Below are 57,671 nucleotides of genomic sequence, written 5' to 3'. Positions count from 1 at the left end.
GACAGCCCATTTAGCACGCTGCACATGAAGCAATACCCATGGTTAAATGAATTACGCCAACAGTTTGCCAGTGTCGATTATTATTGGAGTGTATGGGTATTAGGTTTTGACGAACAACGAAAACAGCAAGTATTAGCTAAACTATTGGGGGATGTCAGCAGCACTAAAATCGCCTTATTAATGATTTTTAGCTTTATCATTATCGCGCTAATTATTGCTTACTATGCTGGGTTGTTTAGCTTTGATCGTAACCAAGATCCACTCAATAAACGTTATGACATCATTTGTCAGCGCTTAGCTAAAAAAGGCATCGCCCGCCAACAAGGCCAAGCACCTTCTACCTATGTGGCTGCGGTTAATACACATTTAAGCGCCCTTTCACCTCAGATTGCAGCCGACTTTAGTGCGTTAAGTCATGCCTTTATGGCACTTAAATATCAACCGCTGTCGGAATCGCAAGCGCAACAACAGCAGCAACAATTTAGCCAGCTATATCGCCGTTTACGCCTGCGACTACTGCGCAGTTAATCTTGTGCAATACAGCAGCAATCATCCTGATTATTAACGGTTTTGATTGATGATTTAACCCAGAGTCCATAGAATGAATTAATCTCAAATTAGCGGATCGACCATGCTTACTTTAATTCAATCTAATCAGATGGAAGTGTTATCTGAACAACTGGCCAAACTACTGGCTATTCGTTTAGATAACGTCAGTTTATTAGCCAGTGAGCATGTGTTAGTTCAAAGCCCCGGGATGTCGACTTGGCTGCGTTTAGAAATCGCCAAACACAATGGCATTGCCGCAGCATTATCGTTCCCGTTACCCTCAAGTTTTACCTGGCAGTTATGCCACGACTTGCTGCCCGATGTACCAAAAGATAACGCTTTTACCAAAGCGGCGATGACCTGGAAGTTAATGGACTTATTACCAAGTCTGTTAGATAACCCAGACTTTAGCCCACTCAAACAGTACTTATCGCCTCAAGTTGATAGCACTACTGATATAGCTGATACCGATACTGAAACTGATATCGATGCTAATACAACGAACAGCCACGCCATATTGCAGCTCAATCAGTCACATGATGCCATTAAGCTATTTCAATTGTGTGGCCGCATTGCCGATATTTTTGACCAATACTTAGTTTATCGCCCTGAGTGGATTTTAGCGTGGGAGCAAAACCAGCCATTATCGAGCCTAGACAACCGCTTGGCGTTAGATGAAAACCAACAATGGCAACCTATTCTGTGGCGAGCATTAATCGACTATAACCAACATCATTTGCACGCCAGCCATTATCATCGCGCCAATTTACATGCTGACTTAATTGCGACCTTAGCCAATCCAGATACCGATTTATCGATGTTGCCGGCTCGATTATACGTATTTGGTATTTCATCTATGCCGCCACAAACCCTCGATGTGCTGTACCACTTGGCTAGCCGTATTGATGTGATTATGTTGTCGCTCAGCCCTTGCCAGCACTATTGGGGTGATATTGTTGAACCGAAAACCCGCGCCCGCATGGCGTTGCAATATGCTAACAAAAAACAACTCGACCAAGACTGGGAAGACAAACTCGAAGTGGGTAACCCGATATTGGCCAATAATGGTCAAATGGGCCGTGAACTGCTTGATTTAATGCTTAGCCTACCGCCGGAACATACCGACTTTGGTTACGATTGTTATGTCGAACCCGAGCCAAATAATCTACTGCACGGAGTACAATACGATATATTACAAATGGAAACGCTTGGGCAACCATTAGGGCCAAATGCAGATTTATACCAAGATATTGACGCTCGACGTAAATTATTGCCAAGTGATAACTCAATTACCTTACGCAGTTGCCACAGTGCCTTGCGTGAAGTTGAAACCTTACATGATCATCTTTTAGCATTGCTGTCTAACAACAGTGAATTAACCCCAAAAGACATAGTGATCATGATGCCCGATGTGGCAGCCTACGCACCGTATATTGATGCGGTATTTGGTACCGCTAACAGTCAGTATTTTGCTGACAAAAATCCACAAAAAGGCGACTATTACATACCCTACGCCATTGCCGACAGGGGCGCAGCGCAAGAATCACCGTTAATCAATAGCTTTTTAAGCCTGTTAAACATCAATCAAAGCCGCTTTGGCTTAACAGACATTATCGGTATTTTAGAAGTGCCAGCAATTTTGCGCCGCTTCCAACTGGATGATGACGAATTATCATTAATTCGCCGCTGGCTAGACGATGCCAATGTGCGTTGGGGCCGCAGTGAACAAACTCGCAGCCAATTGGGCGTTCAACCTTTTGCGCAAAACTCATGGGCATTTGGTATTAAGCGTTTAATCCTTGGCTACGCCTTTAACGACGATGCCGATATTTATCGCGATACTTTAATGGTGCAAGGCATTGAAGGTCAGTCATCGCAGGCATTAGGTAAGTTGCTCAACTTTTTAGAAACCATCGACACGTATTTTACCCTATTCGCCAGCGACTACAGCACCAGCGAACGCCTAGAGCAATTACAACAACTACTCGTCGATTGCTACGACACCACAGATGACGAGCGTGAGCAAATTCAAGCCATTCGGGATGCATTGGTTACCCTAGACACTGAGCTTGAAAGCGCTGGCCATCAAGGCCAAGTCGATATAGAAGTCCTAAAACAGTGGTTTAATCAACGCTTAACAGAATCTCGTGTCGGCCAACGTTACCTTGCTGGCAGCGTCAATTTTTGTACTTTAATGCCAATGCGCTCTATTCCTTTTAAAGTGGTGTGTTTGCTGGGTATGAATGACGGCGTTTATCCGCGAGTACAACATCCTGTCGGCTTTGATTTAATGGCGCATTTTGGCCCTAAAAAAGGCGATCGCTCGCGCCGATTAGATGACCGTTATCTGTTTTTAGAAGCGTTATTGTCTGCCAGAGAGCAACTGTACATCAGTTATATTGGCCACAGTGAACGTGATAATGCCGAACGTATCGCCTCAATGTTAGTGTCTGAACTGGTCGAATATTGTCAACTCAGCTACTTGCCACTAAAACTGGCACAGCAGCCTGAACAACAAGCCAAAATCAACCTTGATGACGCTGACAAAGCCGTACTGGCACAGCTTATTCAAGCACAACCTTTGCAGCCTTTTGACGCTAAACTTTTCCGAGAAACACCACAATCGGCTGATAGTGTGAATAAACTGCAACACAGTTTTAATGCCCAATGGTGCCCGCCACCAGCCAATGCGACCATTAACAATCACTTTTTTGAGCAAGCATTACCCTTGTCGACCGAACAGGCAGATGAAGTGTTTGCCCATACTCATATTAATAGCGAAGGCATTAAAGTGGTCGAACTCGAATTGTCGGCATTAATTCGTTTTTATCGTAATCCAGCGCAATTCTTTTTCAACCGTAGTTTAAAAGTCGATTTATCACTGGATATTCAAGCCGATGACAATGACGAACCGTTTAGCTTAAATGCACTCGAGCGTTATTTATTGCAATCACGCATGCTCGACAATGCCATTGAACATCAACTCGACAGCCCAGATCATGAATTACTCAGTAAGCTCAAAACCAGCGGTGAATTGCCAATGGCGCCGTTTGACGACTTGTTAATTAATCAATATTTACGTGATATATCGCCGTTGATTAATCGAGTACAATTTTTACAAGACCAACAAGCCATGCACACCTTGAATGTGGATGTTAACTTTGATCTACCACTACCAATGCATGATTTTCCGGAGCATGATCTATCTGCGCACGGTTTACCAGTACAAGCAGACTCACCACAAAACAGCCAACCCTCTTTTATGCGGGTCAATCTTGTTGGTCGTATTGACGATATTTTGCCTAAAGGCTTAGTCAATTATCGCCCGGGTACTGCCCACGGACGAGATTTTATTCGGGTATACCTTCGCCACTTATGTATTCATGCTATGGCCAGTTCATCTAGCTCGGGGTTAGGTAAAAATCAATTTAGTTACCTACTCGACATTGGCCATTTTCATGCCTTTGCGCCAATAACTGCCGAGCAAGCCAAGGCGCAGCTAATGCGCTTTATCATTGGTTTTATTCAAGGCCAGACTCAACCATTGTGTTTTATGCCTAAAACCGCTTTCGCCTATGTTGAAACCGATGGCGACCATGAAGAAAAGCTGCTTAAAGCTCAGAAAAAATGGGATGACGGCCAAAACCAATTCGGCGAAGGGCACGACCCACATAACCAGCGTTTATTCCATTTCCCAGAAGACTTTAGCGAAGCTAGGTTTGGTGCATTAGCCAGCCATTTGCTGCAACCCATGTTAAGCCAGTATCACAAAGATAAACTGGCAGAATTAGACACCTTTGTCAGTGGCACCGCGGTCGATATTCAAGCGCAACTCATTGCCAACGCAGCTAAATTAGGAGCGCATTAATGGACGCTATTACCGTGACACCGCTTAATGCCCTCACCTTACCGTTTCGCGGTTCCAGCTTAATTGAAGCCAGTGCTGGTACGGGGAAAACCTATACCATTTCCGGTTTGTATTTACGTTTATTGTTAGGCCACGGTGGTAAAGCGCCGTTAAGTTGTGAGCAAATTTTGGTGGTTACCTTCACCAACGCCGCAACCGAAGAACTCAGAGACCGAATTCGTAAGCGGATTAACTTAGCGTTTAAACGCTTTTTAGGCCTAGCCGTAAACGATGAATTTATTGAACAGCTTTACCATGACACCTCGGAAGATGAACGTCCTATTGCGTTAAGACGCTTAGACTTAGCGTTAAAATCGTTAGATGAGGCAGCTATTTTTACCATTCATGCCTTTTGCCAACGCGTGTTGTCAGACATGGCATTTGAGTCGTCATTGTTATTTGAGTCCGAATTCACCCTCGACGACAGTGAGTTTTTACACCATGCGGTGCGCGATTTCTGGCGTGAAGTGTGTTATCCATTACCGCCCTTTTTAGCCCAAGCCATTAGTGATGTGTTTGCCGAACCAGACGTGTTAGCACAAAAACTGCGACCGTTATTAGGTGCAAGCCAAGCGGTGTTATCAAAACAACCTCCAGCCTTTGAAACCCTACAACAACAGCTAAGCCAAAGTATCAGCCGCTTTAGCTTATTGTGGCAAAGCCTGCACGACAGCACCCTTGAATTATTGCAATCGCTGCCATTAAACGGTCAACGTTTTGGTAAAGGTACCGACGGCTACCCTAAACTTAGCCAACTGTTTGATAGCATTAGTAACTGGGTAAAATTTGGCCAAGGATTACCGCCAATAAAAGCGATGGAGCAACTGGCATTATCAGAGCTTAAACTCAATAAAGGTGGCGTTATCCCCAGTGCGGATGAAGCGCCGTTACTAGACCATATTGAGCGTTTATTGGAGTTAATTAATCAGCTTATTCCGTCATTTTTAGTGCGCGCCCGTGAGGGTATTCGCCAACGCTTTGCCGGCCAAAAACAGCAACGCAATTTGATGACACCCGATGACCTATTGCTCAGCTTAGCCATGGCGCTCAGCCAAAACCCGATCACCCTCGCCCATGCTATTGCTAAGCGTTTTCCGGTCGCATTAATTGATGAGTTCCAAGACACCGACCCACTACAATTCACCATTTTTAATCAGGTGTATCAACAGCCGCTAGCATCACAACTGGGCTTAACCGCAGATACAAGGGTGAACAGCCCAGATGATGACAGTATAAGTAATGACGACATTAGTAATGACAACAACAATGATGACGCTAACAAGGGGCGCTTAAGTTTATTAATGATTGGCGATCCTAAGCAGGCTATTTATGCTTTCCGTGGTGCCGATATTTATACTTATATTGCTGCGCGCCAACAAACACAGGCTCATTATAATCTTGACACCAATTACCGCTCATCAACTCAGTTAGTCAATGGCGTTAATCAGCTTTTTAGCCAACACCAAGACCCGTTTATTAGCCAAGCTATCCCCTATGATATTGTTAAAACCCCATCATCGGCAGCCAATAAACACCTGAGTGAAGCGACAACAAATCCAGCAGCGTTGCGGATCCGCTTATTAGCCGAAGACGATGTTAATGGCCTCAATAAAACTACCGCAAGACAACGCCTGGCCGCAGATGCTGCCAGTGAAATAAAGCGCTTACTCACTGAATCACAACAAGGGTTATGTAACGTTCATTCTAGCCAAAGCCAACCGAGTAAGCCGTTAATCGCTAAAGACATCGCCATATTAGTGCGCGACAGAAATGAAGCCGCGGTAATGAAAGCGGCATTATCGGCCCGTAAAATTGGCGCGGTATTTTTAAGCCGAGACAGTGTGTTTAACACTATTGAAGCTCGAGAAATGGCGATTCTACTATATGCGTTAGCCACACCAAAAGATGAACGCGCTATCCGCGCCGCACTGGCCACTGAGCTAGTCGGTTTTAATGCCCTGCGCATTCATCAATTTAATCAAGATGAAGAACAACGTCAGCGGGTACTAGATCAATTCACTCATTGGCATCAGTTATGGCAACAACGCGGCGTAATGCCAGCACTGCTTAACTTTGCCAGCGAAACCCAATTAATCCACCGCTATTTGTCGCAATCTGTCACGACCGACATTAATAATGTTGATAACAGCAATGCTAATGCTCTGCGTGGGAATGACAACAATAGTGACAGCTCTTATAGCAGCAACAGTGACAATAGCGTTAATGATGCTGATGAAGACAACGCCGCAGATGCCAAAGCATCAGGTGAAAGACGCTTAACCGACTTTAGGCATTTAGCTGAATTACTACAGCAAAAAGCCACCGAACTTGATGGCAACAGCGCCCTTATTAACTGGTATGAGCAACAGCTGATTGGTAATAATGGCGGTGACGAGCAACAACTGCGCCTAGAAAGCGAACAAAACTTGGTGCAAATTGTCACTATTCATAAAAGTAAGGGCTTAGAATATCCGGTATGTTTTGTGCCGTTTGTCAGCCTAGCCCGTGGTCATAAAAAACGCCCGGCACCAATGATGTACCATAAAAATGAACAACTTATTTGGGACATCGACGCCACCGACGAAGGCTGGGAACAACTCAAACAAGAAACCCTCGCTGAAGATTTACGCCTGTTATATGTGGCGTTAACCCGGCCAGTTTATGTGTGTTATTTGTATATTGCCAACCAAAGCCGTCAATTAAAGGCGGGGATCAGCAGCCAATTGCATGAAACAGGTATCGGTTATCTGCTGGGCATTACCGACAAAAAAGCCGACTTTAACCTAATTCAAGCCAAAGTGAATGCTATTGCCACCTTGCCGGCAATAAGTGTCGAATGCTTAAGCAACGATATTGACGATTCCGTGCTCGCTGATATCCACGATAACAATGACCCGCTAGCGGCCAAAATAGTAACTCGGAAAAAGAGCCTGGCATGGCGAGTGGGCAGTTATTCAGGCTTAGTCAAACATTTGCCTCACGAGAGAGTCGCACCCGGTGCTGACGATGAAGACTTCACCGATGAGTTAATCCAATTACAGTTGCAAGATGACGTTCTCACCGAACCCGTACTGGATCGCTTTAGTTTCGAGCGCGGTGCTAATACCGGTAGTTTTATGCATTTAGTGCTAGAACTGTTTGATTTTACCCAAGCAGACACCGAGCTGTCACCAGCACTGGCCAAAGCCATGAAACAATATGGTTTTGACGAAACCCTATGGCAACAGCCGCTAATGGACTGGTATCAGCAAATATTGGCCGCGCCGCTGTTTATCGAGCCATCGTCACAAGACACCTCACTGACATTAAGCCAATTAGGCATCAAGCAAAAAATGGTCGAAATGGAGTTTTACCTGCCGATTTCAACCTTACAAGCATCGCAATTAAATCATATTTTGCAACAGCACGGTTATGTCGGCGGACTCGACTTTGACACCTTAAAAGGCATGTTAAAAGGCTTTATCGATTTAATCTTTGAGCATCAAGGCCAATTCTGTATTGCCGACTATAAGTCCAACCATTTGGGCGATAAATATAGCGACTACACTCGCTCTGCCATGGCCAAAGCCATTAATGCTCATCGTTATAATTTACAATACATCTTGTATACCTTGGCATTGCATCGCTACTTATCGCTTAGATTACCAGACTATAATTATCAGCAACATATTGGCGGCAGCTATTATCTGTTTTTACGCGGTATGCATCCTGAACACCCGGGCGCGGGGGTATTTTATGACAAACCACCGCAAGCATTAATCGAACAACTCGACCGCTTATTTTCAGGTCAAACAGACAATCGTGCACCGGAGACGTCATCATGTTAATGCTCACCTACCCGATCACCGAATTACTCCAGCTTTGGCAACAACAGCGACTCATTACCGCGCTCGATCGCCATTTTGCTTTAGAGCTGGCTAACATTGAAACCATTAATAACGACCCAAGCATCACCGAAGCACAATCTCAGCTTTTTTTACTGGTTTGCGCCCTGCTCAGTCAGCAATTGTCGAATCAGCACAGTTGTTTAGTCATCGAACAAATTGATCTCACCAATCCCATGGCAGAAGACAGCCATCGTCACGCTGAGGTCAATTGTTGTATCACACTCAACCATCAACAGTTGATAGAGCAAATTTGTTTATTTGATGCAGTGGGTCAACCGGGTGACAACACTCCGATGATTTTTGAACATGGGCGTTTATATTTAAATAAGTACCATTTTTTTGAAACTCAAGTCGCGAGTAAGTTAACCCATCTAGCACATAAACCGCTTGAAAACGAGTTAACTCACAGTAATTTACCGCAACTGATCGAGTGCTTATTTACCGCACAAGACAACAATAATAGTCCGTTTAACTGGCAAAAAATTGCCACTGCTATCGCATTAGCCAAAGCATTAGCGGTAATAACTGGCGGCCCAGGAACCGGTAAAACCACCACAGTAACCAAGCTATTATTGTTACTGTTAACCCAATCGCCGCTAACCATCCGTTTAGTCGCGCCTACCGGTAAAGCAGCAGCAAGGCTGAGTGAATCTATCAAGGCGTCTAAACATCGTTTACTGCAACAGCTAACTCAAGTCAGCGACCCAGCACTGGCGCAGATATTGATCAATTCACTAAAAAAAATTCCTGAAGACGCTTCTACATTGCATAGGCTGTTGGGCGTCATCCCCAATTCGCATCAATTTAGACACCATCAAGATAATCCACTGCGACTAGATTTACTGGTGGTCGATGAAGCGTCGATGGTCGACTTACCCATGATGTACAAATTACTCAGCGCCCTGCCGTCTCATGGACGTTTGATATTGTTAGGCGACCAAGATCAACTCGCATCCGTAGAAGCTGGCGCAGTACTGGCCGATATTTGTGTTGGCTTGAAGCAAGCCAACCTGCAACAGACATCGCCATGGTCAATGCGTTACAGCGCAGCACAGGCAAAGCTCATTGAGCAATTAACCCAACAAGATGTCAGTCAGTTTATTGATCAACAGCCTAAAATTGGTGACAGTTTGTGTATGTTGATGCACAGCCATCGTTTTAAAGGTGATGCAGGTATTGGCCTATTAGCCAGTGCGGTTAATCAATCTAATATCAGTGCCATTCGCCAAGTATGGCTGCAACAGCATGCTGAATTAGACTGGTTTGAACATCAGCTTAATGCCCAAGGAGATAACAGCGGTAAACAAGCGTTATTGGCATTATCGGTACAGGCTTATGGTGAGTATCTGAGTTTGGTACAAGAAAATCAGCAAGGGATAAATCAACAGACCATTATCGATCAAGCGGATCGACAGGACTGCGCCATAACATTGCCGCATTCTGAACAAACCATCATCGACAGCTTTAACCAATATCGAGTCTTGTGTGCCATGCGAGCAGGTGAATTTGGGGTTGAGGGCATGAACATCGCCATCACCGACAGCCTTAAACACGCCAAACTGATTAATCCCCATAATGAGTTCTATTTAGGCCGACCGATCATTATTCAAAGTAACGATTACAACCTAGGCTTATTTAATGGTGATATTGGGTTAATCTTGCAAGACAACACTAAGCCAAGTCGCTTAATGGCCCACTTTGTTATGGCCGATGGCAGCCTGCTCAAAGTATTACCCGCACGCTTACCCAGCCACGACACTTGCTACGCCATGACAGTACACAAAAGCCAAGGCAGCGAGTTTGATAAAGTCAGCTTTGTATTGCCCCACAAACCCAGCCCCGCACAATGGCAGCTACTCAGTAAAGAACTGCTTTACACCGCCATCACCCGCGCCAAAAACCATTTCTACTGTTTAGGCACTAACATGGTATTTGAAAAAGCCAGCAAACAAGCCACATCGCGAGCATCAGGTTTAGCTTGGAGATTATGGGGTTGATTGTAGGAAATAGTGTCTACAGATTTAGGGGAAGATCACCTTTCACTATGTGAGATGCTCCTTGCCGTTCAACACGAAGCTCACGGGCGACAAGCCGTGCAGCGGTTTGGTGTCCCAGCGACTAATGGGAGCGAGTGATGCGTATTGTTATGTTTTTGAACGCTGCGCATTAGCTTTGTTATCTAAGATATTTAATAACTCTTCGTACTTTGGCCCAGGGCCAAATTGAGGCAATCCGATAGCCAGGACAACAGCGCCGAATGTTAAATAAACAATATACTCAGCGACAACCACACCTGTTGCCATCAAGGTAATACCGCATAGCATGACAACAATCAGCAAAACTCTGAATAAAGTTGCAGCCTTAATCTTTTTCTTACCACCCGCTATCACTTCCAGTTCTTTGTCACTAAATTCCATGGTTTAACCTTTTTAAAATCATAACGTTTAGTATTTATGCATTGTAGTGGTAAACCTTACCACCCATGTTAATTATTAATTAACATAACGCCTTTTCACTTTGATTGCGATAGCCTTTACCACGATTCAAATGTAAAAATTGAACGAAAATCATCAATAAACTGAGCGCGTTGTTGAAAAATAGAGCGATACTGCAGATTAAAAGCCTCACAGGTGGCTTGATATCAATCAAGCTGAAAATGAGGTTATTATTGTCGTTAGTGCGTTAGACGTTAACGATTAAGCTCATAACCAACGCTGGCAGTTTGATGCACCTTGTCGTCTTTTTCGCTCTAGATGTTTACAGTATTCTGTTAATGTCGGTCAACAATTATGGGGAGCTATATAATTTAGCTAATAAAGAAAGTGGGCGCTTCAAAGGTCATCGAAAAATCCAAGGCGGACGGCATCAAGTTAGAACCGTTTTATACATGGCCATGATGTCAGCGATACAATCTAATCCCGTTTTTAAAGGGACTTATCAGCGATTAGCACAGGCAGGAAAACCAAAGAAAGTGGCTATTATTGCCTGCATCAGGAAGATGGTTGCGATCTTAAATTCGATGTTAAGAGATGAGGTTCTATGGAAAGCGCCAAAAACTCAGTTTTACTGCTACTCAATCTCAGGGGCTTTATCCAAGAAGACTAACAAGAATGTTGCTATTGGGCCCAAAGGCAAAGAAATAAAAAACCAAAGTAACCCACTTCTATTTTTACTTTGCGCCAAACCTGCGTCCAATAAAGCTAAAGTTCCTAACCCTAAAGCATACTGACTGCCTTGTGCCACGATTTCACTTCCATTCATTTTACTCTCCTTAATTTATTTAAATACACCTTAAGTCTAGAAACTGTAAACAGCTAATTAAACCAACAGTCAACCACATCACACCCATTTTAATTATGAATAACATAACGCCTTTTCACTTTGATTACGATAGCACTTACCAGAATCAAATGTAAAAATTGAACGAATAAAATTAACCATGCCACCCATTTTTATTGCCGATAAACAGGGTGACTTTTTTAACTTCAATTCTTGATCTGTTATTGACCGGATAAAGACTAATATCTCAAGTATTGAGGCAGGCTCAACACTTGAGATAAGGGCATGGCTTAGCGCTGACCATCCCTATTTGTTAGGTTGGGCTTTTAAAATAACCAACCTGTAGGGTTCTCAATGGGTTTTTCCAGCTCAAGCGCTTTCATGCCCTTGAGTGAGCGAATTATTAGCCAAACAGCCCAAAATAAGAGTACAAACCATCCAATGATAACTAAGGATAAAATTGAGCCTAAGAATATATAAATGGCACCAATCCAAAAAGTCCTAATTTGAAACTGATAATGGGTTTTTAACCACTCAGGGGCATCACCTTTATTGATGTAAGCCATTACTACACCGATGATGCCAGTAATACCAAACAGTAAGCCTACCATATAAAGTAAGTAAACTATTTTAGCTTGATCCTTGGTCGCTGGTACATTTCCTACTTCTTCACTCATCTATTTTCTCCTTTAATTGTGATGAATTTTATAATTGATTCTTCAATCTTTACTTAACAAGAATCTATGCCTCTCATTTTAAAGGCAATTAACATAACTGCTTTTAGGGTTGATTGCGATAGCTTTCTGCACTATTTAAATATATAAATCCAAGTAAAATCATCAATAAACTGAGTGGCATATGGAAACTGATGAGCAATACGGCAGAGTTAAAGCCGCACTCGACCCTTGATTGATATCAAGCGGGAAAGGAGATTATTGTTTTAGTTTTAGTGTTAGTGTCAGTTCTAGTTTCAAAGATTAAGCCTTAAGCACACAATTAATATTGGCATAACGCTGGCAGTTTGAAGCACCTTATCGTCGTTTCGCTCTAGATGTTCACAGTATTATGAAAATGCGGGTCATGCACCAACGGTGCCTTTAAATAACGCACCAAATTCGGTAGTGATTTTTAGCCAGTTTTCAGCAGTAAGATTAAGTCGATTTAGAATATCTTGGCGACTTGAGCTTATCGCACCGCGTTTGTATTCTCGAATAATACGCCCCGTATCTTCTGCCTGTACACTTATCTTCTTTGTTGGCCATTGGCGTAATCGGCTCATTCAAAGAGTGCATAAACCAACTGATATAGACTAGGCGTTAGCGATATAGGGTAATGCAATCATTCACGATTTTTCATTTTAAATTCGTTAAGGTCTTCACCTTTAATACACTATAGGATTAAGAGTCTACAGAGATAAGTTTTTGAGGTTGCTTAAGTCTCATGCTTAGCAGGAATAAACACGTTGCAAGACTTAATCAGGTAGCCACAAGCATGCTATTAGATTCGTGAGGATCCCTCAGCCTCGAAGGTGAGATATAAACCTACAAACGGAATTCCATCTAATATTTTGACGATAAACACAAAAATAATTATTTTTAGAAAAATGTTGAATCTTGATACTTTAACAGACTATAGTAATAGTCATAAATACAATTAGCTAAATTAGTAATTGTGATAATTAATCATGGGGAAACTGACCAACTCAATATTACTATCAACTGTCTCGATTGGATTTTCAGGATGCATGAAACCAAATGGATAAAACAGAACTAGAATCAGACGGTAATATTCTATCAGGCGTTTACGTTGTAAATAACGAAAAGTCTTATTTACCATGCTTTACTGATGCTTTACTGATGCTTTACTGATGCTTTACTGATGCTTTTATAGTTTAGCTTGCCAAGATTTATCTAGTCAAAAATTTCATGCTGATTTTGATTAATGTAAGTACCAAGAGAATACCTAAGAGATAACTTAGTAATTCATGTTATTTCAATAAAAATAGTTATAGTCACATATACAATATAAGGAAAAGGTCATGATCAAGTCGTTTGTAGGGATATTGGTAGTATTAATCACGTTGGTATCATTTAATAGCCAAAGCGCTGAACCCAAATTTGATATAGAGAAAGATTTACTATTATTAAATTTCGACCTAAAAACTGATGTTGATGATGTGCATACCGTTGCAGCATTAGATTTAATATTGAAATCAAAAGCATTTAAAAAACTTAACTATTATGCTATCAGCGGAACCTACGGCATACAGTCTGGTGCCTATGTACCTGCTAACGAACTTTTTAATATGGTATTCGACCAACATTGGACTGATGCTCATAATTACAGACAAACCTCTATAGATAAAACCACCAAAAAAATAAACCAGACATTATCTTTAGGTGGAAATATTTGGATTGCGGAAGCAGGACAAAGCGATTTTACCCAAGAATTATTAGAAGCTCTTAGCAAAAACAATATCTCATTCACGAAAGATCAAATCATCGTAGTTCAACACGCTGATTGGAATGAACAAGAAACCAGCGTGGATGCTTTAAATTATGTAAAACAAGAAACGACTTATATAAGAATTACCGATGGGAATAAAACCGATAACGGAACTCCTGGTTTTAACGATCAAGCTTATTCAACAAAAAACCTTGAAAATAAACACTTGATATCATCAAAAGTATGGACTGAAGCTAATAAAATATGCACAAAATATAACGGTGTTAACGGACGTTACAATAACAAAGCTATTTCAGGTGGCGGTGCCGACTTTTCTGATTTAGTTGAAATAACCTACATTTTAAACATTCAAAACACACCAACAGTCGCTGATTTTTTTACTATATTTAACAAAGATATTACAGAGAATTAACAATGAAATACCTATCCATTTCATCAGTTGTCTATAGTGCTTTTATCTCGGCTTGTGTTGTATTCAACGCAGCAGCAGAGACAACTTGGCAAGAAGTAGAAACCACAAAATCATTCTCTGTGCGACACGAAGCGGGTTTTGTTAAGTTTGAGAATAAAGGCTATTTAATTGGTGGTCGAGGAATAAAAGCCGTTGATAAATTTGACCCCAATTTATTAACGTGGCGACCTTTACAGAAATCGCCTATTGAACTGCACCATTTTCAGCCAGCTGTATGGAAAAACAAAATTGTTATTGCAGGTGCGCTAACGGGTGGTTATCCCACGGAAACACCTGTTCAAAATATCTATTATTTTTACCCTAATGAAAATATATGGGAAAAAGGTCCCGCTATTCCTCAAGCAAGATTAAGAGGTAGCACTGTTACAATTGTTAAAAATGACTCGCTTTATCTTATTGGTGGAATTACGAATGGTCACCTAGATGGCAATGTTAACTGGGTAGACCGATACGACTTTATCACTAACACTTGGACTATTTTAAATGATGCACCTCACTCACGTGACCATGCTCAGGGTGTGCTTATCAATAATAATATTTATGTTGCTGGCGGACGAAGAACACTGGGTAAACAAAATAAAGTATTTGAGTTAGTTGAAGGCAAGCTTGATATATTTAACATTGAGACTAATCAATGGCAAATTGCAACACACGAATTACCGATCCCTAGAGCTGGCATTGCGACTTTCGCTTACCAGAATAATTTTATAGTGGTGGGAGGAGAAAGTGCCAATCCAAATAAAGCTCATGAAGAAGTTCATCTTTATAACACTGAATCAAAGTTATGGTCACAAGCCCCTGCGTTAATTCAAGGTCGACATGGTAGCGGTGTCATCGAAATGAATGGAGTTTTATGGATAGCCTCTGGATCTGGTATGCAAGGTGGTTCACCTGAATTACATTCTGTTGAGTCTATTCAACTTAACAAGGTATTCGTTCTCAAATAATTGAATATAAAACTTAGCCTGAAAAACAATATTTTAAATGCCATCTGACCTGGTCAACTGAATTCGGCCCCCCAAGTTAAGTTCGTTAAACGACTTCTTTTATCGGCTTATCCATACACTCAAATTCATTGGAACTTTGATATTACCCTTGATTGATATCAAGTACAAAATGAGGTTATTGTTTCAGTGTGAACTCTAGTTTTAAAGATTAAGCCTTAAGCATACAACCCGCGTTGGCAGTTTGATGAGCCTTGTGGCCGCTTTCACGCTAGATGCTCACAATATTCTGTTAAGCAGGTAGTTTTCCGCGACAGCACCTTTAGATATTGAGCCAAACTCAGTGGTAATTTTTAGCCAGTGTTCAGTTGAGATGTTTAGTCTATTTAGAATATAATCTCTCAAAAATGAGCATAGTTTTTTTGATTGCTCAGCATATATAGTAGATTTGATTTATATCTGGATATTTGTACAGCCTGAAGTTTAAGGAGTTGAAGCTATTCAGGCGCGAAACTCAATCTATTGCTCAAAAGTAATTGAGCACTACAATATAGCCTCTAGCGCTTTAAAATATAAACACCTATTGGGGTTTTTAGATGCAAATTCAAACTATCTAATGATTGTATTTTCCATTCAATAACCTCATCACCTGAAGTCACATAAAGGATATTATTCTCTCTATAATAACTATATGCCTTACGACCTTGCTTTGAGAATATTTCGATTATTCTAGTATCTTCAATTACGACAAAGTTACCACCGTCTAAAAAGTTAGAACTATCATCTTCGTACTGTACTTCGGTTAATTGCCATTTGCCATTAATTTCATCTTTATTTGCTGAAGACTTAGGAATACAGCCCATAGAAAAAATTAAAAACAAAAAAGTAACACTTAACATTTTTAAAATAGATTTCATTTTATAAAAAATCCGTTGAAGTTATTTTAGATGGGGCACTTGCAAGCATTCGACCTAAACCATCAGGCCTGACTCTTCTACACAAATCTGAAGCAAAATGAACTTTGTGACAAATCGATGATCAGATCTGGTAACTCAATCAACTTGCAGATTAATGATGTCAATTTTCAACCCAGAGCAATGGTCATACAATCACTTTAAAAACGGTTCATTTGGTGACTCGCGTCGCACTGACCGTGTCATCGAAGTTGCTGCCGACATGGCGCGTTGTAGCGGTAAGTCAATCGCTTTATCATGTCGAGGTAATGAAGCTAAAGTTGAAGGGGCTTATCGATTGATCCGTAATGACAACATTTCTCCAGAAGTGATTAGAGCTTCTGGTTTTCAACATACTGCAGAGCTTGCCCAGCCCTATGCTGAGATATTAGCCATTGATGACACCACTGCGTTGAGTTACAAACACCAAGTAGCACAAGAGCTTGGCAAACTGGGGACGACGACAGATAAATCACGTGGTTGGTGGGTTCATTCAACCCTGCTATTAGACAGCTTCACGACTCAGACTATCGGGCTTATTCATCAAGAATACTGGCTTCGTCCTAATAACCCTGAAGATGCTGACGAAAAAGAAAGTGGTAAGTGGTCAGAAGCGTCCTATTTCTGCCGTCAACGCTTGGGAGACATCATGTCACGGGTCATTTCAGTGTGTGACAGAGAAGCAGATATATTGAGTTATATTCAAGATAAGCAGAAGCATAATGAACGTTTCGTTGTTCGAGCGAAACATTCTAGAACGCTGATAGAGACTGACGCTACGTTATTTGAACATCTTGAATCACAAGCCGAACTGGGTGAATACACTATCGATATCGCCCAGAAAGGGACAAAAAATAGTAAAGGGAAGCCTGTAAACCGCGTGGCAAGAAAAGCCAAGCTAACAATTAAAGTGGCACAGGTTACGTTCAAAACGAAAGGTGAGACTCAGCCAGTAAACGTGGTGTACGCTCAAGAAAAAACATCAAAAAGCGTTACTGAGCCGTTGCGCTGGGTGCTATTAACAACAGAGCCAATCGATACGTTAATTCAAGCACTTCATATTATTGATATTTACACAGCAAGATGGCGAATTGAAGATTTTCATAAAGCATGGAAAACGGGTGCAGGAGCTGAGCGCCAAAGAATGACAGAGCCTAAGAATTTAGAAAGAGCGGTTTCAATCTTAGCTTTTATCGGCGTCCGTTTACTGCAACTCAGAGAAGCCATCACCCTCCCTTATTATTTACGTAAAAAAGGGCTGCTTGAGGAGGCCAAAGCAGTGGAGGCTCAACGCTGTGACACGGTGCTCGAAGAAGATGAATGGAAGGTGCTAATGTGGTTTAATAAGCCTAGAGGGCATAAAGGTAAAGGAGCGCCGAGTCTGAAGTGGGCGTATCAATCAATCGCAAAGCTGGGTGGTTTCACCGATACCAAACGAACAGGGATCGCAAGCTGGACGGCGGTTTGGGAAGGTTGGAGTACATTACAGTCTCATGTTGTAGGCTACCGAGTCGCGAAAGAAATGATTGCTGATGGCGAGAGCTTATGAGATCTGATCAAGAGACAGCCATCAGGCAGTTCAGACAATTTATACTTTCTTTCGCTCGATGTTGCACTTACTTCTTTTTGATTATGATCTTTAGTTATAGTAACCATTGTTTGAACAAGCTCTCGCTGACCCCAAGGATGAGGAGACCATTTAAAGTCATATTTAAATATTACTTCGTAACTCCATCCTCTATTCACTCTAGGATACGGAATCTGAGCTTGAAGCTCATCCTTAATTATCGCGGCTAAAGAACCTATAGCAATGCCAGCAATTCCCCCAGTAAAAACCGTCACTCCGACAGTAAGAACAGTTGTACCTAAGTGACCAGAATAACGTATTGCTTTTTCCCACTCAAGATTCCAATTTGTTGCAGATGCATCTGTTGGAAATTTAAATGTATGTGAAGAATAACTTGTCAGGTTCTCCTTTATAAAACAATTTGGCTGTTTACCTACGCCCATCCAATTTCCTGAATCAGACCAATTTAAACGATTATGGCATTTGATCTCTAATTTTTTCTTTCTGCACTAGTTATTTTCGCCGGACTTGCTAACGTAACAGCCATAATAATTCCCTTTATTAATCTCTATCCAAGGTGAATAAATATTGAAAATGCTATACTCATTACAATTAATGAATATCATAATGATACATTCAGCACACTTTAATACTTAACAATTTAGCAAGCTCTTGAGTGCCAAACAATTATCATTTGTAATGTATTATACAAAACGTCTTCCATCCAACCCATTTTTATAGCTATCAGATTTAACAGCATCGAGCACTACACTCAATCAATAGCTTGAATTGGGCGTACTTTCAGGGTTGATTTCACCATAAACCTCTTCAGGATCAACATCATTAATTAATAGCATTTCCCTTACAGTTTCAATGTGATCTAATATTTTTTTATAATCATTACCGTACTCATATTTAGTCACTTCAATTGACTTAGGCATGTAGGTAAATGCAACTTTCAAAGCGTTTAAAGCCGGCTCACTCATTTTGTCACTCATTAAAAAAGCTCCTTATCTTACTTTTTGAATATATATAGCCAGTAACTGTTGGCAATAAATAACGATGTCACCTACTTGTATAGCGGGTTAACTTAACCTCTTTCAATCTAGATTACGATAGACTTTTACCTCGATTTGAATGGGAAGATGATAGATTTTATCCATTAATTATCCTCGCGGTGTTTAATCAAGGGCAATATGCAAGAAACACCACAGCAGATCATCTTGTTATTAATCAAATAGAAGATGCGGTGTAATAACAACGCGGCATTACCAAGACGAACAATAGAAACCAGTTGGAATACTACTGGTTTTCAAAGTGTTAATTAAGTTAGCCATTATAATGGAGGCTAATGCTTAGCTAATCTAGAGGCGACCTAGGTCGTTTCAGCTTGCTTGGCAGCGATATAGCTGTCAATAACTCGCTCGAGTAAATCAAGTGGCATTGCGCCATTCTTCAAGACTGCATCGTGAAACTCACGTAGATCAAACTTATCGCCTAAACTGTCTTTTGATTTTTGACGCAGCTCTAGAATTTTCATCATGCCGACTTTGTAAGACGTCGCCTGACCTGGCATAACAATATAGCGCTCAATTTCAGACACTACATCGCGCTCAGCACGGCCGGTATTATTGGCCATATACTCAATAGCCTGCTCTCGGGTCCACTTTTTGTGGTGTAGCCCGGTATCGACAACTAGTCTTACGGCACGTAATAACTCGTCCGTTAAACGGCCTATATTATCTGCAGGTGTTTTTTGAAACCCTTGCTCGTAGGCTAAGCGTTCAGCATAAAGAGCCCAACCTTCAATGTAGGCCGTGAAAGGGGCAAAGCGGCGAATAAGTGGCATTCCTTCCAGTTCCATCGCAATAGAGACTTGGAAATGATGCCCAGGGATCCCCTCATGATAGGCTAAAGTTCTCATGCTGTATTTCGGCGTGGTTTTAACATCATATAAATTAGCGAAGAAGCGTCCTGGACGAGAACCATCTAACGATGGGCCTTGGTAATAGGCACCGGGTGCGGTTTTCTCTTTAAATTCTGGAATACGGACTACTTCCATGCCCGCTTTAGGGCGAATATTAAATGTTTCATCTAATCCTTGGTCAATTTCATCTAATATTGTTTGGTAATCTTTTAAAATTTGTGCGCGGCCTTCATCTGAATCTTGATAATAAAACTCTGGTCTGGCAGAAAACTCATTCATTGCCGCCAAATATCCATTTGAAACATCAACACCTTCTGACGCAAAAATGGTCATCATTTCGAGGTGAATACGCGCCACTTCAGACAAGCCTAAGTCATGAATATAGTCTGCACTATAGTGTGTGGTGGTAAAAAATCGCAACGCCAAATTATAGGCTTTATCACCATCAGGCAAACGCCAGTAACCATCGTCAGTACCTGCTTTGGTTTTTAAGTTATCAAAGTAGTCAATAAACAAGCCGTACGCTGGGTATACCAAATCACGAATGGCGGCATCTGTTTTGGCTAAAATAGTTTGTTTGTCCTTGTCGTTGATATCCTCAGCTTTATCCATTTTGGTTTGCAATGAGGTGTACAGAATATTCTCTGTCGCTGGAGTGCCAACAAAACCACGCATTTCATCTAACACGCGATCAATAACAAAGCGTGGAGGAATAATGCCCATGTCTTCACGCTTTTTTAGGCCTATTAAATACTGACCAAACTTGCGATTAACTTCCCCTAGCCGTGACAAATAATTTTGCGCATCTTCTAGGGTGTTAACTTGGTGAGTCGACTCCATAAAGCTTGGAAAAGCACTTTGAATACCAAACATTTGGTTAGCGGGGTAATTATGATATTGATATTTTTCAAACTCATCCAACATATCTAATAAATACAAGGCCACGTCTTTAGACAGTTGCTGGTTTTCATCTAAATCAGCATTTTGATATTGCATTAACCCCTGACGAAACTCGACCAATTCATTGAACATAGCTTGATCTTTGGCGGGATCAACATTATCTAAATGGGCGTTATGACCGGTTATACCTACTGATTCAAGAAAGCCTAATGAGGTTAATGTTTCTGGATCTTCAAAGGCCATTTTGACCATTGCGCGGTCTAGATAAGCCCTAAATAAAAAAGGTTTGTCGGCATACCATTCGTGTGCGGCAAATCCGCCACCCAGTGTCGCTAGCCCTAAGGTACCTATTCCAATCCATTTTAATGATTTCTTAATCATATCCCTTCCTTTGAAATACCTACATGACGAAAATGACATGGCTATTATTACAGTAATAATGACTGCCTGTACTGTTAACAATACGTTAACACGCAATAAGTGAGTTTACTGAATGTTGATATGATTTAAGGAATTTAAAAAGTAACAGAGTGTAACGCTCCGCAGCGTCTCGCCATAGCGCCCACTTATATTGCACTTGCCTTTTTCAGGGTATCAGCAAAGCGGCTCCAGTTTAGTGAATGTTGACAATACTTGTGACACTCTTTTATTGGGTAATCTCCCCATTGTAAGTGAGCATAATTTAGTCTTTTAGTCAGATTTATTCGCTATTAATAAGAATAAGTAATCCTTATTGATAAGTGTAAAATCAGTGAGTTAATGTTATTTTTATCCGAACTATGGATTTTTAACAGCAACGCAAACAATTAAAAGGATTTAACGTCAAATGAAACACATTCTAGCAGCCATCATTCTGGTCATTTTCTTAATACCTGCCACCTCATATGCCCGCGACGATATCGCCAGTTATTCGGTAGCTGATGCGATGGACTCTGAACAAGCAAAAAATAAACTCGGTAGTGATATTGTATTTTATTTTGGTGACCAAGCTCATAGTGAGCCGCAACAACAGTTTGGCGAATTCAAGTCAAACAAGAAAACCAATGCATTTAATAAAACCGATCTTGAAGCTTGCCAGTGGGTATTTTTATCGGCAATGATTTCACTTAAAGAACGTGCGATAAAAGAAGGTGGTAATGCCGTTGTTGCAATAAAATCAAACTATAAAAATAACCTCAGCAGCAGTAATGACACTTTCCAATGTGGTGCGGGTACTTTTGTTGCTGGCGTTGCGTTAACCGGCAACGTGGTTAAATTATAATCCATTAACAGCCAAGCACTCACCGAGTTGTTTGGCGAAGTTCAATATAATGATTATTTAACCTCAACGAGAGCTTAGATGTGCGGTTATTTATCCAAAAATAACGTCATCGCGATTAATTTACGGTATCCTTAGCAAAAATGTTTAACAGCAGCCATTAATGCCCACCAATATCATTACAATGTTCCCTAAGTCGCAAGATAAATCAGCGACTAACCAAACCATAAACGCTAGTGAGCAGCCCGTCGCGGTAACGTGTTCGACTTGCCAGGCCTGTTGCTGTCGCCTTGAAGTAATGCTGATTACTGAAACCGGCGTGCCTGATGAGTATATTGATAACGATGCATGGGGTGGCGAAGTAATGTTGCGCCTTGATGATGGTTGGTGCGCTGCATTGGATAGAGATACTATGATGTGTTCAATTTACGAACTTCGGCCACTGATTTGCCGTGAATTTGAAATGGCTGAGTATGAATGTGTTACTGAACGTAAGAAGTACTTACCTGAGTAGTGCTAGGGCCTGTTGATCTTTGCTGGTTGAATTTTGTTCGAGTTAAAAACGTTTTAATCGAGGCGAATGGATTGATGCCTAGTCATCTAAGCAAAATGCATTCAACAAAGAGTAAAACGTTTTTAGCCGAACCCTTCGGGCAGCGTTTGTTGGCCATTTTTACTGTGTTATCGACTTTTTATGTAGAATAACTACACCTCAAAGTCTCTGCCTTGTACAAATGGCCAACAATTCGCTGCAAAAATAACCTTGAAAGATCAACAGGCCCTAGTATCATTAAAATAGCGAGTTCACATGTTATCGATAAGAAATGTTCACTAAGCAACAAACTTACTTTAAGTATGGCTGAGCACTAATCATGACAACCAGACTGAGACCGTTGACTTAATAATTTGCTATTAAAGTTGAAATAATGTTAACGGTAACTTGCACTTTATAGTGGTCAATCTTTATTATAAGCATAATTTCCAGGGCGGATAACATTGCTAGTTTCAGCCCCACCTTCAGTTCATATTTTATCTTTTCCAGGAGTAACCATGCCAAGAATTAATCTGCTGTTATTATGCGGCGGTGGTGGTGCAGAACACGATATTTCATTAATGTCGGCACGTTTTTTTGAGTCATCTCTGGCTAAGTCAGATAAATTTTCGGTACGTAAGTTAGTACTCGACCAGCACGGACATTACCACACCGAAGACGGTAAATTATGCGATTTAACCAATCGCCGTGAAATCCGTTTTGAAGATAACAGCACGCCAGCTTGGCCTGTCGATTATGTTATTCCGTGCATTCATGGCTTTCCTGGTGAAACCGGTGATATTCAATCGTACTTTAATTTAATTCAACTCCCTTATTTTGGTTGTGAGTCAGAAGCATCTAACAATTGCTTTAACAAAATTACCGCTAAAATGTGGTTTTCGGCTTTAGGTGTCCCAAACACGCCTTACATCTTTTTACATCAACTAGATGATGTTGCAATCAAGCAAACTGAAGCGGCATTTGATAAATGGGGCTCAGTTTTCGTTAAAGCAGCATCACAAGGATCGTCTGTGGGATGCTATAAAGTCGATGTGAAAGCCAATATCGCTAAGGTACTTAAGGATGCATTTAGTTATGCACCTTACGTTGTAGTTGAGCAAACCATCCATGCGCGTGAATTAGAAGTCGCCGTATATCAATACCAGGGTGAAGTAGTAGCTACCTTACCAGGTGAGATTATTTGCGACAGCAATACCTTTTACTCATTTGATGAAAAGTACGCTACAAATAGCAAGGCTCGCACCGACGTTGTTGCGGATAATCTCAGCCCAGAGATCAGTCAGCGGATCCGTGATTACGCAGTAAAAGCGTTTAAAGGGATGAAGTTACGGCACTTGTCGCGCATTGATTTCTTTTTAACTCAAGATAATCAAATCCTCTTAAATGAAATCAATACCTTCCCCGGATTAACGCCTATTTCAATGTTCCCGAAAATGTTGCAAAACCATGGACATGATTTCACTGAATATTTAATTGATGTGATTGGACAACAGGTTGATTTAACGTAAGCAACTTTAGTTCGAAATGCATAAACAAAAAGGCCAGCAAATTTGCTGGCTTTTTCTATACACTGACAATGTTAAACAGTTTAGAACCCTTCTACGCCCGCCATATCAGGTAATTGGTGTGCAATACCTTTATGACAATCGATACAGGTTTTTTCGCCGCTAGCCAATGACGTTGAATGCATTTGTGATGCACGCTTAGACTGGCGAGTGAAATCCATATAGTCGAAGTTATGACAATTACGGCACTCTAAAGAATCGTTAGCTTTGAGTCGGTTCCATTCGTTTTCAGCCAAATGGCGACGCTTTGCTTCAAACTTTTCACGAGTATTAATGGTGCCAAATATTTTGCCCCACACTTCTTTAGACGCTTGCATTTTACGGGCAATTTTGTCGGTCCAGTTATGTGGCACATGGCAATCAGGACAGGTTGCACGCACACCACTTCGATTAGTGAAGTGAATGGTGGTTTGCAGCTCCTGATAAACGTTGTTTTCCATTTCATGACAACCAATACAGAATTGTTCGCGGTTGGTCAGCTCCAAAGCGGTGTTAAATCCGCCCCAGAAAATCACTCCTGCGATAAATCCGCCAATGGTTAAGAAGCCAAGACTGTAATGGACACTAGGACGACACAGTACTTTCCATACAATTTTTAGTTGCTCAAGCAATTTTGCAATCATAGTGACTCCTAATGCTTAACAGGGGCTTTCGCCTTCATTAAGTGATCAATATCAACAAAGTCATTTTCAACTAATAACTTGGCATCTAACTGCGGTGCATGGCACTGAGTACAGAAATAACGACGTGGTGATAAATCAGCCAAGAAGTTATTATCACGGTCCATATAGTGAGTCACGCTCACCATTGGAGCCTGTGAATGACCGGTACTGGTACGCGCATGACACTGGATACACTTATTCACTTTAAGATCGATTTGATAACCATCAATCTTATGTGGAATAACCGGTGGCTGCATTGGGTAATTACGTACCTGCTTAACATCGGTATTGATCACCGCTTGCATAGCTGGCGGTGTCGGTTCTACGTTAATTGGCGCTAAACGCAATGTGTCGATTTTGTCTTCAGGTATGCTGGTAGCCATTACACTTACAGAGAAACCTAATAACGCGATAATCGATAATAATTTACCTGTTTTCATGGTCTGTCTCCTTAAGCCTTAACAATCTTTACAGCACATTTTTTATAGTCAGTTTGTTTTGACAAAGGATCTGTCGCATCTAACGTCACTTTATTAATGAGCTGGCTAGCATCAAACCAAGGTACAAACACTAAACCAACTGGCGGCTTATTACGTCCACGGGTTTCTACTCGGGTTTTAATTTCACCACGACGAGAGACAATTCTAATTTCATCACCACGGCGTAAACCGCGCTTTTTAGCATCTTCTGGGTGCATAAAACACACTGCATCTGGGAAGGCTTTATAAAGCTCAGGTACACGCTGTGTCATAGAACCAGAGTGCCAATGCTCAAGCACACGACCTGTTGATAACCAAATATCAAACTCTTCATCTGGTGACTCTGCCGCTGGCTCATAAGGCAATGCAAAGATAACCGCACGACCATCTGGCTTGCCATAAAACTCAAAGTCTTTACCGGCTTTAACGTATGGATCTGACCCTTCACGGAAACGCCATTTGGTTTCTTTGCCATTAACCACAGGCCAACGTAAACCGTGTTCTTTGTGATACATGTCAAAGTCAGCTAAATCGTGACCATGGCCACGGCCAAAGGTAGCGTATTCTTCGAACAAGCCTTTTTGAACATAAAAACCAAAATGCTTAGCTTCATCATTTAAATATTTAGGATCAGCATCGGCTAATGGGAATTTATCAACGTTGCCATTAAGATAAAGTACTTCATATAAGGTTTTACCTTTAAATGAAGGGTTAGCAGCTAACACGTCAGCAGGCCATACTTCGTCAGTAGTGAAACGCTTAGAGAATTCCATTAACTGCCATAAGTCAGACTGTGACTCGCCTGGTGCTTTAACCATTTGGTGCCAAAATTGGGTACGACGTTCTGCGTTACCGTAAGCACCTTCTTTTTCGACCCACATTGCTGTTGGTAAAATTAAGTCTGCTGCTTGAGTGGTGACCGTTGGGTACGCATCTGATACCACGATGAAGTTTTCTGGATTACGGTAACCCGGTAAACCTTCTTCGTTTATATTAGCGCCAGCTTGGATGTTGTTGTTCACTTGAACCCAGTAGCAATTTAGGTCGCCATCTTTTAAGCGACGATTTTGCTCAACCGCATGATAGCCAGGCTTTGGTGGAATAATACCACTTGGGATCTTCCAAATGTCTTCCGCATGTTTTCTGTGCTCAGGGTTGGTCACTACCATATCAGCCGGTAAACGATGTGAGAATGTACCCACTTCACGTGCGGTACCACAAGCCGATGGTTGACCGGTTAGTGAGAATGGGCTGTTACCTGGAGTAGAGATTTTACCCACTAACAAGTGAATGTTATAAATCAGGTTATTACACCACACTCCACGAGTATGTTGGTTAAAGCCCATGGTCCAGAATGACGTCACTTTACGATCGGGATCGGCATAAAGTTCTGCCAACTCGATAAGCTTATGTTCTGGTACGCCTGACAACTTACTCACTGATTCGACATCGTAATCTGCTACAAATTTAGCAAATTCGTCAAAATCGATCGGTGTAGAGTCACCTGCTGTTGCAACGTTTTTAGCTTTCATTTCTAATGGATGCGTTGGACGTAAACCATAACCAATGTCTGTGGTTCCTTTACGGAAATTCACGTGTTTGCTGATGAAGTCTTTATTCACTTTGCCATTTTGGATAATGTAATTGGCAATAAAGTTAAGCATCGCCAAATCTGTTTGTGGCGTGAATACAATCGGTAAATCAGCAAGGTCAAATGAGCGATGTTCAAAGGTCGACAACACGGCAACTTTAACGTGCGGTGCGCTTAAACGACGATCGGTTACTCGAGTCCACAAAATCGGGTGCATTTCTGCCATGTTTGAGCCCCAAAGCACAAACGCGTCAGCCGCTTCCATATCGTCATAACACCCCATTGGCTCATCAATGCCGAAGGTACGCATAAAGCCACCTACCGCAGATGCCATACAATGACGCGCGTTTGGATCGATGTTGTTTGAACCAAAGCCCGCTTTCATTAACTTAACAGCAGCGTAGCCTTCCCATACGGTCCACTGACCAGAACCAAACATACCAACGGCAGTTGGGCCTTTGGCTTTAATGGTGGCTTTCCAGCGCTCGGCCATAGTGTCGAAGGCTTTTTCCCATGTGATAGGCGTAAATTCGCCATGCTTGTCATATTTGCCATCAGTCATACGCAACATTGGCGTTTGCAGACGATCGCGGCCATACATAATTTTAGAAAGGAAATAACCTTTAATGCAGTTTAAACCGCGGTTAACTTCACTTTTTGCATCACCATGGGTGGCAACAACTTTACCGTCACGGGTGGCAACCATCACTGAACAACCGGTACCGCAAAAACGGCAAGGGGCTTTGTTCCATTCTAATTTGGTTTGTTCTGAGCTAGTGATCAGGTTGCTTGCACTTGTCGGCAAAGCTAAGCCTGCAACACTTGCCGCTGCGATAGCGGCATTGGCTTTCATAAAGTCGCGTCTATTCATTTTCATACTTCACCTTCTTCAAGCTCTTCACTTTGGTGATACACCATGGTGGCAGTCAACACACCTGGAATGGCATTAATTGTTGATATATCATCCATCAACGAGCGTTGGCTCGGACCTTCAACGACAACAACTAACTTAACGTCATTATTAGCTGACAACTCAGCATTCTTGATGGCCATAATTTTTTGTCTGACTTCAGCCATCTTATCTGGATGTACTTGGACAATTAGGCTGGTTACGTGAAGTTCATTGCTCATACATCACTCTCGCATTATTTATTATTTTAGGATTAGCCCGCGCCTGGAGGCCCGGTTAAAATTTGGCTAAACCAGATACTAAAACCCAGTGCGCTAACCAGTAACACAGATAAAATTGGGGCTAAAAAAACAGTTAAAAAGATAAAAATCTTTAACTCTAAACCCTTTTTGCTTTTGGTTTCATTACTCATGGACCCTCCAAGAGTTGGGATAAAAACAATAAATCATCATCGCTTTATTGCTTCTTATTAAGACTCGTGTGAATTTTATCGTTAATGCAGTAACAAACTATATACTCACAAATTGGTAAAACGAGGTTAATATGATCTAGATCATCAATTTAAATAAATCATTAGCTAGATCAGGGTTATTGAACATAAATACCGATTAAATAAAGGATTATTTAACGATTTTTTGAGCAATATCACTCTTTACTAACATAAAGTATATGTCACAGAAATGAACTTGCTTAGCCAAAATGCTGCTAAATTGTTAACGACATGAATTTACTTTAGCATTTTTAACGACCATAAAAAAACCGACAGCCAAATGACGGTCGGTTTTATGTAAAACGCTGACAAATTAGTTCAAACGATAACGTAATACTTTTAATGATTTCTGCTCATCAATATCACCAAAAACGGACGGATTAACAATTCGCTCAACATAGGTTAATTGTGGTGCGGTATTAACCACTTGTTGCATTAAAAAATCACAACCCAGTTCAGGGGCATTTAAGCACAGCAACACTTCACCTTGCGGGGCAAGCAAGTCCGGCAGACGTTTCAATAAGCGCTCATAATCTTTAGTGGCAACAAAACTGCCACGTTGATTACTGGGTGGATCGGCCACAATTAAATCATAAGGTCCAAGCTTGGTTAACTTACCCCAAGATTTAAAAATATCGTGGCCTAAATAACGCGCACCTGCGGGTAAGTCATTTAATACATGGTTTTGCTTACCAATGCTTAACGCACCTTTACTCATGTCCATGTTGACCACTTCATCTGCCCCACCTTGCAAAGCGACTACCGAAAAGCCACAAGTATAAGCAAACAGATTAAGTACCTTTTTATGCTTTGTATGTTGCTTAACCCATGCTCGTCCATTGGCCATATCCAAAAATAAACCGTGGTTTTGTCCACGTAATAAATGGACTAAAAAGCGCGCACCATTTTCGGTAACAATATGCTGTTCAGGCACTTCGCCGTGTAATAACTCACTCAATGTTTGACCGCCGTGGCGATATTGATACACCAAATTAAGTGTCTCAGTTGGGCGCTGTTGTTGCCATAAACTAACAATAGCGGCCACGAGCTCATTAAGTTGATCGCTTTCGAGCATCTTAAAACTGGTGAGCAATAATACCGGCTTATACCAATCTAAACACAGGTGTTCATCGCCCACGTATAAACCACCGCGGCCATGGAATAAACGGCAAACATCATCACCGAATGTCAAATTTGGAACTATTTGTAAAAAACCTTTCATACACTCTCTTAGCTCAATAAATTAAATACAATCAATAGGATTATGTATTTGTGGTTGACGACTTAGCGGTCGCGTCACTGTCCACTCTATGGTCATTATCAATATCACTACTGACGCTACTAATAACGTCATTATTAACCTGTTCGTCATCGTCGTTTGTGTGTTCATCTTCAGCTGCAATTTCGGCTTCTGCTTTAACACTATTAGCAGACTCATTGGGTGAATCATCACTATCATCCGACAACAAAATTGCTAGCCAATTGCCCGAGTCGCTCGATTCAAGACCAATTTTAACAATCATGGTCAAGGGTACAGACAGTAACATGCCGACAGATCCAAGCAGCCATCCCCAAAAAATCAATGACAAAAAGACAACCAAAGTAGACAAGCCTAAACCACGCCCCATAAAACGGGGTTCAACCATATTACCCATTACCATATTGGTACCCACATACAATAAACCGGTTATACCAGCGGCCCCTGGGCCCATTTGGATAAAAGCTAATAACACCGCAGGAATTGCGGCAATAATAGAACCAATATTAGGAATATAATTAAACAGAAAAGCGATGACGGCCCATAACAAAGCATAGTCAACGCCAATGATAGTCAAACCGATACCAACAACCACTGCAGTTGCTAAACTGACAAGGGTTTTAATCACCATATATTGATTAACCGACTGTAAAAATTTGTCGATTTGCTTTAAACGTTTATCTGGCGCATCAAGGGCTAAATGAAACTTTCTCGGCATTGATTGCGCTTCAAATAACATAAATACAATAGTTAAAATAATCAGAAATAAATTAGCCATCACATTACCCACACCAGACAACATATTGGTGGTCATGGATAACGCCATACCCGGATCAAAGTAGTCGAGCACCTTTTGTTTAGAAATCTGAATATTAAAGTCTTGAAGCTTTTCAAGGATCCAAGCAAATTGTTCTATCAGTTGCTCCCGATACTTGGGCATTTCTTTCGAAAACTCAGTTACCGAACTGCCCACTAAACTGGCCAGCCACAAGCCCATTAACACAATAAATCCCATCAATAAGATGATCGATAACCATTTAGGAATACGATAGCGCGTCATCAACACAATAGCTGGATTACAAATAACCGCTAAAAATGCAGATAATACAAAAGGCACTACAATTGGGCTGGCTGTTTTAATTCCTGCCAAAATAATCACTACGCAAGCCATAACCACAAAACTACGTACAGCCATGGGCGATTGTTGTATTCCTTTCATAGAACTAAAATCCTTATTATTGATTATTAAAATGATTCTATATGCTAAGCTAAACCCAGTAACATATTGCAAACTAAGTTAAATTTTATTGTCGATTCACATTCAGCTGATGACAATAATGGTATACCACTACTTTCAGGGACCCGCTGACATCATATGAAACCAGAAACCGCTATTATACGCATTAAAAACTTACGTTTACGTACTTTTATCGGCATTAAAGATGACGAAATTAACAACCAACAAGATGTCATCATTAACGTAGTGATTCATTATTGTGCCGATAAAGCCCGCAATAGTAACAATGTTGAAGATGCATTGAATTATCGCACCATTACTAAAAAAATCATCGCCTTAATAGAAAACAATCGTTTTTCCTTACTCGAAAACTTAACCAATCAAACACTCGCGATTGCCAGCGAACATGATTGGGTTGAATTTGCCAGTGTTGAAATCGATAAACCCCACGCACTGCGCTTTGCAGACTCTGTATCGATGGAATTATGCTACCAGAAACAACACTAACGGCTATGTTTAACACTGAGTTTGTGATCACTTTTTAAGCTTACGATCGTATATTGTTACATAGAGTTAAGGGGGAATTTAGATGAAAATATTAATTACTGGCGCTACGGGGTTTGTTGGCAAACAATTAGTCAAATCTCTTGGCGACCACCAGCTAATCATATTGACGCGAAATATGGGTAATGGCAAAAATAGTCTTGGCAGCCATCATCAATACTGGGAAACTCTTGCAGACAAATCAGACCTTAACGATATTGATGCAGTAATTAACCTTGCTGGCGAACCGATTGTCAGTAAACGTTGGAGTAACAAGCAAAAAAAACTGATATGCGACAGCCGTTGGGATATCACTGCGGCGTTAACTCAGCTTATTGGTAAAAGTACTACTCCACCGCATACCTTTATTAGTGCTTCTGCCATCGGTTATTATGGTAGACAAAACCAAACACCTGTTGATGAAGCTAGTGGGTTTCATGCCGAATTTAGTCATGATATTTGTCAAGAATGGGAAAACCGTGCACTCCAAGCACAGTCGCAACAGACCCGAGTGTGTATTACTCGCATTGGTATTGTGCTTGGCAAAAATGGCGGCGCATTAGCAAAAATGTTGCCCCCTTTTAAACTTGGCTTAGGCGGTCCAATAGGCAATGGCGAGCAAGGTATGAGCTGGGTCCATATTGATGATTTGATTAAATTATTTTGCTATTTACTCAACAATTCTAGCTTACAAGGCATTTATAATGCGACAGCACCTCAACCTGTTAGCAATGCCGTATTTGCTAAAGCATTAGGCAGTGCATTAAATCGTCCAGCCAAGATAACCACACCACCGTTAGCCCTAAGACTGGCAATGGGTGAAATGTCAGAATTACTGACAACAGGCCAATTTGTATTGCCTAAACGAGCTTTAGCGGCAGGTTTTGAATTTCAGTACAGCGATATTAATAACGCATTGCAACAAGTTATCAATTCTTCAAATTAATGCTCAGTACTACACTAGCTGTTTAATTCTATCGATAATAGGCCCATAGCGCCGAGCAAGTGGGCGATGTTTTTTATGAATTATGAATAATGGCTCACTGACCACCACACTATCGGCATCCGCAGTGGCAAACGACGCTATACGAATATCTTGTGCTTGTGCAAAATTATCGACGGCAAATTGCGGTAGCACAGCAAATGCCAGACCTTTAGCTACTGGCACAAGAATTTGGTTTAATTGATTCACGTAACTGCGGATCGGCACCTGTAATGCCAGCGCCTGTTTGTCAGTAAAGTACTGACGCGCTATTTGTGACCAATAATGCATCGCATCAGGATGACTCACCATTCCAAGCGCCATGAGTTGTTCAAATGTAACCGACTGATGTGGATACGACTGAGGTAATACCAGGCACAATGACTGTGCAGCTAGCGGGATGACTTCAAGCTCATCCATATTAATTGAGTGAGTAATAATGCCCACATCAATGGTATTAGCCATCACATTATCAATAATGCGTTTATTGGGCGCTGCTTCTAAAGATATTTGTAATTGATGATGAGGTAACTGATAGTCAATAAGATGAGGATATAGCAGTAAGGCCATCGATCCAGAACAAGCAATACGACACTCACCAATATGCTCATCATCTATCGCTAATTGTGACAACACTTGCACTTGCTGCTGCTGCCAAACTAACGCTCGTTGATACAAGATAATTCCCGCTTCTGTTAGCTCAAAGCTTTTTCCTATTCGGATCAGTAAATCAACACCCACTTGCAGCTCAAGCTTCTTAATGTGTTGACTCACGCCAGGTTGTGTCATAAAAAGCTGCTCTGCCGTGTGAGTAAAATGCCCTACTTCGACAAGTTTAATAAATGTGGTTAACCATTGTTGATTTAACATGCTGCGCCTCTATTATGCACTAAACACTTCATTGCATCGCCAATGAACATATCTTGTACGACATTGATTATGAATACTAATGTCACCGCTAATAATGGCATAATGATAACAAAAAATTATTATTTTATATATTTTTAATAACTATACTCACTGACGTTAACAGTAAGGACAATATAGCCAGCAAGGTATGATTCCAGTTTAAACACCCGTGGTTAATACTATTTACTTTTTAGCCACCCTCACGCACTCCCGTAAAACTACCAGGTTAGCATGTCACATTGTAGAGTGACTTGATTCTTTACTATGATGACATTGAGCAAAAAGAAATTAATTAATAATCAAAAAGGGAAATAGAACTAAAGTAATTAAATACAATTGCTTACAAATTATTCAGCTGCATATTATTTGCAAGAGATAGATTAGAGTTTTACCAAAATTACGATCTCGGTACCGAAATAATGGTAATGACTACCGTTAAAGTAGATCCTAACATGGCGGTTATATATTGAGCAGGTTTGAGTGGTCGCAGGGTTAAAGCCGTTAACATTGAAAAGGAACTTGATTTTTAGTGGATATAAGAGGACATCAAAGACTGAAAATCTATACAAGTGACTTGCCCGTTAGTGGTAATGTTATCAGTCGTCACTATGGCTAATGGTGCGGACATGGAACTTAACAAAAAGAAGTATAAAGCGTTCATGAAAACGTGGAGCTAGGCTGATAAAAAATGCCTAATGAAATTTTGGCTAAATACCCTGAAGTGAAGACATTAATGGGTGAATATCGTATGCGTGAGGTTATGATAACATAATCAATAAAGCGCTTTTTACACCCAAAAAAAGGGGCGCTGAATTTAAAGCTGACTTAACAGTATATAGTTAAATCAATCACTTTGGTTATCGCTATACCATTCCATCTTCATCACAGCAATATACGCCCCTCTCAGTGACCTGAGACATATTACGATAAGGTTTTTCACCTGGGTAAGAGTAACGTGGAGCCTTAATACGCTTTTGCCACCAGCCACAACAATCTTCTCAGCTAAAGCTTCTACATCTTTATCTTGGATGCAGAAATGGCCGATACTGGTTCTCCAGTATTCGACGTTACGTCTTGAGTCTTGTTGGTTTTCTAAACTCAAAAATTTCAACACCAACATGGTTGTCTAGTTGATATAACAAGAGTTAATAGCGACAGAGTTTAATCTTTCAAAGTGTCATTAAATTGGCCGTAACAAACCACCATAGGGTCATACTGGGTTAAATGACCCCATCTCTACATCGGTTAAATAACGCCACTCACCTACTGCTACATCCAGTTTAACCGCACCAATACTTTCTCGATGCAGCGACACCACTTTATTACCTACGGCAGCAAACATGCGTTTAACTTGATGGAACTTCCCTTCCGTTAAAGTCAGTAGTACCTCTTGAGGCGTAATAACTTGTAACTTAGCAGGTAAAGTGAGCGCGTGCTCGCCCTGGAGAGCAATGCCGTGTAAAAAACGTTCGGCGGTATCTTTAACTAGCGGTTTGGCCAACATGACTCGATAAACTTTATGACATTTTCCTGAGGGCGATGTTATCGCAAATGTCCAGCGACCATCATCGGTAATCAGCACTAACCCTGTTGTGTCAGCATCTAACCTCCCGGCAATATGCAGCTCAGATAATCGTTCCACATCCAATAATGAAAAAACGGATGGATACACACTATCGACATTAGAACAAAGCGTATTGGCAGGCTTATTAATTAGAATATAGCGAAATGCTCGAGGAAACAGTTTTTCACCATCTAATTGAATATGGTTACTTTCGTGTACCTGAATAGCCTCATCTAATACCGCAATACCATTAACAAAAACCTTAGCTTGATGAATATAAGCAATGGCTTGGATTTTAGTTAATTCGGTACTTTTACACACAAATCGATCGAGACGCATCACATACTCACGCTAAATAAAAAATAACTAACTTGTATTCAAATTAATAATTCGGCCCAGTAAATTTGGATACGACTTTAGCAAACTCATCTGCTGTAAACACAAATTATTAAAACACTAATCTAAAATTAGATAACACACGTACTAAGGTACAAACCTAATAAACATTATTATACTCAATGCTATCACCACACGATACTTCAAGGATCATTGAAATGGCATGGGAAGACCGCACGCCATTTGAAGCGATTGAACATCTTTACGGTTTAAATGAATCGAGTGTTATTAAGCTCATGCGCACCTCACTTAAACTTAACAGCTTTAAGTTATGGCGAGTACGCGTCAGTGGTCGTAAAACCAAACACCTTAAATTGCGCCCTGAAGGTATAGATAGAGCTTATTGTCCAACCCAATACAAAATGCGCCAAAAATGACGTCATCAGCAATTAACTAACATAAAAGGGAGATGTGTTTGCATCTCCCTTTTATCAATATACTTTTAGCAGCTGCTAGGGCCTGTTGATCTTTCAAGGTTATTTTTGCAGCGAATTGTTGGCCATTTGTACAAGGCAGAGACTTTGAGGTGTAGTTATTCTACATAAAAAGTCGATAACACAGTAAAAATGGCCAACAAACGCTGCCCGAAGGGTTCGGCTAAAAACGTTTTACTCTTTGTTGAATGCATTTTGCTTAGATGACTAGGCATCAATCCATTCGCCTCGATTAAAACGTTTTTAACTCGAACAAAATTCAACCAGCAAAGATCAACAGGCCCTAGTTTAGCCCTCTTTTAACATGTCACTACAGGACTTATTGAGTAACTGACGGCATCGCCATACCCCAAGAATGGCCACAATAATTGCGCCGGCAACTGGGGTGATCCCCCACCATGGCCAGTGCATGTAAACCACTAACTCAAAAACTTGGGTTTTGAGCATGTATAAAGCAAACTCAGCAACAATAACCGCCAATAACCCCGCAATTGCACCCAGTAAAGCAAATTCAAACCCAGTAGATGCACGAAGTAACCAACCCGATGCGCCAAAAGTGCGCAACACTGCAAGTTCGCGTTGCCGCATTGCCATACCCGCTTCCGTCTGTGCGATTAGCACTAAGGCACTAGCCAGTAATACTAAGACCAACACCAGTGACAGCGATAATGACACTTGATCAATAATTTGCCGTAACTGCTCAACCAAAGCGCCAACATCAATAATCGATACTGTTGGAAATTGCTGGATCAGTTGCAGTACCACTTGATTAGCACTCAGTAAACTGCCGCCCGCGGCTAGTTGTTGATCATTGAGATGAAAGCTCGCCATAGACGTGTATGCAAATGGCGCCAGTGCTTCTGAGGTGAAAATCATGAAGAAATTAGGTTGTAAGGTTTCCCACTGAACCTGCCTAATACTGGCAACTTTAACCGAAAATGGTTGATTATCGATGTTATAGGTTAGCTTATCTCCCAGCTCTATTCCTAGTCGCTCTGCAACGCCAGACTCAACTGACACATCATCTGCAGCCTGGTTAAACTCACCTTCTAGTAACTTATTATTAGGTGGTAAGGTATCTCGATAGGTTAAGTTTAGTTCGCGAGAAATCCCCACGCGCCCTTCAACACCATCTTCAGACTGCTTACCTGAAATCAACTCCTCATCGTTGATATGAGTCAGTCGCCCACGCACTACAGGATAAATATCAGTGGCGCTAATATGATTGAGCGTTAAAAAGTCATTCAGCGGTTTAGCATCTTCTGGGGCGATGTTGACGAGGAAGTAATTTGGAGCATTTTCAGGTAACTGCTTTTGCCATTCATTGAGTAAGTCTTGGCGCAACGCTAAAATAGTTAGCAACAATACTAACGCACTGCTAAAGCCAACTAACTGTACCGCATTTTGGCGCGCACGGCGACGTAGACCAGCTAACGCCAATTGGAATGGATTAGTGGTTTTCATGCCAATACCATGACCAAAACGGATCATCGCAAAACCAAGTACACTGAGTAAAAAACCTAATAATAGCACCGCAAGTACCACCGTCATGGTCAGCGCTAAACTTCTTGAATATAAATAACCCAACAACGCCATGGCAGCCAAGCTTAATAGCAGGTGTAACCACATGCCCAGCTGCAAGCCTTCTAATTGGCGCTGCAATACTCTTAATGGCGGAATGGCTAACAGCCGCATTAACGGATAAGCCGAAAACATAAACGCGCTAATCAAGCCTGTACTTACACCTAACAATATCGGACGTATATAGGGTGGCGAATAAGCGGCAATCTCGACGGGTAAAAAAGCCGTGATACCAAGGTCAAGTAATACGCCCCCAAGTAAACCCAACGTAATCCCCAGTAAGGTCACTAATGACAAATGCATGCCAAATAGCACTCGAATTTGTTTACCCGATGCACCAAAGGTTTTTAGCATAGCTACAACGTCATAATGGCGTTGACAATAACGCTGGGCCGCAATGCCAATCGCCGCACACGCCAAGGCTATGCCAAGTAAACTGGCAAGCAACAAAAATCGTTCCGCACGTTGCACAGCTGAAGCAATAGGCGAGTCGCCCGATTGCACATCTACCCAACGTTGACTGTTATTGAGCAAAGGTTTAGCTTGCTGCTCAAACGCCGTTAACTGTTCAGCATTACCGCTAAATTGGTATAAATAAGTTACGCGACTACCTGGCTGAATAATGCCTGTCGCGGGTACATCATCCAAACGGATTAGTAACACCGGCGAAGATGCAAAAGGATTAAAACCACCATCAGGTAAACGACTAATTTCTTTAGTTAGCGATAACTCACTATTACCCAACTCAATGCTTTGTGGAAAACCCAGTAAACCACCTAACCGACTTTCAAACCATGCTTGACCTGGTTGTGGTAATTGTTGAGTCACACCTGTACTTAACTCTATATCGCCTTTTAAAGGATAACCATCACCAACGGCTTTAACCGTCACTAACTGAAATTTGTCTCCCGAATACACCATTGAGTTAAACTGCATGTTGGTGACATGGGCAAGACCCAGTTCATCGGCGGTAATCAGTACCTGTGGGTCAAGTTCAACAGGTGAGTCAATAATACGATCGGCAGCAATAAAGTTAGCGGCTTCACCATTAATGGCGACTTGTAAACGCTCACTAACCCGCGCAAGACCTGTAACAGATAACACGGCTAAGGTAATAGCCAATACAATAAGAATTAATTGCCCTTGAGCCAGCTCACGTTTAAACAATCTCCACGCAATTTGCCACTCCATTAATTAACCTCCGCAGCAGGTTCCGCGCTCACATGGGCAGCCTTAAGATTATCTGCGTATGGTTCAGATAAATGACCATTTTCCATCACTAATTGGCGTGCGCAACGCTTAGCAAGGTGTAAGTCATGAGTCACCAATACCAACGTGGTGTCACTTTCTTGGTTTAACGCAAACAGCATATCAGCAATTTTATCGCCATTTACACTGTCTAAGTTGCCTGTAGGTTCATCTGCAAATAACACTTTAGGTTCGCAAATAAAGGCTCTGGCAATTGCCACGCGTTGCTGTTCACCACCGGATAATTGTTTCGGTAAGTGATTTAATCGATGAGATAAGCCAACACGTTCTAGCATGGCTTGGGCTTTTTGCTTGGCCTCTTTAACCCCTGCAAGCTCTGCAGGTAACATCACGTTTTCAAGCGCGGTTAAGGTATCTACCAACATAAATGACTGGAAGATAAAACTGACCTTTTGCTTACGCAGCGCGGCCTTTTGCTCTTCGTTTAATCCAGATAATGCCACGCCATCTAACATTATCTCACCGGAGGTCGGCGTGTCTAATGCAGCAAGTAATCCCAGCAATGTCGACTTACCTGAACCTGATGGTCCCAAAATGGCAATACTGTCTCCTTGCTTGACATCTATATTGATGCCGTTGAGGATAGTCAACTCTCCCTCTTGGGTCACAACAGTTTTATTGAGGTTAGTTACAGTAATGGCACTGGTATTTCGATCGATATTATTAGACATACAATCCTTCTTATATTCGTCACTTAAACGCGTGCTTACCAGCGGGTTTTTACTGATAGTTATGAGTGTACCATCCTATGCTGCCACGATTTTGGTCTTGGGTGATAGCTTAAGTGCAGGTTATGGCATGTCAGAAGAACAAGGATGGGTTCAATTACTCCGTGATGAGCTGCCACAACATCAAATTATTAATGGTTCTGTTAGTGGTGAAACAACAGCGGGAGGATTGCGTAGGCTCCCAAGTTTACTGGCATCAAGCCAGCCAGATCTGGTTATAATTGAGCTAGGCGGTAACGACGGGTTGCGAGGTTTTCCACCTAACAAATTGAAATCAAATCTTACAAAAATCATTAGCCTATCTCAGCAACACGGCACCAAAGTTTTACTGACCGAGATTATGGTACCACCTAATTACGGACCTAGGTATGCCAAATCATTTACTCAGATTTACCACCAATTATCTGAAGAATATAGTATTAAGCTAATCCCTTTTTTCATGCAAGATATTGCCGCAGACAAGGCACTGATGCAACGAGACGGCATTCACCCAAATGAACAAGCTCAACCGATTATTACGCAATGGATGTTACCTTGGATCAACCAAGTAATATCTGAGTAAACACCTAAAAGCGAACAAGTTTTACTCACTCTGTTAAAAACATTTTAATAAAGTGATCGAAAAGTATTTTATTTTAAGCATCAATGTTTAAAATGGACACAGCAAGCACATTAAATAACACCAATAACTAACGATAAACTTTAGACAACAATAAAGGCAATAAGGAAATAATATGTCCGTCAGTCGTCAAAAAAAAGTATACTTGCCAACCGCTACACGTAAAAATCAATACATCACCATTGGTTTCCCGTTAACTGATGAATACCTTAGTGCGTACAGTAATTTAGACGCTTGTTACGATGAATTTAGTAAACTTGTTTATCAATTAGCCGAAAAACAAGAATTGTATAACGTCCATGTGGTGACCACCGATAAGCTACCTATGGTACGTTTTCACAGTGAAGCCTATTGTTTAAACTCAGATGAACAATTACGTTTCTTCTATAATCCAGCTCACCATGAAGCAAACCGTTTACACAGCGTTGCGGGCTTTCGAGCTAGAAAACTCAGAATCGTATTTTTAGCCACAGGTAATGACCTTCGCAGTAATTCGGCTGCATTTCACTCGCATGTACAAAAATTTATTGCCGAGTTAAAGCCACTACTACCAGTAAAAGATGTGCCGATTAAAGTGCGTGACCACCAGCATATTTCTTATGACTTTTTTGCTAAAGCTAAGGGACTAAAAGAAACCTACGGCTATAAATTACGTGCTGTAGACAGTCGCTATCATCGTCGTCATTGTGAGCTACCTGAAAATGTTAGCACGCTCAATTATGTCACTATCAACATACCGGTAGAACGACGTATAAAAAGACAATTACTTGCAAATAATGCTACTGACTTTTCAAGTCTGTATCAAAATGTATGCGATAAGTTTATTCAAGCAACAAAAAGTAAGCAGTTAAATCGTGTTGCTGTTGTCGCCAATGGCAAATTACCACTTGTTCGTAACAGTAAGTATGAGCAATTAACCAGTACAAATGAATTTCAGATGATTGGTTTTGATCCTCACTCAGAATCACCTGAGCCTATTTGCCACTGGGATGCTAATAAGCTTGTAGATGCTTTTCGGTTTGTGATTGTGGCGGGTAAAAGTGATGAAACGGATGAAGGTTATGGGCGCTTTATGAACCAAGTAGAAGAGGCTTTACGCCTATTCACCAATGAGTTTGACATCGATAAAGAACACATAGATGTCATTTTACGTTTCCATCAGCACATTAGTTACAAAGCTTAATTACTAATAGATTTTGTGGTATTAAAAACGACAGCCTCGGCTGTCGTTTTGCTGTTAATCTATAACACTTTAGTGGCTAAACTGACTGATTACGCTCGGCTAAGCGATTCATCACAGTATTGACTGATAACGAGGCACCATGAGCAATTTTATCGGCTAGCTTTTTCTTCATTTGATATCTAATTCTGATCACCTGATGAGTGTTAACTAAACCTAAAATCACATCATCACTAGTAGAAACCTCATCAATCAGTCCTAGATCAATCGCTTGTTGACCATACCAATGCTCGCCAGTGGCGACTTTAGCAATATCCATATCAGGACGGTAACGGCCAACAAACTCTTTAAATAACACGTGAGTTTCTTCTAACTCTTGCTGAAACTTAGCGCGGCCTTCATCGGTATTCTCACCAAAAATGGTTAAAGTACGCTTAAAGTCACCGGCTGTATGCTGTTCATAATCAATATCATGCTTTTTAAGCAAACGATTGAAGTTAGGCACCTGCGCAACAACACCAATAGAACCGACAATAGCAAAAGGGGCTGCATACACTTTATTTGCCACACACGCCATCATATAGCCACCGCTTGCGGCAACCTTATCAATACAAATTGACAGTGGAATATTGGCTTGGCGTAAACGATCTAACTGGCTTGAAGCCAAGCCATATCCATGTACCATGCCACCACCACTTTCAACATTAACCAACACTTGGTCATCTTTATCGGCAATGGTTAGAATGGCGGTGACTTCTTCACGCAATGACGCGACTTCGTTGGCATCAATACTGCCTTTAAAATCAATAACGAACACTTTGCCTTTAATTAAATCTTGCTTCTCAGCGGCTTTTTCGTCTGCTTTTACTTGCTTTTCATAAGCTTTAAATTGCTTTTTAGACAGTAACTCTTCTTTTAACTGATGCTTAAGCTGCATAAGATCTTCTGAAATATCAGTCAGTCTTAACTCACCTTTATCAGATTTATTTTTCATGCTGCTCGCCAGCACAAATATTACTACCGCTAGAATCGCAACAACAATGGTTACCGATTTTGCTAAAAATAGGCCGTATTCATATAAAAATTCCAAATCTCGCTCCATACAGGGATGACAATCTCGCGCTATTTTAACAGCAATACCCAATAAGTAGACAATAAAAAACCCAGCTAATTGCTGGGTTTTTTAAGATAATAGCGACTAATTAGTCAATATTAGTTACAAGCTTGGATCACATCGCTATTAGTCACAACAACTGTCGCTTGACCTAAACCAGCTGTTTTTGCAAAACCAGCTACTTGGGTCTGCATTTCAACCGTTGCTTTGGCTGCCATACCATCTGTCGCAGATGTCTCACGTGGGCTCACTATCGAACTGTGATGGCCTTTAGAGAAGCGGACAGCACCAGAACCAGGCATAGTTGTATCAAAACACTCAAGACCTAGTGATGTGATTAGTGGCTCAGTACCCGACAACGGGAATCCTTCAACACTGTTTGGTAAGGTTTGGTCACCTAAGTTACCTGCACCATCACCAACAATTTCAATCAAATGTACCGGTAAACCCGTAGCGGCTAATTTTGCGCCATGGTTGATCGGATCCGCTGAATCAATCGCTGTTTGTACTGCAAAAGCAAAGGTCGGGATAAACTCGGCATACACCGCCTGCACCAATGCTGCGTACTCAGGACTGTCTGTAGCATAACCCGCTTTATTTGCGGCGGTCACAAGCGCGATGAAAGTGCTCGATGAAGTTATGTTACTAAACAATACTGGTCCAAATGCAGCAGAGCCAGCAAACGCACCCGCTAAACCACCCGCTGGAGCAACTAATGATGTAGCATTAATTGCATATGCATTAGGTAACACATCACCTGTCGATGGATTAACTAATCCAGTACTTGCATAAGTTGAGAATGTGGTGCCAACTATGCCACCCAAACTCAGGCCTTGGGCACTGATTTTAGACACATCAAATACTTGAGGTTGTCCTGCAGCAGCTAATTTTTGCGCCATTCCTGTCAGTAATAATCGTAAACCTAATTGGTCAAAGGTTGCTTGACGGAAGTTATCTCGTACGGTCAATGTGCTGGAAATATTAACAAACACTAATGGGTTACCATTTTTGAATGCATTAGGTGTTCCAACCACTGGACCGAATGAAGGGTCTGTAGCAGAAATCTCATAGGTGCCGTCTTTATCTAAATCAAATGAGCGAGCACCGTGTAATGGCATATCAATTGCGATAGTAGCAATACCCGCAGCAGCATATGTACCAGCATAAGCTAGTGCCATTTCTTTACCGCCACCTAAACCATGCATTGCTATTGTTGTTGGCCAACCATTTGTTGGTGGAACAAAGGTTCCACCTTGCGCAGCAGTAAATGCCGCAAGTTTAGCCGCATTAGGCAAGGTAATTTGAACTGGGACAGTTTCATAACCTTTAATAGCCGGTATAGGATTAAACTTAGTTAAATGTTTGGTTTTATCTGCAGCCGTACCATCATCAAGTTTCCACTGTTTACCGGCAAGCAATGCAGGATTGCCTAACGCTGCTTGAGGATCAACTCCATTATCAGATGCTTGTGTAAAGAAGTTAGCTTGGCTTAATGTACCAGCTTGTAATGCTAGCAATACTGATACAGGGCTATCACCTTGAGCAAACCAACGACCATTGGGTGCTGTAGGTGCACCATTGACGATTGGAATAACACAGCTTGCTGATGAACAATTACTGTAAATAGGCAGCTTAATTGTTGCGGTATAAAGATCTGCCATATTAGCGACAACATAAGCAGCACCCGCTGCTGGCGTTAATCCTGCTGCCTGAGCAACTGTCAATCCTGTTGGCGTAGGTGTCTGTACAAATGCTGGAGTATAAGCCGGGTTAGAGGCCATCAATAGCTTGGTGGTTTCATATACATCAGCTACAGATTGAGTGGTGAATAAACCAGAGAAACTAATCGATTCGGGATCCACACCGTGTGTTTCTGCAACGCCCTTTTCATAGCTATTAACTAAAAACTGCAGCATTTTTTGTTGTTCTGTTTCAAGTTGCTGCGTTTCAAAATCTAACTTTAAAAGACCATATGTTGTAGATGGTGCAATGCCACGCCCTAGTGAATCTTGGATAAGATCAGTCGTAACATAGATATAAGACTGACCTGCTTTTAATGGCTTAATTGGTACTATGGCAACTTTATTTCCTGATGCTTTTGATACAAAGTCAACACCAAACTGAAGCTCTTCACCTACTTTACAAGCTGAAACAGAAGGTGCCGATTTACATTCTGCATCACTTGATAATGCACCGCCCACTGTCGCTTCAAACATGCGAACTGCACCAGGCTGAAATACCGAAGCGGCATCTAAGGTTAATGGATTACCTTGTAAATCATTGGCAAGTTCAACAGTAATTGAAATAGGTGAGCTGGTAGACCAGCCATCTAATGCACCCAATGCTAGCTGAGGGTTAACATAATCAACACCATCTTCACCTGGTATATTTAATGTGCCATCGGTTGTGCCACTAAAAAGTAAATCGTTTGGTAATGGTAATTTGCTATTAGCAGGATCAAACTGCATATGTGAAACAGGCACTAACGGTTCAGCGTTAGCTTTTGCTTCGTTAAAGGTGTCACCACCACATGCTGTTAAGCCAAGAGCAGATGTTATTGCAACACCCAAAATGAGTCTTTTCATCTTTTTTCCCCAAATCTTGTTTTAATAATTTTGTTTTCCCCAAGAATTGGTCACAATAGTCCTATCATGCGACCATAAGGACTTATGTTAGTCCTTAACTATTCTCAAGTTAACGCAAAATTATTGAGTTAGCTACAAGTTTGTTACATACAAATGACCTATTCAGACACAATTATTAATCATTTGTTTCAAACGGTCGTTTATTTTTTATCCGGTTCTAGATTTGACGGGCGATTGCGCGTAGAGGAAATAATTAATCATGTTGGAATATCAAGCAGCAAAAGATTTACTCAATAGCAAAACAATCTTAGTGACTGGTGCCGGTGACGGTATTGGTCGTGCAGCTTCAATTGAATTTGCCAAACACGGCGCCACCGTAATTTTACTCGGTAAGACCGTAAAAAAACTTGAAAATGTCTATGATGAAATTGTAAATGCCGGTTACCCAAAACCAGCCATTGTGCCGTTAGATATGAAGGGGGCCACCGAACAGAATTATATTGATATGGCAGACACGATTGCCGAGCAGTTTGGTCATTTAGATGGTTTGTTGCATAACGCATCTCAACTAGGAGCGTTGGGCCCATTTGAGCATATTGATTTAACTTCTCTTGAAGCTATTTTAAAGGTAAATGTCACGGCTCAAGCCATTATGACCAAGTCGTTATTACCCATCATGCGTAAAGCTGAACATGCTTCCATCATATTTACTTCAAGCGGTGTTGGACGAAAAGGTCGTGCTTATTGGGGGCCTTATGCATTTTCTAAATTTGCCACCGAAGGCATGATGCAAGTACTAGCCGATGAGTGTGACAATACTCATGTTAGAGTGAATAGTATCAATCCTGGCGCTACTCGTACTGAAATGCGCGCTAAAGCTTATCCCGCTGAAGATCCACAAACACTGAAAACAGCCGAGCAAATTATGCCTACCTATTTATTTTTGATGGGTGGTGAGTCTCTAGGTACAAATGGTCAAGCATTCAATGCTCAATAGTTAAGCTTTATTCTGCTTAATAACTATCTCGCTGGCATAAAAAACGGAAGCCATTGCTTCCGTTTTATTTTAATACTATTGCTTAAAAGCTCATATTTTCAGTATTCTGGCTGACTAACTTCTCTCCAATACCACTCACCATCGTTAGCTGTTGTAAATCGGTAAACTTACCGTTTTTAGTTCGATAATCAACAATCGCTTTTGCTTTGGCTTGACCAATACCTTTCAGTGATTGTAATTCCTCTGCGCTAGCTTTATTGATATTAACCTTTTGCATAACTGATGATTTTTTATCAATCGTTTTAGTGACTTTCTGGGTAGGTTCAGCCATTGTTTTGGCCGTTTCTGCCGCATAAGAGTGACTACTTAACAAGCAGCACAAGCCCATAGATAATACCGTTAATGTCAATGATCTCATTAGATTCTCCTTTCTGTCCTTGATTTGCTGGTATGTGTCCTTCTCCATTACCAAGCTCGAGCGATTCGGAATGCTGTAGGGTTTCCGCATCGGATGCTAACTGTAGTCAACAAATTCAAGTTGTACAAAAAAAATACATCATTTTTATTCATTCATATCGACGGTTTGAGTTTTTTTGGGTTTATTTTTAGACATCATAGACGCAGTAAACTGTTTTAATTCACCCAATAAATGCTGATGAACGTGGGATAATTTAGGCTTATTTTGTTTATTAAAGGCGATAGGACGACACAAGGTCATCGCTTGATACCCGAGTCTTGCAGTGAGCAGCCCGCCGCCAAGTCCCTGTGCAATGCGAGCAGATAATTTCCCCGTCATTTCTACCGATAATAATTGGGTACCTAAATCGGTAATCACCTCGGTACTACCAGCATAAATAATATTAACTACAATGCTACGAATAAGTTTTATTCGGCTCCAGTACCCCAATTCTACTGCATAAATGGCAGCGACTTCATTAATCATTTTTTGATTTCGCCACAAGATAATCGCCATATCCAGTGCAGCTAATGGGCTTGCTGCTAATAATAATGCCGACTCAGCAGCAAAGCGGTTAACGCGTTTTTTGGCCAGTAAATCGCGCTCGGATAACACGATATCTTCAAATAATAATACAATTTCTGCATCATTATGTTCATGGCTACAGGCTTGTAAATATTGCTGCTTAGCTTGGGTATTTGGGTATTTTTCCAGTATCGGCGCCAAAAATGATTTGGCCTCACCCATTTGCATACTTTGTGATAATCGCTCTGCGGTAGCTTGATGATCACTAACCTTTTTAAGATTAACTAATTTGCGCCATTCTTTAACCGTAATGATTGTGGCCCATAAACTCACAATGGATAACACCGCCGCATAAAAGCCAAATAACCACGGACTTTGTTGGAAAGAATCAATCAACCCCATCACAGTTTGTACTATGACCAATAACACTAGACCCAAAATCGATAATTTGGCCAATAGTGACCACCGCTTAGTTTTAGCAGGTTTAATACTGTCTTCCATCGTCGCAGGTAATGCTACTAAGGTTTGTTCACAAATAAAGTCAATATCGTCGAACGATTTATTCGGTTTGATAGGCTCTTCTGCTGAATGACCGTCTTCTATCACAATGAGATCAGATTCGGTAAATAGTTGTGATTTTTTTATCGACGAACTGTTTGTAGGTTCATTCATAACTCATGCTCACATTAATGCTGTAATTATTACTCTGATTAAAGTTGTTAAGACAATTTATCGCCCAATAGGAACTCTAAGAGATGGTCGAGACGAATATGTTCAAATTGCGGGTTATTTGTATCCATATGGCTCAAATTAGGCGGCAAATAAGCACTGAAATTAAATCCTTGTTGTTGCCAAAATTCTACATCAGGTAGTGATGTTGGCACATCGCCGGGATAGACAGTCACCTTTTTACCATCAAGGCCAGTGCCTTTTACCACCTCTTGTTGCACGCCATCAACATTAACCATTCCATGTTGCGTCGCCTTAATCGCACTTATCGCCATGGTTTCTACTTCGCTACCTTCAAAATTGGCGTAATGCTGGCTTTGTTGCAACATGGCAGTTAACAAGCTGAGCACATGGCTTTGCTGATCACGGGTCACTCTATCGACTTGGCTAGCAGCAAATAATACTTTATCTATCCGCGGTGAGAACAAGCGCTTTATTAAACTCGACTGACCAAATTGAAAGCTTTCCATAATGCTGTTGAGCGCACGGCCCATATCATTAAATTGCGCCTGACCATGATTAAGCGCATTTAAACAATCGACTAACACTAGCTGGCGATCAAATCGAGAAAAGTAATCTCGATAAAAGGGCTTAACAACTTGTGATACGTACTGCTCATAACGGCGTTTAAGCACATGATAATTTGAACCACTTGAGCTTGCTGATAATTCTGAATGTTCAACTGAGCTTAAACTCAACAACGGGAAGAATGTCAGTAACGGGGTATTTTCATATTCACCTGGGAGTAACATCCGTCCCGGTTGGGCGTGGTAAAATCCTTGCTGGCGAACTAAATCCACCAACAAGGTTTGATATAAGTCAGCAATAATCTTAAGTTGTTGCTCATCAGCGAGTTGACTCAAGTCTAACTGTTCTACTACTTGATTAAATTCCGCGAATAAAGGTGAATGACGTAAACATGACACATTCATTTGTTGTGATAAACACCATTGAGTGAAATCTTGTTTCAGCATCGGTAAATCAAGTAACCACTCACCCGGATAATCAACAATATCGACGTATAAGGTTGCAATATCCGTTAATTTAGCTAACAAACCTTGCTGTGGCTGGTACTTAATGGCCAAACGTAATTCAGTAATATTTTTGGTTGAAGCAGGCCAATAAGGAGGTGATGAGCTTAATGCATTCATTGCGCCTTGATAATCAAAACTGGCAATGTCTAAATCGGGTTGCATCGCCCGGTTTACCGCAATTAATCGACCTTCACGTGCAACTTGCCATAAAGGTAAAGGATTCTGTTTAGCGCTTTTACCCGCATGCAATAACTGGTTCACTAAGCCACTGATAAAAGCAGTTTTACCGGCACCAGATAAGCCAGTAACAGCCAAACGGACATGACGGTCGGTACTACGATGAACCAGAGATTGGGCTGTTTGAGTGATGCGAAATAAGGAACGATCTAAAAATCTCATGATGGCTGATGGCCCCCAAAGAACAAGGGCGGATAACCGCCCATTAGAAGAATTAAAGACTATTGATTTGGCGTTTAAGATCAAAATTGTCTGATGTGACATGTTCTTCGAGTCGTCTTAATCGGACTTCTAATCCATTAAATTGACGATTAACATCAAACAATGCTTGCTTTGCAGGTTCGCCTGCTTGCCAAACTTTCTTTTTGATTTCAATATCTTTGTGTTGCTCTTTGTGTTCTAAGTTGAGTGGCTTAATATCTAATATCATCCATAAGGCGATATAAATAACCAGCACAACCCCGGTCCCACCGAGTAACAATATTGACACGGCAATAACTCTTACTAGCCACGTCTCAAAGTTAAAGTAATCAGCAAGACCTGAACACACCCCAGCCACTTTACCACCTTTTGGGTTGCGGTATAGAGTACGACCATTAGCTGAGCTCATGTTTAGCTCTCCATTCTGGTGATTCAGTATCCAAAATCGCTTCTAATGTTTCGATGCGACCACTCATTTTTTCAGCTTTAGCAATTAGACCATTTAGCTGGTTAAATTCTTCCTCGGTGAGTCCCTGGCTCACTTGTCGCTTACTGCGATAATGAAGAACCAACCAGATAGGTGCCACAACCACCATAAAGATGATAATTGGTGCAATAAGAAGATCCATATCCATAACTCACCCCTAGAATAAATTTACGCTTTAGATTTAGGTTGTGCTTTTGCACTCATTTTTGCTTTTAATGCTGCTAATTCGTCATTTACAGAGTCTTCTGCTTCTAATGCGGCAAACTCATCAGCTAAAACATTCTTTTTGCCTAAATCATATGATTCGACTTGTGCTTCAAGGCCTTCAACACGACGTTCGTATTGTTCAAACTTCATCATCGCATCATCGATCTTGCTTGAATCAAGCTGCTTTTTGACTTCAAGGCGTGAAGTCGCCGTTTGCTTACGCATAATGATAGTTTTTTGACGGGCACGAGCATCATTCAATTTTTCTTGAAGCTGCGCGATTTCATCTTTTAAACGAGCAACATGCTCTTCAACAACTTGCAGTTCTTTTTCAAGCGTCTGCAGTAAAGCAACGGTTTTTTGTTTTTCACTCAAGGCGGCTTTGGCTAAATCTTCACGATCTTTCGATAATGCTAACTCTGCTTTACTTTGCCAATCTTGAACCTGCTCTTGAACGCGTGCTATTCGGCGAAGTAATTCTTTTTTCTCGGCCAATACTTTAGCGGAGGTAGAACGTACTTCAACAAGGGTGTCTTCCATTTCTTGAATGATAAGACGGACCATTTTTTCTGGATCTTCGGCTTTATCAAGTATTGCGCTGATATTAGAATTAACGATATCTGCGAAGCGAGAGAAAATTCCCATAATGTGTTCCTCAAAATTAACGTGGATGTCGCAGTTGGTATTACACATTACGTGCCAACATCAACAAATGCAACAACATCATACAGTTAAACAAATATTTAACTTTTACTTCCTTTTAACACTCAAGCCATTTATCATGATTTTCACTAATTATTAGTCGAATTCACTAACAATTTTGCGAGTAAGCTAACTGTGAGCAAACAATTCCAGCAAGATAATCTTATCGGCCAATCTAATGCACTGCTTGAAGTATTAGAACATGTGTCTAAAGTTGCGCCATTATCCAAGCCGGTGCTCATTATTGGTGAGCGCGGCACGGGTAAAGAATTAATAGCCGAACGGCTTCATTACTTATCCCCTCGTTGGGATCAAAGTTTTATTAAACTCAATTGTTCTTCATTAAGTGAAAACTTACTCGAAAGTGAACTCTTTGGCCATGAGTCAGGTGCATTTACGGGTGCAAAAGGACGACACGAAGGCCGTTTTGAGCGTGCCGATGGTGGAACACTGTTTTTAGATGAGCTGGCTAACACCTCTGGATTAATCCAAGAAAAGCTATTACGCGTTATAGAGTACGGTGAATTTGAACGGGTCGGTGGCAGTAAAACGGTTCAATCTGATGTTCGACTTATTTGTGCTGCTAATGAAGATTTACCTACCTTGGCTGATAATGGTGAATTTCGAGCTGATTTACTCGACCGTTTAGCCTTTGATGTGATCACCTTGCCACCATTAAGACATAGAACCGAAGACATTATGCCATTAGCAGAACATTTTGCGATTAGCATGGCAAGACAACTATCACTGGAATATTTTAGTGGTTTTAGTCCGTTAGCGATTGAGCAATTAATGATGCACAGCTGGCCAGGAAATATCCGAGAATTGAAAAATGTCGTCGAGCGAAGTGTTTACCGTGAAGGCGCTGATGGCCAAGAGATTGATCATATTATTTTAGATCCTTTTGCATCGCCTTATCGGCCTGTAAACAGAGTCAAAACCCGCGAACGTCAATATAATCAGCTTGAAAATGTCTCCATCCCGATGACTGAGCCTATTGAGTCCAATACTAAAGTAGAGACATTAACGATACTTAGTAGCATCGAATTTCCAATAGATTTTAAAGAATACACAGAAAACAGTGAAATAGAATTATTGCAACGCGCATTAGCAGAAGGTCAATATAATCAGAAAAAGACCGCCGATTTATTAGGCTTAAGCTATCATCAGCTCCGAGGTATTTTAAAAAAATACAACTTACTCGACAAGAGCTGAATGAAGCTTGGAGATGCTCATTGCCCCAATGCAATGAACACTGTTAAAATGCACTCTCAAAATCGATAAAATATGATCACACTATGCCTGTTATAGTAAAACGCTGCTATGAACTGATGTCTTTATGTCTCGCCAGCATCATGTTGGCGGCATGTGGACAGGCACAATTGCCTTCTGGCCTTGTGTACTGCAGTGAAGGTAACCCCGAAAGTTTTAATCCACAACTTGTCACATCGGGTACCACTATAGATGCTACTTCTCATCAAATTTACAGCCGATTAGTCAATTACAGCCAAGAAAAAGCCAGTATGACACCGGGTTTAGCAACATCGTGGCAGGTATCTGATGATGGGTTAAGTTATCAATTTACCTTGCGTGAACATGTGAGTTTTCATAAAACACGCCATTTTACTCCTACAAGAGATTTTAATGCCGATGATATATTGTTTTCCTTTAATCGCATTATTGATCCATTACATCCCTATCATCTAGTCAGTCGAACCGGTTACCCATTTTTTCAAAGCATTGGTTTTTCTGATTTAATTGGTTATATTGAAAAAGTAAATGATTACCAAGTTATCTTTCATTTAGTGCGTAAAGACGCCTCTTTTTTATCTAATCTTGCCACTGATTTTGCTGTTGTGTTATCAGCAGAATATGGCTATCAACTTTTAGCTCAAGGCACTCCTGAAGATATTGATTATTACGCTGTTGGCACAGGCCCTTTTCAGCTGAGCCAATATGTAAAAAATGAATATATTCGTTATAAAAAGAATCCAGTTTATTGGGGCCCAACGGTCGAAATTGATCAATTAGTGTTTGATATTACCCCAAGAAGTACTGCGCGCATTGCTAAGTTAATTACCGGTGACTGCAGTGTTTCTGCACTGCCTAAAGCTGGCGAGTTAGCCGTGCTTAACCAACATAAAGATATTATTGTTGATGCTAAACCTGGACTCAACGTCGCATTTTGGGCTTTTAACACTCAAAAACCGCCACTGGATGATGTTCGAGTAAGGCGAGCCCTTGCACATGCTATCGATAAAAATAATATTCTCGACGTGGTATATAATGATACTGCAGTCGAAGCGACTGGTGTTTTACCCCCAGCGTCTTGGGCTTACAGCGAAAATTTAACGCCGAATGAATATAATCCTGAAAAAGCGATGGCATTACTGCAACAAGCTGGTGTGTCTAACTTATCTATTAATGTGTGGGCCATGCCTGTTGCGCGAATTTATAACCCCAGCGCACTAAAAACAGCAGAACTTATCCAGGCTGATTTAGCACGTATTGGCGTTAAACTGAATATCATTAGCTATGATTGGAGTGTATTCACGCAGAAGTTGGCTAGATCTAATTATGATTCAGTTCTCATTGGTTGGAATGCCGACAATAGCGACCCGGATAACTTTTTTACTCCACTATTAAGCTGCGCAGCTTTAGCCTCTAACAATAATCGTTCACGTTGGTGCCAGAAAGACTTTGAACATCTATTATCGCAAGCCCAAAGTGTATCTACCCAGCCAGAGCGCAAAGCGTTTTACCAATCAGCCGAAGCCATTATTAGCGATCAAGTTCCATTGGTAACGCTCGCACACGCTAAAAAGGTAGTGTTAAAAAAGAGTAATATCACTACCATGCAAATTAGACCTTATGGCGGTATTTCTTTTGCCAAAACAACCCAAACAATAGAGGGAAGTGAATAAATGTGGCGTTACCTTTTTAGTCGCATAACCCTGTTTATGGCAACATCACTCATAATGATAGCCGTACTATTTATGGCGTCGGGACAATTTCCGGTCAGTAAAGCGTATTCATTATCAGGGGTCCAGTATCCAACGGTTGAACAACAACAGCAAATTGAAAAAGATTATCAACTACACGACAACCAATTCCTGCAGTTTACGGCTTACTTACGCCAACGATTATCAGGTAATTTCGGTATATCCAGTAACTCACAGCAAGAAGTATTAGAAGAATTGGAAGCCGTATTGCCAGCCTCTTTTGAATTATCGTTATTCTCGGGTTTTATTGCGGTGTTCTTTGGCGTACCTATAGGTATTCTAGCGGCCTTAAGCACTAACAAAGCACTGCAAAATAGTATTTTAGCCGTGACGTTAACAGGCTATTCTATTCCGGTATTTTGGCTTGGCTTAACCTTGTCCATGTGGTTTGGAGTTAATCTTGGCTGGCTACCCATTTCAGGCCAAATTAATCTACTTTATGAAATTGAGCCGGTGACAGGGTTTATGCTAATAGACACCTTATTATCCGAATCAACGTACCGAATCCCAGCATTTCATGATGCGTTGTTGCACTTAATATTACCCGCTGTGACCTTAGCGGTACTGCCCTTTACTTTAGTCGTAAGGATCACTCGACAAGCCATTTTAAATGTAATGAATCAAACTTATATTCGCGCTGCTGAAGCCCGAGGTTTGCACACTGCTAAAATTTTATTTCGCCATGTATTGCCCAATGCCTTAATTCCGGTCATAAAAAGTATTGGCTTAATGCTAGGCTCATTCGCAAGCTATGGCATTGTAGTTGAAGTTATTTTTTCGTGGCCAGGTGTTGGCAGTTGGTTAGTGTCGGGCATTTATCAACGCGACTATACTGTTATCCAGGCGGGTATTTTATCTGTTTCATTGTTAATTATTTTCTTAAGTATTTTGATTGATTTACTGCATACAGCAATCAACCCAATGAGCAGAAAGGAATTGTATGCCTCGAATTAAAATATACCAAGAAGACCATATAGCCTCCCCTTCATGGCGAATGTGGCAAACATTTTCAGCAAATCCATTTGCAGTCATAGGTTTATGGGCAGTAATTTTTTTATTGATCCTGACTATTTTTGCCCCGCTCATTGCGCCATATTCAGCCGAGATGCAGGACCAGCAGGTATTACTTCTGCCGCCTTCTTGGGATCCTGCTGGCACAGTAGAACACTTCCTAGGAACCGACGATCTGGGGCGAGACATTTTTAGCCGTATTTTGCATGGCGTGCAATTAACCTTTGGCATGTCATTACTGATTGTTGCTGCATCATTATTTTTCGGTTTTATTATCGGTTCGCTTTCAGGAATGATGCGCGGCATTAAGTCGAGTGTGTTGAGCCATTTGTTAGATGCATTATTGTCTATCCCATCGTTATTAATGGCTATTTTGGTGGTCGCAGTCATGGGACCTGGACTTAATAATGTGTTTTGGGGTGTCGGGATTGCGATGGTGCCACAATTTGTTCGCGCTATCCATTTAGCCGTCCATGAAGAATTACAAAAAGAATATGTTACCGCAGCCAAATTAGATGGTGCCAACTCATTACAAATTTTTTGGTATGTGATTATGCCCAACGTGTGGGATGTGGTGATTATTCAGGTCACTATGGCGATATCAGCAGCGATACTCGATATTGCCGCACTAGGATTTTTAAACCTTGGTGCTCAGGCACCGAGTCCAGAATGGGGTGCTATGGTTGCACAAGGGCTTGATAATTTATTGCTTGCACCTTGGACCGTAACTATCCCAGGTATCGCGATTTTGTTTACCGTGTTGTCGGTCAACTTAGTCGGCGATGGTTTACGTTCTGCGCTTGCACCGATAAGAAACTAACCTATGCCTTTACTCGATATTCGTAATCTCACCATTGAATTAGATACGCCAGAGGGCACAGTGAAAGTGCTCGAAAAAGTCAGTTTGACCATCAATCCTGGAGAAATCCATGGACTAGTGGGTGAATCAGGCTCAGGACGTAGCTTGTTGGCTAAAGCCATTTTAGGGGTATTGGGTCCTAATTGGAATATTATTGCTGACCGTATGATGTGGGATGGAAAAAACTTATTAGAAATGAGTGCCAAGCAACGCCGCTGCCTAATGGGTAGTGAAATGGCGATGATTTTTCAAGACCCATCTGGCAGTTTAGATCCGGTAAAAACCATTGGTAGTCAATTAATTGAAGCGATGGTGCCCAACAAAAATATCCCTTTTTGGCGCCGTGGACATGCGACCTATTTAAACGCTCAAAAATGGCTTCACAAAGTAGGCATTAAAAAACCCAAACTGTTGATGAAGTGTTATCCATGGGAATTATCTGAAGGCGAATGTCAAAAAGTGATGATCGCTATGGCCGTGGCAAATCATCCCAAACTGCTGATCGCCGATGAGCCAACCAACTCTATGGAGCTCAATACCCAAGCGCAAATTTTTAGATTATTGTCACAACTCAATCAACTGCAAAATGTGTCTATTTTATTGGTGAGCCATGAACTTGAAACCATGGTGCATTGGTGTGATAACTTAACCATTTTGTACAGTGGTCAGGTGATGGAGTCTGGGCCTGTTACCGAAATGGTAGCAATGCCATATCATCCTTACACACGGGCATTATTAAAAAACTTACCTGACCATACTGAAAAAATGCGCCACAAAGCTAACTTACCCACACTGCAAGGCTCTTCGCCTTCGCTACAGCATTTACCCGCGGGTTGTCGACTAGGCCCTCGCTGCCCTGAAGCGCAACGAAAATGTGTGAAACAGCCTAATCTTGAACATATTAAAGACCGCTATTTTGCCTGCCATTTCCCTTACCAAAGTGAGCAAGAAGATGACGACGCCATTGCTTAAAGTCACCGACTTAAGTAAACAATACTTAACCGGTTACAAGCATTTTAAACCTCAATATTATCAAGCACTCTCTCCGGTTTCATTTGAACTCGGTCGTGGTGAAACTTTGGCTATAGTGGGCACCGTTGGATCGGGTAAAAGTACCCTTGCTCGAATTTTAGTGGGAGCGGAACAACGAAGTGGCGGCGAGATATTTTTTGAAGGTGAAGCTTTAGAAACACATAATTTAAAACAACGTTGTCGATTAATTAGGATGATTTTCCAGGATCCTACTACTTCACTTAATCCACGCTTATCGATTGGTAACTTGCTTAAAGAGCCATTACGGTTTAATACCCAGTTGAGTTCAACGGAACGAAAAACATTGGTAATAGAAACCTTAAGAAAAGTCGGTTTATTACCCGAACATGCTGAGTTTTATCCGCATATGATTTCAGAAGGCCAAAAACAACGTGTCGCTGTTGCACGTGCTTTAATGCTTAACCCTAAAATTATTATTGCAGATGAAGCACTAACTGCATTAGATTTATCGGTCCGCTCTCAGATTATTAATTTGTTATTAAAGCTGCAAAAAGAAATGGGGTTATCGTATATTTTTGTATCCCATAATCTGAATATTATCCGTCATGTAAGTGATAAAATCATGGTGCTGCAAAATGGTATTATGGTTGAAAAATCCACTACAGAAGCCTTGTTTACTTCACCACAACATGAATATACCCAGCGACTGATTCAAGAACAAAGTCAATTTATGCAAAAGCGCTAAACTGCTCCAACCACTATGGTTTTGAGGGCGTTTTAGTAAAAATGAGTGCCATTTGGCCGTCGAACTATTTATCCTAGAGCCAATGTTAAAGGAAGAAGCTTAAATATGATTATTAAACCTAAAATTCGTGGCTTTATTTGCACCACAACACATCCAGTTGGCTGTGAAGCAAACGTAAAAGAACAAATCGAACTGATTAAAGCCAAAGGCAAAATTGCTAATGGGCCTAAAAAAGTATTAGTGGTCGGTTCTTCAAGTGGCTATGGCCTTTCATCACGTATCACCTCAGCATTTGGTAGCGACGCTGCCACTATTGGTGTATTTTTCGAAAAGCCAAGCTCTGAAACCAAACCAGGTACTGCAGGTTGGTATAACACCGCGGCATTTGATAAGTTTGCTAAAGCTGAAGGTTTATATTCTAAAAGCATCAACTGTGATGCATTTAGTCATCAAGCAAAGCAAAAAGTCATTGAATTGATCAAGCAAGATTTAGGTCAAATCGACATGGTGGTTTACTCACTGGCTTCTCCAGTACGTAAAATGCCTGACACCGGTGAAGTGATCCGCTCATCACTTAAACCAATTGGCCAAACGTATACTGCAACGGCTGTTGATACCAACAAAAATACCATTATCGACACTTCGGTAGAGCCCGCTACTGAGCAAGAAATTGCCGATACCGTCACGGTCATGGGTGGTCAAGATTGGGAATTATGGATGAGCGCGC

The 57,671-nt window shown here is 41.2% G+C and carries 50 protein-coding genes and 3 pseudogenes (2 of these 53 only partly in view); 25 read left to right on the top strand and 28 right to left on the bottom strand.

The features are described 5' to 3' along the window. The 4 genes from EGC82_RS08475 to recD all read left to right on the top strand — a co-directional run. Window positions 1-528, top strand: partial view of a transglutaminase TgpA family protein gene (locus tag EGC82_RS08475; RefSeq protein ID WP_124730368.1) — the end only. The gene continues 1,524 nt to the left of window position 1, outside the view; only the last 528 of its 2,052 coding nucleotides appear in the window; its start codon lies beyond the left edge, outside the window; the stop codon is at window positions 526-528. A 103-nt stretch (window positions 529-631) separates the two neighbouring features. Beyond that, the gene (recC, locus tag EGC82_RS08470) at window positions 632-4,417 is read left to right on the top strand and encodes an exodeoxyribonuclease V subunit gamma (RefSeq protein ID WP_124730367.1); all 3,786 of its coding nucleotides are present in this window, start codon (window positions 632-634) and stop codon (window positions 4,415-4,417) included. Beyond that, window positions 4,417-8,283, top strand: coding sequence for a UvrD-helicase domain-containing protein (locus EGC82_RS08465; RefSeq protein ID WP_124730366.1), 3,867 nt, complete (start codon window positions 4,417-4,419; stop codon window positions 8,281-8,283). The genes recC and EGC82_RS08465 overlap by 1 nt, the downstream gene beginning before the upstream one ends. Next, on the top strand, window positions 8,277-10,340 hold the full coding sequence (gene recD, locus EGC82_RS08460) for an exodeoxyribonuclease V subunit alpha (RefSeq protein WP_124730365.1): 2,064 nt from the start codon (window positions 8,277-8,279) through the stop codon (window positions 10,338-10,340). The genes EGC82_RS08465 and recD overlap by 7 nt, the downstream gene beginning before the upstream one ends. Before the next feature lie 147 nt (window positions 10,341-10,487). Here recD and EGC82_RS08455 read toward each other — a convergent pair whose 3' ends face one another. Next, window positions 10,488-10,760 (bottom strand): hypothetical protein, encoded by a 273-nt coding sequence (locus EGC82_RS08455; protein WP_124730364.1) that lies wholly within the window; start codon window positions 10,758-10,760, stop codon window positions 10,488-10,490. A 395-nt stretch (window positions 10,761-11,155) separates the two neighbouring features. Between EGC82_RS08455 and EGC82_RS08450 the strand changes: the two are divergent. Beyond that, window positions 11,156-11,398, top strand: a pseudogene (locus EGC82_RS08450) (transposase); the annotation flags it as partial. 14 nt (window positions 11,399-11,412) lie between these two features. On the opposite strand, the gene EGC82_RS08445 reads toward EGC82_RS08450, so the two are convergent. The 3 genes and pseudogenes from EGC82_RS08445 to EGC82_RS21845 all read right to left on the bottom strand — a co-directional run. Next, complete coding sequence (locus EGC82_RS08445; RefSeq protein ID WP_124730363.1) at window positions 11,413-11,604, bottom strand: antitermination protein NusB; 192 nt, start codon at window positions 11,602-11,604, stop codon at window positions 11,413-11,415. A 344-nt stretch (window positions 11,605-11,948) separates the two neighbouring features. Beyond that, window positions 11,949-12,299, bottom strand: coding sequence for a DUF4870 family protein (locus EGC82_RS08440; RefSeq protein ID WP_124730362.1), 351 nt, complete (start codon window positions 12,297-12,299; stop codon window positions 11,949-11,951). A gap of 407 nt (window positions 12,300-12,706) precedes the next feature. Next, a pseudogene (locus tag EGC82_RS21845) lies at window positions 12,707-12,853 on the bottom strand (transposase); the annotation flags it as partial. Between the two features lie 807 nt (window positions 12,854-13,660). On the opposite strand from EGC82_RS21845, the gene EGC82_RS08430 reads away from it, so the two are divergent. Then, a complete protein-coding gene (locus tag EGC82_RS08430) occupies window positions 13,661-14,500 on the top strand; it encodes a hypothetical protein (protein ID WP_124730361.1) in 840 nt (279 codons plus the stop codon). A gap of 2 nt (window positions 14,501-14,502) precedes the next feature. Continuing rightward, window positions 14,503-15,507: a Kelch repeat-containing protein gene (locus EGC82_RS08425; RefSeq protein ID WP_124730360.1), complete on the top strand. Its 1,005-nt coding sequence runs from the start codon at window positions 14,503-14,505 to the stop codon at window positions 15,505-15,507. A gap of 554 nt (window positions 15,508-16,061) precedes the next feature. Here EGC82_RS08425 and EGC82_RS08415 read toward each other — a convergent pair. Next, window positions 16,062-16,421 (bottom strand): lipocalin family protein, encoded by a 360-nt coding sequence (locus EGC82_RS08415; RefSeq protein WP_124730359.1) that lies wholly within the window; start codon window positions 16,419-16,421, stop codon window positions 16,062-16,064. A gap of 154 nt (window positions 16,422-16,575) precedes the next feature. Between EGC82_RS08415 and EGC82_RS08410 the strand changes: the two genes are divergently transcribed. After that, complete coding sequence (locus EGC82_RS08410) at window positions 16,576-18,006, top strand: IS4 family transposase (protein ID WP_124730358.1); 1,431 nt, start codon at window positions 16,576-16,578, stop codon at window positions 18,004-18,006. Here EGC82_RS08410 and EGC82_RS08405 read toward each other — a convergent pair. The 3 genes from EGC82_RS08405 to EGC82_RS08395 form a co-directional block, all read right to left on the bottom strand. Next, window positions 17,961-18,467 (bottom strand): hypothetical protein, encoded by a 507-nt coding sequence (locus EGC82_RS08405; protein ID WP_124730357.1) that lies wholly within the window; start codon window positions 18,465-18,467, stop codon window positions 17,961-17,963. The two genes, EGC82_RS08410 and EGC82_RS08405, sit on opposite strands and share 46 nt — an antisense overlap. Window positions 18,468-18,800: 333 nt before the next feature. Beyond that, window positions 18,801-19,022, bottom strand: a complete 222-nt coding sequence (locus EGC82_RS08400; RefSeq protein WP_124730356.1) for a penicillin-binding protein — start codon at window positions 19,020-19,022, stop codon at window positions 18,801-18,803. 377 nt (window positions 19,023-19,399) lie between these two features. Then, window positions 19,400-21,232: a DUF885 domain-containing protein gene (locus EGC82_RS08395; protein WP_208646936.1), complete on the bottom strand. Its 1,833-nt coding sequence runs from the start codon at window positions 21,230-21,232 to the stop codon at window positions 19,400-19,402. Window positions 21,233-21,677: 445 nt separating this feature from the next. Here EGC82_RS08395 and EGC82_RS08390 point away from each other — a divergent pair, with 445 nt between their 5' ends. The 3 genes from EGC82_RS08390 to EGC82_RS08380 all read left to right on the top strand — a co-directional run bounded on the left by EGC82_RS08390 (window position 21,678) and on the right by EGC82_RS08380 (window position 24,170). Further along, window positions 21,678-22,112, top strand: a complete 435-nt coding sequence (locus EGC82_RS08390; RefSeq protein ID WP_124730355.1) for an excinuclease — start codon at window positions 21,678-21,680, stop codon at window positions 22,110-22,112. Window positions 22,113-22,272: 160 nt separating this feature from the next. Continuing rightward, window positions 22,273-22,623 (top strand): YkgJ family cysteine cluster protein, encoded by a 351-nt coding sequence (locus tag EGC82_RS08385; RefSeq protein ID WP_208646935.1) that lies wholly within the window; start codon window positions 22,273-22,275, stop codon window positions 22,621-22,623. Between the two features lie 536 nt (window positions 22,624-23,159). After that, entirely contained in the window at window positions 23,160-24,170 is a 1,011-nt protein-coding gene (locus tag EGC82_RS08380) for a D-alanine--D-alanine ligase (protein ID WP_124730354.1), read from the top strand. Between the two features lie 80 nt (window positions 24,171-24,250). Here the strand turns inward: EGC82_RS08380 and EGC82_RS08375 are convergent, their stop codons facing one another. The 7 genes from EGC82_RS08375 to EGC82_RS08345 form a co-directional block, all read right to left on the bottom strand. Further along, on the bottom strand, window positions 24,251-24,838 hold the full coding sequence (locus tag EGC82_RS08375; protein ID WP_124732597.1) for a cytochrome c3 family protein: 588 nt from the start codon (window positions 24,836-24,838) through the stop codon (window positions 24,251-24,253). A 20-nt stretch (window positions 24,839-24,858) separates the two neighbouring features. Continuing rightward, window positions 24,859-25,329, bottom strand: a complete 471-nt coding sequence (locus tag EGC82_RS08370) for a nitrate reductase cytochrome c-type subunit (protein ID WP_101087915.1) — start codon at window positions 25,327-25,329, stop codon at window positions 24,859-24,861. Window positions 25,330-25,340: 11 nt separating this feature from the next. Then, entirely contained in the window at window positions 25,341-27,830 is a 2,490-nt protein-coding gene (gene napA, locus EGC82_RS08365) for a nitrate reductase catalytic subunit NapA (protein ID WP_124732596.1), read from the bottom strand. Window positions 27,831-27,832: 2 nt separating this feature from the next. Next, entirely contained in the window at window positions 27,833-28,090 is a 258-nt protein-coding gene (locus tag EGC82_RS08360) for a chaperone NapD (protein ID WP_124730353.1), read from the bottom strand. Window positions 28,091-28,122: 32 nt separating this feature from the next. Further along, window positions 28,123-28,281 (bottom strand): periplasmic nitrate reductase, NapE protein, encoded by a 159-nt coding sequence (locus EGC82_RS08355; RefSeq protein ID WP_124730352.1) that lies wholly within the window; start codon window positions 28,279-28,281, stop codon window positions 28,123-28,125. 391 nt (window positions 28,282-28,672) lie between these two features. Continuing rightward, the gene (locus EGC82_RS08350) at window positions 28,673-29,581 is read right to left on the bottom strand and encodes a class I SAM-dependent methyltransferase (protein WP_124730351.1); all 909 of its coding nucleotides are present in this window, start codon (window positions 29,579-29,581) and stop codon (window positions 28,673-28,675) included. Window positions 29,582-29,621: 40 nt separating this feature from the next. After that, on the bottom strand, window positions 29,622-30,836 hold the full coding sequence (locus EGC82_RS08345; RefSeq protein WP_124730350.1) for an AI-2E family transporter: 1,215 nt from the start codon (window positions 30,834-30,836) through the stop codon (window positions 29,622-29,624). A 156-nt stretch (window positions 30,837-30,992) separates the two neighbouring features. Between EGC82_RS08345 and folX the strand changes: the two genes are divergently transcribed. Further along, entirely contained in the window at window positions 30,993-31,361 is a 369-nt protein-coding gene (gene folX, locus EGC82_RS08340; RefSeq protein ID WP_124730349.1) for a dihydroneopterin triphosphate 2'-epimerase, read from the top strand. A gap of 82 nt (window positions 31,362-31,443) precedes the next feature. After that, on the top strand, window positions 31,444-32,343 hold the full coding sequence (locus EGC82_RS08335; protein WP_124730348.1) for a TIGR01777 family oxidoreductase: 900 nt from the start codon (window positions 31,444-31,446) through the stop codon (window positions 32,341-32,343). A 9-nt stretch (window positions 32,344-32,352) separates the two neighbouring features. Here the strand turns inward: EGC82_RS08335 and EGC82_RS08330 are convergent, their stop codons facing one another. Continuing rightward, window positions 32,353-33,249: a LysR family transcriptional regulator gene (locus tag EGC82_RS08330; RefSeq protein ID WP_124730347.1), complete on the bottom strand. Its 897-nt coding sequence runs from the start codon at window positions 33,247-33,249 to the stop codon at window positions 32,353-32,355. A gap of 727 nt (window positions 33,250-33,976) precedes the next feature. Here EGC82_RS08330 and EGC82_RS21840 point away from each other — a divergent pair. After that, window positions 33,977-34,060 (top strand): hypothetical protein, encoded by an 84-nt coding sequence (locus EGC82_RS21840; protein WP_124732595.1) that lies wholly within the window; start codon window positions 33,977-33,979, stop codon window positions 34,058-34,060. Window positions 34,061-34,211: 151 nt separating this feature from the next. On the opposite strand, the pseudogene EGC82_RS21520 reads toward EGC82_RS21840, so the two are convergent. Then, window positions 34,212-34,412 (bottom strand): annotated as a pseudogene (locus EGC82_RS21520) (VOC family protein); the annotation flags it as partial. Between the two features lie 86 nt (window positions 34,413-34,498). Then, window positions 34,499-35,191 carry a pseudouridine synthase gene (locus EGC82_RS08315; protein WP_124730346.1) on the bottom strand — a complete coding sequence of 231 codons (693 nt, stop codon included), beginning with the start codon at window positions 35,189-35,191 and terminating at the stop codon, window positions 34,499-34,501. Window positions 35,192-35,370: 179 nt separating this feature from the next. On the opposite strand from EGC82_RS08315, the gene EGC82_RS08310 reads away from it, so the two are divergent. After that, a complete protein-coding gene (locus EGC82_RS08310; RefSeq protein WP_124730345.1) occupies window positions 35,371-35,625 on the top strand; it encodes a TIGR03643 family protein in 255 nt (84 codons plus the stop codon). Between the two features lie 345 nt (window positions 35,626-35,970). On the opposite strand, the gene EGC82_RS08300 is transcribed toward EGC82_RS08310, so the two are convergent. Both EGC82_RS08300 and EGC82_RS08295 read right to left on the bottom strand, forming a co-directional pair. Further along, window positions 35,971-38,454: an ABC transporter permease gene (locus EGC82_RS08300; protein WP_124730344.1), complete on the bottom strand. Its 2,484-nt coding sequence runs from the start codon at window positions 38,452-38,454 to the stop codon at window positions 35,971-35,973. Continuing rightward, complete coding sequence (locus tag EGC82_RS08295; RefSeq protein ID WP_124730343.1) at window positions 38,454-39,203, bottom strand: ABC transporter ATP-binding protein; 750 nt, start codon at window positions 39,201-39,203, stop codon at window positions 38,454-38,456. Before EGC82_RS08295 ends, EGC82_RS08300 begins: the two co-directional genes overlap by 1 nt. Before the next feature lie 61 nt (window positions 39,204-39,264). Here EGC82_RS08295 and EGC82_RS08290 point away from each other — a divergent pair, with 61 nt between their 5' ends. Both EGC82_RS08290 and EGC82_RS08285 read left to right on the top strand, forming a co-directional pair. Continuing rightward, complete coding sequence (locus EGC82_RS08290; RefSeq protein ID WP_124730342.1) at window positions 39,265-39,822, top strand: arylesterase; 558 nt, start codon at window positions 39,265-39,267, stop codon at window positions 39,820-39,822. Window positions 39,823-39,994: 172 nt separating this feature from the next. Then, window positions 39,995-41,062, top strand: a complete 1,068-nt coding sequence (locus EGC82_RS08285) for a DUF3083 family protein (protein WP_124730341.1) — start codon at window positions 39,995-39,997, stop codon at window positions 41,060-41,062. A gap of 76 nt (window positions 41,063-41,138) precedes the next feature. Here the strand turns inward: EGC82_RS08285 and sohB are convergent, their stop codons facing one another. Both sohB and EGC82_RS08275 read right to left on the bottom strand, forming a co-directional pair. After that, on the bottom strand, window positions 41,139-42,149 hold the full coding sequence (sohB, locus tag EGC82_RS08280) for a protease SohB (RefSeq protein WP_164839110.1): 1,011 nt from the start codon (window positions 42,147-42,149) through the stop codon (window positions 41,139-41,141). A 122-nt stretch (window positions 42,150-42,271) separates the two neighbouring features. Then, complete coding sequence (locus tag EGC82_RS08275; RefSeq protein ID WP_124730339.1) at window positions 42,272-44,758, bottom strand: VolA/Pla-1 family phospholipase; 2,487 nt, start codon at window positions 44,756-44,758, stop codon at window positions 42,272-42,274. A 259-nt stretch (window positions 44,759-45,017) separates the two neighbouring features. Here EGC82_RS08275 and EGC82_RS08270 point away from each other — a divergent pair, with 259 nt between their 5' ends. Next, window positions 45,018-45,755, top strand: coding sequence for a YciK family oxidoreductase (locus EGC82_RS08270; RefSeq protein ID WP_124730338.1), 738 nt, complete (start codon window positions 45,018-45,020; stop codon window positions 45,753-45,755). Window positions 45,756-45,837: 82 nt separating this feature from the next. On the opposite strand, the gene EGC82_RS08265 is transcribed toward EGC82_RS08270, so the two are convergent. From EGC82_RS08265 to pspA, 6 genes are all read right to left on the bottom strand, one after another. After that, window positions 45,838-46,173, bottom strand: coding sequence for a ComEA family DNA-binding protein (locus EGC82_RS08265; RefSeq protein WP_124730337.1), 336 nt, complete (start codon window positions 46,171-46,173; stop codon window positions 45,838-45,840). Between the two features lie 144 nt (window positions 46,174-46,317). Further along, window positions 46,318-47,409 (bottom strand): TIGR01620 family protein, encoded by a 1,092-nt coding sequence (locus EGC82_RS08260; protein WP_124730336.1) that lies wholly within the window; start codon window positions 47,407-47,409, stop codon window positions 46,318-46,320. Window positions 47,410-47,456: 47 nt separating this feature from the next. Beyond that, a complete protein-coding gene (locus EGC82_RS08255; protein WP_124730335.1) occupies window positions 47,457-48,899 on the bottom strand; it encodes a YcjX family GTP-binding protein in 1,443 nt (480 codons plus the stop codon). 52 nt (window positions 48,900-48,951) lie between these two features. Next, window positions 48,952-49,347, bottom strand: coding sequence for an envelope stress response membrane protein PspC (gene pspC, locus EGC82_RS08250; RefSeq protein ID WP_124730334.1), 396 nt, complete (start codon window positions 49,345-49,347; stop codon window positions 48,952-48,954). Then, window positions 49,334-49,573, bottom strand: a complete 240-nt coding sequence (gene pspB, locus EGC82_RS08245; RefSeq protein ID WP_124016420.1) for an envelope stress response membrane protein PspB — start codon at window positions 49,571-49,573, stop codon at window positions 49,334-49,336. Before pspB ends, pspC begins: the two co-directional genes overlap by 14 nt. Window positions 49,574-49,593: 20 nt before the next feature. Next, complete coding sequence (gene pspA, locus EGC82_RS08240; protein WP_124730333.1) at window positions 49,594-50,277, bottom strand: phage shock protein PspA; 684 nt, start codon at window positions 50,275-50,277, stop codon at window positions 49,594-49,596. A gap of 192 nt (window positions 50,278-50,469) precedes the next feature. On the opposite strand from pspA, the gene pspF reads away from it, so the two are divergent. From pspF to fabV, 7 genes are all read left to right on the top strand, one after another. Next, entirely contained in the window at window positions 50,470-51,549 is a 1,080-nt protein-coding gene (gene pspF / locus EGC82_RS08235) for a phage shock protein operon transcriptional activator (protein ID WP_124730332.1), read from the top strand. Window positions 51,550-51,632: 83 nt separating this feature from the next. Beyond that, window positions 51,633-53,258, top strand: coding sequence for an ABC transporter substrate-binding protein (locus tag EGC82_RS08230; RefSeq protein ID WP_124730331.1), 1,626 nt, complete (start codon window positions 51,633-51,635; stop codon window positions 53,256-53,258). Next, window positions 53,259-54,290, top strand: a complete 1,032-nt coding sequence (locus tag EGC82_RS08225; RefSeq protein WP_124730330.1) for an ABC transporter permease subunit — start codon at window positions 53,259-53,261, stop codon at window positions 54,288-54,290. Further along, window positions 54,277-55,167, top strand: coding sequence for an ABC transporter permease subunit (locus tag EGC82_RS08220; RefSeq protein ID WP_124730329.1), 891 nt, complete (start codon window positions 54,277-54,279; stop codon window positions 55,165-55,167). Before EGC82_RS08225 ends, EGC82_RS08220 begins: the two co-directional genes overlap by 14 nt. A 3-nt stretch (window positions 55,168-55,170) precedes the next feature. Next, window positions 55,171-56,178, top strand: coding sequence for an oligopeptide/dipeptide ABC transporter ATP-binding protein (locus EGC82_RS08215; RefSeq protein ID WP_124730328.1), 1,008 nt, complete (start codon window positions 55,171-55,173; stop codon window positions 56,176-56,178). Continuing rightward, the gene (locus EGC82_RS08210) at window positions 56,159-56,944 is read left to right on the top strand and encodes a peptide ABC transporter ATP-binding protein (protein WP_124730327.1); all 786 of its coding nucleotides are present in this window, start codon (window positions 56,159-56,161) and stop codon (window positions 56,942-56,944) included. The genes EGC82_RS08215 and EGC82_RS08210 overlap by 20 nt, the downstream gene beginning before the upstream one ends. 105 nt (window positions 56,945-57,049) lie before the next feature. After that, window positions 57,050-57,671: the 5' portion of an enoyl-ACP reductase FabV gene (gene fabV, locus EGC82_RS08205; RefSeq protein WP_124730326.1), read on the top strand. It continues 581 nt past the right edge of the window; the window shows 622 of its 1,203 coding nt (coding positions 1-622); its start codon is at window positions 57,050-57,052; its stop codon lies beyond the right edge, outside the window.

The organism is Shewanella livingstonensis (assembly GCF_003855395.1).
GTDB classification, from domain to species: Bacteria; Pseudomonadota; Gammaproteobacteria; order Enterobacterales; family Shewanellaceae; genus Shewanella; species Shewanella livingstonensis.
Note: the sequence above shows the minus strand (reverse complement) of the source record. Positions and strands in the feature narration are given on the sequence as shown.

Excerpts from the sequence above, each read along its gene's own strand:
- recC (WP_124730367.1), top strand. The coding sequence starts at position 632 with ATGCTTACTTTAATTCAATCTAATCAGATGGAAGTGTTATCTGAACAA.
- EGC82_RS08465 (WP_124730366.1), top strand. The coding sequence starts at position 4,417 with ATGGACGCTATTACCGTGACACCGCTTAATGCCCTCACCTTACCGTTT.
- recD (WP_124730365.1), top strand. The coding sequence starts at position 8,277 with ATGTTAATGCTCACCTACCCGATCACCGAATTACTCCAGCTTTGGCAA.
- EGC82_RS08455 (WP_124730364.1), bottom strand. The coding sequence starts at position 10,760 with ATGGAATTTAGTGACAAAGAACTGGAAGTGATAGCGGGTGGTAAGAAA.
- EGC82_RS08445 (WP_124730363.1), bottom strand. The coding sequence starts at position 11,604 with ATGAATGGAAGTGAAATCGTGGCACAAGGCAGTCAGTATGCTTTAGGG.
- EGC82_RS08440 (WP_124730362.1), bottom strand. The coding sequence starts at position 12,299 with ATGAGTGAAGAAGTAGGAAATGTACCAGCGACCAAGGATCAAGCTAAA.
- EGC82_RS08430 (WP_124730361.1), top strand. The coding sequence starts at position 13,661 with ATGATCAAGTCGTTTGTAGGGATATTGGTAGTATTAATCACGTTGGTA.
- EGC82_RS08425 (WP_124730360.1), top strand. The coding sequence starts at position 14,503 with ATGAAATACCTATCCATTTCATCAGTTGTCTATAGTGCTTTTATCTCG.
- EGC82_RS08415 (WP_124730359.1), bottom strand. The coding sequence starts at position 16,421 with ATGAAATCTATTTTAAAAATGTTAAGTGTTACTTTTTTGTTTTTAATT.
- EGC82_RS08410 (WP_124730358.1), top strand. The coding sequence starts at position 16,576 with ATGATGTCAATTTTCAACCCAGAGCAATGGTCATACAATCACTTTAAA.
- EGC82_RS08405 (WP_124730357.1), bottom strand. The coding sequence starts at position 18,467 with ATGGGCGTAGGTAAACAGCCAAATTGTTTTATAAAGGAGAACCTGACA.
- EGC82_RS08400 (WP_124730356.1), bottom strand. The coding sequence starts at position 19,022 with ATGAGTGACAAAATGAGTGAGCCGGCTTTAAACGCTTTGAAAGTTGCA.
- EGC82_RS08395 (WP_208646936.1), bottom strand. The coding sequence starts at position 21,232 with ATGATTAAGAAATCATTAAAATGGATTGGAATAGGTACCTTAGGGCTA.
- EGC82_RS08390 (WP_124730355.1), top strand. The coding sequence starts at position 21,678 with ATGAAACACATTCTAGCAGCCATCATTCTGGTCATTTTCTTAATACCT.
- EGC82_RS08385 (WP_208646935.1), top strand. The coding sequence starts at position 22,273 with ATGCCCACCAATATCATTACAATGTTCCCTAAGTCGCAAGATAAATCA.
- EGC82_RS08380 (WP_124730354.1), top strand. The coding sequence starts at position 23,160 with ATGCCAAGAATTAATCTGCTGTTATTATGCGGCGGTGGTGGTGCAGAA.
- EGC82_RS08370 (WP_101087915.1), bottom strand. The coding sequence starts at position 25,329 with ATGAAAACAGGTAAATTATTATCGATTATCGCGTTATTAGGTTTCTCT.
- napA (WP_124732596.1), bottom strand. The coding sequence starts at position 27,830 with ATGAATAGACGCGACTTTATGAAAGCCAATGCCGCTATCGCAGCGGCA.
- EGC82_RS08360 (WP_124730353.1), bottom strand. The coding sequence starts at position 28,090 with ATGAGCAATGAACTTCACGTAACCAGCCTAATTGTCCAAGTACATCCA.
- EGC82_RS08355 (WP_124730352.1), bottom strand. The coding sequence starts at position 28,281 with ATGAGTAATGAAACCAAAAGCAAAAAGGGTTTAGAGTTAAAGATTTTT.
- EGC82_RS08350 (WP_124730351.1), bottom strand. The coding sequence starts at position 29,581 with ATGAAAGGTTTTTTACAAATAGTTCCAAATTTGACATTCGGTGATGAT.
- EGC82_RS08345 (WP_124730350.1), bottom strand. The coding sequence starts at position 30,836 with ATGAAAGGAATACAACAATCGCCCATGGCTGTACGTAGTTTTGTGGTT.
- folX (WP_124730349.1), top strand. The coding sequence starts at position 30,993 with ATGAAACCAGAAACCGCTATTATACGCATTAAAAACTTACGTTTACGT.
- EGC82_RS08335 (WP_124730348.1), top strand. The coding sequence starts at position 31,444 with ATGAAAATATTAATTACTGGCGCTACGGGGTTTGTTGGCAAACAATTA.
- EGC82_RS08330 (WP_124730347.1), bottom strand. The coding sequence starts at position 33,249 with ATGTTAAATCAACAATGGTTAACCACATTTATTAAACTTGTCGAAGTA.
- EGC82_RS21840 (WP_124732595.1), top strand. The coding sequence starts at position 33,977 with ATGCCTAATGAAATTTTGGCTAAATACCCTGAAGTGAAGACATTAATG.
- EGC82_RS08315 (WP_124730346.1), bottom strand. The coding sequence starts at position 35,191 with ATGCGTCTCGATCGATTTGTGTGTAAAAGTACCGAATTAACTAAAATC.
- EGC82_RS08310 (WP_124730345.1), top strand. The coding sequence starts at position 35,371 with ATGCTATCACCACACGATACTTCAAGGATCATTGAAATGGCATGGGAA.
- EGC82_RS08300 (WP_124730344.1), bottom strand. The coding sequence starts at position 38,454 with ATGGAGTGGCAAATTGCGTGGAGATTGTTTAAACGTGAGCTGGCTCAA.
- EGC82_RS08295 (WP_124730343.1), bottom strand. The coding sequence starts at position 39,203 with ATGTCTAATAATATCGATCGAAATACCAGTGCCATTACTGTAACTAAC.
- EGC82_RS08290 (WP_124730342.1), top strand. The coding sequence starts at position 39,265 with ATGAGTGTACCATCCTATGCTGCCACGATTTTGGTCTTGGGTGATAGC.
- EGC82_RS08285 (WP_124730341.1), top strand. The coding sequence starts at position 39,995 with ATGTCCGTCAGTCGTCAAAAAAAAGTATACTTGCCAACCGCTACACGT.
- EGC82_RS08275 (WP_124730339.1), bottom strand. The coding sequence starts at position 44,758 with ATGAAAAGACTCATTTTGGGTGTTGCAATAACATCTGCTCTTGGCTTA.
- EGC82_RS08270 (WP_124730338.1), top strand. The coding sequence starts at position 45,018 with ATGTTGGAATATCAAGCAGCAAAAGATTTACTCAATAGCAAAACAATC.
- EGC82_RS08265 (WP_124730337.1), bottom strand. The coding sequence starts at position 46,173 with ATGAGATCATTGACATTAACGGTATTATCTATGGGCTTGTGCTGCTTG.
- EGC82_RS08260 (WP_124730336.1), bottom strand. The coding sequence starts at position 47,409 with ATGAATGAACCTACAAACAGTTCGTCGATAAAAAAATCACAACTATTT.
- EGC82_RS08255 (WP_124730335.1), bottom strand. The coding sequence starts at position 48,899 with ATGAGATTTTTAGATCGTTCCTTATTTCGCATCACTCAAACAGCCCAA.
- pspC (WP_124730334.1), bottom strand. The coding sequence starts at position 49,347 with ATGAGCTCAGCTAATGGTCGTACTCTATACCGCAACCCAAAAGGTGGT.
- pspB (WP_124016420.1), bottom strand. The coding sequence starts at position 49,573 with ATGGATATGGATCTTCTTATTGCACCAATTATCATCTTTATGGTGGTT.
- pspA (WP_124730333.1), bottom strand. The coding sequence starts at position 50,277 with ATGGGAATTTTCTCTCGCTTCGCAGATATCGTTAATTCTAATATCAGC.
- EGC82_RS08230 (WP_124730331.1), top strand. The coding sequence starts at position 51,633 with ATGCCTGTTATAGTAAAACGCTGCTATGAACTGATGTCTTTATGTCTC.
- EGC82_RS08225 (WP_124730330.1), top strand. The coding sequence starts at position 53,259 with ATGTGGCGTTACCTTTTTAGTCGCATAACCCTGTTTATGGCAACATCA.
- EGC82_RS08220 (WP_124730329.1), top strand. The coding sequence starts at position 54,277 with ATGCCTCGAATTAAAATATACCAAGAAGACCATATAGCCTCCCCTTCA.
- EGC82_RS08215 (WP_124730328.1), top strand. The coding sequence starts at position 55,171 with ATGCCTTTACTCGATATTCGTAATCTCACCATTGAATTAGATACGCCA.
- EGC82_RS08210 (WP_124730327.1), top strand. The coding sequence starts at position 56,159 with ATGACGACGCCATTGCTTAAAGTCACCGACTTAAGTAAACAATACTTA.